51 protein-coding genes and 2 tRNA genes are annotated in these 53,100 nt (G+C 65.9%); 21 read left to right on the top strand and 32 right to left on the bottom strand.

The genetic code is table 11. The features are described from left to right. Together rpoC and ACJ8FR_RS02955 are read left to right on the top strand one after the other, a co-directional pair. On the top strand, positions 1-3,168 hold a 3,168-nt coding region (gene rpoC, locus ACJ8FR_RS02960), incomplete at its 5' end, for a DNA-directed RNA polymerase subunit beta' (protein WP_407827116.1). Between the two features lie 203 nt (positions 3,169-3,371). Next, positions 3,372-4,031: an HD domain-containing protein gene (locus tag ACJ8FR_RS02955; protein ID WP_407827115.1), complete on the top strand. Its 660-nt coding sequence runs from the start codon at positions 3,372-3,374 to the stop codon at positions 4,029-4,031. A 258-nt stretch (positions 4,032-4,289) separates the two neighbouring features. On the opposite strand, the gene ACJ8FR_RS02950 is transcribed toward ACJ8FR_RS02955, so the two are convergent. After that, on the bottom strand, positions 4,290-4,433 hold the full coding sequence (locus ACJ8FR_RS02950; protein ID WP_407827114.1) for an entericidin EcnA/B family protein: 144 nt from the start codon (positions 4,431-4,433) through the stop codon (positions 4,290-4,292). A 77-nt stretch (positions 4,434-4,510) separates the two neighbouring features. Beyond that, positions 4,511-5,305, bottom strand: a complete 795-nt coding sequence (locus tag ACJ8FR_RS02945) for a thymidylate synthase (RefSeq protein WP_407827113.1) — start codon at positions 5,303-5,305, stop codon at positions 4,511-4,513. Between the two features lie 120 nt (positions 5,306-5,425). Here ACJ8FR_RS02945 and ACJ8FR_RS02940 point away from each other — a divergent pair, with 120 nt between their 5' ends. After that, a complete protein-coding gene (locus ACJ8FR_RS02940) occupies positions 5,426-5,830 on the top strand; it encodes a JAB domain-containing protein (RefSeq protein ID WP_407827112.1) in 405 nt (134 codons plus the stop codon). A gap of 3 nt (positions 5,831-5,833) precedes the next feature. Here the strand turns inward: ACJ8FR_RS02940 and ACJ8FR_RS02935 are convergent, their stop codons facing one another. Genes ACJ8FR_RS02935 through ACJ8FR_RS02920 form a run of 4 tightly spaced genes read right to left on the bottom strand, consistent with a single transcriptional unit; the run spans position 5,834 to position 11,206 of the window. Then, positions 5,834-6,520 carry a class I SAM-dependent methyltransferase gene (locus tag ACJ8FR_RS02935; protein WP_407827111.1) on the bottom strand — a complete coding sequence of 229 codons (687 nt, stop codon included), beginning with the start codon at positions 6,518-6,520 and terminating at the stop codon, positions 5,834-5,836. Continuing rightward, complete coding sequence (prfB, locus tag ACJ8FR_RS02930; RefSeq protein WP_407827110.1) at positions 6,510-7,637, bottom strand: peptide chain release factor 2; 1,128 nt, start codon at positions 7,635-7,637, stop codon at positions 6,510-6,512. The genes ACJ8FR_RS02935 and prfB overlap by 11 nt, the downstream gene beginning before the upstream one ends. A gap of 39 nt (positions 7,638-7,676) precedes the next feature. Further along, positions 7,677-10,310 carry a penicillin-binding protein 1A gene (locus tag ACJ8FR_RS02925; protein ID WP_407827109.1) on the bottom strand — a complete coding sequence of 878 codons (2,634 nt, stop codon included), beginning with the start codon at positions 10,308-10,310 and terminating at the stop codon, positions 7,677-7,679. Between the two features lie 44 nt (positions 10,311-10,354). Next, positions 10,355-11,206, bottom strand: coding sequence for an N-acetylmuramoyl-L-alanine amidase (locus ACJ8FR_RS02920; RefSeq protein ID WP_407827108.1), 852 nt, complete (start codon positions 11,204-11,206; stop codon positions 10,355-10,357). 429 nt (positions 11,207-11,635) lie between these two features. On the opposite strand from ACJ8FR_RS02920, the gene ACJ8FR_RS02915 reads away from it, so the two are divergent. From ACJ8FR_RS02915 to ACJ8FR_RS02905, 3 genes are read left to right on the top strand one after another with little or no spacing between them, the layout of a single operon-like run. After that, a complete protein-coding gene (locus tag ACJ8FR_RS02915) occupies positions 11,636-14,104 on the top strand; it encodes a ribonuclease E/G (protein ID WP_407827107.1) in 2,469 nt (822 codons plus the stop codon). 59 nt (positions 14,105-14,163) lie between these two features. Next, entirely contained in the window at positions 14,164-15,564 is a 1,401-nt protein-coding gene (locus tag ACJ8FR_RS02910; RefSeq protein WP_407827106.1) for a M48 family metalloprotease, read from the top strand. Further along, positions 15,561-16,292 (top strand): DsbA family protein, encoded by a 732-nt coding sequence (locus ACJ8FR_RS02905; protein ID WP_407827105.1) that lies wholly within the window; start codon positions 15,561-15,563, stop codon positions 16,290-16,292. Before ACJ8FR_RS02910 ends, ACJ8FR_RS02905 begins: the two co-directional genes overlap by 4 nt. Positions 16,293-16,296: 4 nt before the next feature. Here the strand turns inward: ACJ8FR_RS02905 and ACJ8FR_RS02900 are convergent, their stop codons facing one another. Genes ACJ8FR_RS02900 through ACJ8FR_RS02890 form a run of 3 tightly spaced genes read right to left on the bottom strand, consistent with a single transcriptional unit; the run spans position 16,297 to position 19,294 of the window. Then, on the bottom strand, positions 16,297-17,556 hold the full coding sequence (locus tag ACJ8FR_RS02900) for an NRAMP family divalent metal transporter (protein WP_407827104.1): 1,260 nt from the start codon (positions 17,554-17,556) through the stop codon (positions 16,297-16,299). A 29-nt stretch (positions 17,557-17,585) separates the two neighbouring features. Continuing rightward, a complete protein-coding gene (locus ACJ8FR_RS02895) occupies positions 17,586-18,248 on the bottom strand; it encodes an RlmE family RNA methyltransferase (RefSeq protein WP_407827120.1) in 663 nt (220 codons plus the stop codon). Beyond that, positions 18,236-19,294: a Ppx/GppA phosphatase family protein gene (locus tag ACJ8FR_RS02890; protein WP_407827103.1), complete on the bottom strand. Its 1,059-nt coding sequence runs from the start codon at positions 19,292-19,294 to the stop codon at positions 18,236-18,238. Before ACJ8FR_RS02890 ends, ACJ8FR_RS02895 begins: the two co-directional genes overlap by 13 nt. Positions 19,295-19,447: 153 nt before the next feature. Here ACJ8FR_RS02890 and ACJ8FR_RS02885 point away from each other — a divergent pair. Then, a tRNA-Gln gene (locus ACJ8FR_RS02885) sits at positions 19,448-19,521 on the top strand. A 2-nt stretch (positions 19,522-19,523) separates the two neighbouring features. On the opposite strand, the gene glpK is transcribed toward ACJ8FR_RS02885, so the two are convergent. Next, positions 19,524-21,017: a glycerol kinase GlpK gene (gene glpK, locus ACJ8FR_RS02880; protein ID WP_407827102.1), complete on the bottom strand. Its 1,494-nt coding sequence runs from the start codon at positions 21,015-21,017 to the stop codon at positions 19,524-19,526. Between the two features lie 63 nt (positions 21,018-21,080). Further along, positions 21,081-21,644: a GIN domain-containing protein gene (locus ACJ8FR_RS02875; protein WP_407827101.1), complete on the bottom strand. Its 564-nt coding sequence runs from the start codon at positions 21,642-21,644 to the stop codon at positions 21,081-21,083. A 100-nt stretch (positions 21,645-21,744) separates the two neighbouring features. Between ACJ8FR_RS02875 and ACJ8FR_RS02870 the strand changes: the two genes are divergently transcribed. After that, positions 21,745-22,494 (top strand): glutathione S-transferase family protein, encoded by a 750-nt coding sequence (locus ACJ8FR_RS02870; RefSeq protein WP_407827100.1) that lies wholly within the window; start codon positions 21,745-21,747, stop codon positions 22,492-22,494. On the opposite strand, the gene ACJ8FR_RS02865 is transcribed toward ACJ8FR_RS02870, so the two are convergent. Next, complete coding sequence (locus tag ACJ8FR_RS02865; RefSeq protein ID WP_407827099.1) at positions 22,491-22,994, bottom strand: response regulator; 504 nt, start codon at positions 22,992-22,994, stop codon at positions 22,491-22,493. The genes ACJ8FR_RS02870 and ACJ8FR_RS02865 overlap by 4 nt on opposite strands. A 194-nt stretch (positions 22,995-23,188) precedes the next feature. Further along, positions 23,189-23,824 carry a cell wall hydrolase gene (locus tag ACJ8FR_RS02860; protein ID WP_407827098.1) on the bottom strand — a complete coding sequence of 212 codons (636 nt, stop codon included), beginning with the start codon at positions 23,822-23,824 and terminating at the stop codon, positions 23,189-23,191. Positions 23,825-24,159: 335 nt separating this feature from the next. Between ACJ8FR_RS02860 and ACJ8FR_RS02855 the strand changes: the two genes are divergently transcribed. Beyond that, a complete protein-coding gene (locus ACJ8FR_RS02855; protein WP_407827097.1) occupies positions 24,160-24,561 on the top strand; it encodes an EVE domain-containing protein in 402 nt (133 codons plus the stop codon). Here the strand turns inward: ACJ8FR_RS02855 and ACJ8FR_RS02850 are convergent. The 3 genes from ACJ8FR_RS02850 to typA all read right to left on the bottom strand — a co-directional run bounded on the left by ACJ8FR_RS02850 (position 24,536) and on the right by typA (position 31,679). Then, complete coding sequence (locus ACJ8FR_RS02850; protein WP_407827096.1) at positions 24,536-25,096, bottom strand: c-type cytochrome; 561 nt, start codon at positions 25,094-25,096, stop codon at positions 24,536-24,538. The genes ACJ8FR_RS02855 and ACJ8FR_RS02850 overlap by 26 nt on opposite strands. A 614-nt stretch (positions 25,097-25,710) precedes the next feature. Next, positions 25,711-29,694, bottom strand: coding sequence for an Eco57I restriction-modification methylase domain-containing protein (locus ACJ8FR_RS02845; protein ID WP_407827095.1), 3,984 nt, complete (start codon positions 29,692-29,694; stop codon positions 25,711-25,713). A 149-nt stretch (positions 29,695-29,843) separates the two neighbouring features. Beyond that, entirely contained in the window at positions 29,844-31,679 is a 1,836-nt protein-coding gene (typA, locus tag ACJ8FR_RS02840; protein ID WP_407827094.1) for a translational GTPase TypA, read from the bottom strand. A 127-nt stretch (positions 31,680-31,806) separates the two neighbouring features. On the opposite strand from typA, the gene ACJ8FR_RS02835 reads away from it, so the two are divergent. Beyond that, on the top strand, positions 31,807-32,028 hold the full coding sequence (locus ACJ8FR_RS02835) for a plasmid stabilization protein (RefSeq protein WP_407827093.1): 222 nt from the start codon (positions 31,807-31,809) through the stop codon (positions 32,026-32,028). A gap of 9 nt (positions 32,029-32,037) precedes the next feature. Here ACJ8FR_RS02835 and ACJ8FR_RS02830 read toward each other — a convergent pair whose 3' ends face one another. Then, entirely contained in the window at positions 32,038-32,442 is a 405-nt protein-coding gene (locus ACJ8FR_RS02830; protein ID WP_407827092.1) for a MarR family winged helix-turn-helix transcriptional regulator, read from the bottom strand. Between the two features lie 88 nt (positions 32,443-32,530). Between ACJ8FR_RS02830 and ACJ8FR_RS02825 the strand changes: the two genes are divergently transcribed. Then, positions 32,531-33,709, top strand: a complete 1,179-nt coding sequence (locus ACJ8FR_RS02825; protein WP_407827091.1) for an MFS transporter — start codon at positions 32,531-32,533, stop codon at positions 33,707-33,709. On the opposite strand, the gene ACJ8FR_RS02820 is transcribed toward ACJ8FR_RS02825, so the two are convergent. Both ACJ8FR_RS02820 and ACJ8FR_RS02815 read right to left on the bottom strand, forming a co-directional pair. After that, positions 33,675-34,301, bottom strand: coding sequence for a cytochrome b (locus ACJ8FR_RS02820; RefSeq protein ID WP_407827090.1), 627 nt, complete (start codon positions 34,299-34,301; stop codon positions 33,675-33,677). The two genes, ACJ8FR_RS02825 and ACJ8FR_RS02820, sit on opposite strands and share 35 nt — an antisense overlap. A gap of 59 nt (positions 34,302-34,360) precedes the next feature. Beyond that, positions 34,361-36,427, bottom strand: coding sequence for a 3-hydroxyacyl-CoA dehydrogenase NAD-binding domain-containing protein (locus ACJ8FR_RS02815; RefSeq protein ID WP_407827119.1), 2,067 nt, complete (start codon positions 36,425-36,427; stop codon positions 34,361-34,363). A gap of 83 nt (positions 36,428-36,510) precedes the next feature. On the opposite strand from ACJ8FR_RS02815, the gene ACJ8FR_RS02810 reads away from it, so the two are divergent. Continuing rightward, positions 36,511-37,929 carry a flavin-containing monooxygenase gene (locus tag ACJ8FR_RS02810; protein ID WP_407827089.1) on the top strand — a complete coding sequence of 473 codons (1,419 nt, stop codon included), beginning with the start codon at positions 36,511-36,513 and terminating at the stop codon, positions 37,927-37,929. A 2-nt stretch (positions 37,930-37,931) separates the two neighbouring features. Here the strand turns inward: ACJ8FR_RS02810 and ACJ8FR_RS02805 are convergent, their stop codons facing one another. Then, entirely contained in the window at positions 37,932-38,120 is a 189-nt protein-coding gene (locus ACJ8FR_RS02805; protein ID WP_407827088.1) for a hypothetical protein, read from the bottom strand. Between the two features lie 622 nt (positions 38,121-38,742). Here ACJ8FR_RS02805 and ACJ8FR_RS02800 point away from each other — a divergent pair. The 3 genes from ACJ8FR_RS02800 (at position 38,743) to ACJ8FR_RS02790 (ending at position 41,653) form a co-directional block, all read left to right on the top strand. After that, positions 38,743-39,114 carry a hypothetical protein gene (locus tag ACJ8FR_RS02800; protein WP_407827087.1) on the top strand — a complete coding sequence of 124 codons (372 nt, stop codon included), beginning with the start codon at positions 38,743-38,745 and terminating at the stop codon, positions 39,112-39,114. A gap of 249 nt (positions 39,115-39,363) precedes the next feature. After that, positions 39,364-40,521 carry an acyl-CoA dehydrogenase family protein gene (locus ACJ8FR_RS02795; RefSeq protein ID WP_407827086.1) on the top strand — a complete coding sequence of 386 codons (1,158 nt, stop codon included), beginning with the start codon at positions 39,364-39,366 and terminating at the stop codon, positions 40,519-40,521. Between the two features lies 1 nt (position 40,522). Next, positions 40,523-41,653 (top strand): acyl-CoA dehydrogenase family protein, encoded by a 1,131-nt coding sequence (locus ACJ8FR_RS02790; RefSeq protein WP_407827085.1) that lies wholly within the window; start codon positions 40,523-40,525, stop codon positions 41,651-41,653. A 7-nt stretch (positions 41,654-41,660) separates the two neighbouring features. Here ACJ8FR_RS02790 and ACJ8FR_RS02785 read toward each other — a convergent pair whose 3' ends face one another. Next, positions 41,661-41,921: a hypothetical protein gene (locus ACJ8FR_RS02785; protein WP_407827084.1), complete on the bottom strand. Its 261-nt coding sequence runs from the start codon at positions 41,919-41,921 to the stop codon at positions 41,661-41,663. A gap of 38 nt (positions 41,922-41,959) precedes the next feature. Between ACJ8FR_RS02785 and purS the strand changes: the two genes are divergently transcribed. Together purS and purQ are read left to right on the top strand one after the other, a co-directional pair. After that, entirely contained in the window at positions 41,960-42,199 is a 240-nt protein-coding gene (gene purS / locus ACJ8FR_RS02780; RefSeq protein ID WP_407827083.1) for a phosphoribosylformylglycinamidine synthase subunit PurS, read from the top strand. Continuing rightward, complete coding sequence (gene purQ, locus ACJ8FR_RS02775) at positions 42,196-42,864, top strand: phosphoribosylformylglycinamidine synthase subunit PurQ (RefSeq protein WP_407827082.1); 669 nt, start codon at positions 42,196-42,198, stop codon at positions 42,862-42,864. Before purS ends, purQ begins: the two co-directional genes overlap by 4 nt. Here purQ and ACJ8FR_RS02770 read toward each other — a convergent pair. Continuing rightward, a complete protein-coding gene (locus ACJ8FR_RS02770) occupies positions 42,861-43,598 on the bottom strand; it encodes a queuosine precursor transporter (protein WP_407827081.1) in 738 nt (245 codons plus the stop codon). The genes purQ and ACJ8FR_RS02770 overlap by 4 nt on opposite strands. 58 nt (positions 43,599-43,656) lie before the next feature. On the opposite strand from ACJ8FR_RS02770, the gene ACJ8FR_RS02765 reads away from it, so the two are divergent. The 3 genes from ACJ8FR_RS02765 to ACJ8FR_RS02755 all read left to right on the top strand — a co-directional run bounded on the left by ACJ8FR_RS02765 (position 43,657) and on the right by ACJ8FR_RS02755 (position 45,987). Then, positions 43,657-43,733 (top strand) — tRNA-Arg (locus ACJ8FR_RS02765). 171 nt (positions 43,734-43,904) lie between these two features. Continuing rightward, the gene (locus ACJ8FR_RS02760) at positions 43,905-44,405 is read left to right on the top strand and encodes a UrcA family protein (RefSeq protein ID WP_407827080.1); all 501 of its coding nucleotides are present in this window, start codon (positions 43,905-43,907) and stop codon (positions 44,403-44,405) included. Positions 44,406-44,676: 271 nt separating this feature from the next. Further along, positions 44,677-45,987: a dicarboxylate/amino acid:cation symporter gene (locus ACJ8FR_RS02755; RefSeq protein WP_407827079.1), complete on the top strand. Its 1,311-nt coding sequence runs from the start codon at positions 44,677-44,679 to the stop codon at positions 45,985-45,987. Here the strand turns inward: ACJ8FR_RS02755 and ACJ8FR_RS02750 are convergent. Continuing rightward, positions 45,984-47,402, bottom strand: a complete 1,419-nt coding sequence (locus ACJ8FR_RS02750; RefSeq protein ID WP_407827078.1) for an FAD-binding oxidoreductase — start codon at positions 47,400-47,402, stop codon at positions 45,984-45,986. The genes ACJ8FR_RS02755 and ACJ8FR_RS02750 overlap by 4 nt on opposite strands. Before the next feature lie 54 nt (positions 47,403-47,456). On the opposite strand from ACJ8FR_RS02750, the gene ACJ8FR_RS02745 reads away from it, so the two are divergent. Beyond that, positions 47,457-47,975, top strand: a complete 519-nt coding sequence (locus tag ACJ8FR_RS02745; protein WP_407827077.1) for a dihydrofolate reductase — start codon at positions 47,457-47,459, stop codon at positions 47,973-47,975. 27 nt (positions 47,976-48,002) lie between these two features. Here ACJ8FR_RS02745 and ACJ8FR_RS02740 read toward each other — a convergent pair whose 3' ends face one another. The 9 genes from ACJ8FR_RS02740 to rpsH form a co-directional block, all read right to left on the bottom strand. Beyond that, positions 48,003-48,317: a hypothetical protein gene (locus ACJ8FR_RS02740; protein WP_407827076.1), complete on the bottom strand. Its 315-nt coding sequence runs from the start codon at positions 48,315-48,317 to the stop codon at positions 48,003-48,005. Positions 48,318-48,342: 25 nt separating this feature from the next. Continuing rightward, positions 48,343-48,993, bottom strand: coding sequence for an adenylate kinase (locus tag ACJ8FR_RS02735; RefSeq protein WP_407827118.1), 651 nt, complete (start codon positions 48,991-48,993; stop codon positions 48,343-48,345). A gap of 34 nt (positions 48,994-49,027) precedes the next feature. Next, positions 49,028-50,398, bottom strand: a complete 1,371-nt coding sequence (gene secY / locus ACJ8FR_RS02730) for a preprotein translocase subunit SecY (RefSeq protein WP_407827075.1) — start codon at positions 50,396-50,398, stop codon at positions 49,028-49,030. A gap of 122 nt (positions 50,399-50,520) precedes the next feature. Beyond that, positions 50,521-51,066, bottom strand: coding sequence for a 50S ribosomal protein L15 (gene rplO, locus ACJ8FR_RS02725; protein WP_407827074.1), 546 nt, complete (start codon positions 51,064-51,066; stop codon positions 50,521-50,523). Between the two features lie 67 nt (positions 51,067-51,133). Next, positions 51,134-51,325 (bottom strand): 50S ribosomal protein L30, encoded by a 192-nt coding sequence (rpmD, locus tag ACJ8FR_RS02720; RefSeq protein ID WP_407827073.1) that lies wholly within the window; start codon positions 51,323-51,325, stop codon positions 51,134-51,136. 5 nt (positions 51,326-51,330) lie between these two features. Beyond that, complete coding sequence (rpsE, locus tag ACJ8FR_RS02715) at positions 51,331-52,107, bottom strand: 30S ribosomal protein S5 (RefSeq protein ID WP_407827072.1); 777 nt, start codon at positions 52,105-52,107, stop codon at positions 51,331-51,333. Position 52,108: 1 nt separating this feature from the next. Further along, complete coding sequence (rplR, locus tag ACJ8FR_RS02710) at positions 52,109-52,462, bottom strand: 50S ribosomal protein L18 (protein ID WP_407827071.1); 354 nt, start codon at positions 52,460-52,462, stop codon at positions 52,109-52,111. A 2-nt stretch (positions 52,463-52,464) separates the two neighbouring features. Then, positions 52,465-52,998, bottom strand: coding sequence for a 50S ribosomal protein L6 (gene rplF / locus ACJ8FR_RS02705; protein WP_407827070.1), 534 nt, complete (start codon positions 52,996-52,998; stop codon positions 52,465-52,467). Beyond that, positions 52,998-53,100 (bottom strand): 30S ribosomal protein S8 (rpsH, locus tag ACJ8FR_RS02700; protein WP_407827117.1); only part of this gene is annotated, 103 nt, incomplete at its 5' end. The genes rpsH and rplF, both read right to left, overlap by 1 nt.

The following is a 53,100-nucleotide window of genomic DNA, read 5'->3' as shown; positions in this document are numbered from 1 at the left end:
CTGCCCAAGAAGATGGCCTTGGAGCTGTTCAAGCCGTTCATCTACTCGCGGCTCGACGCCAAGGGCCTCAGCATGACGCTGAAGCAGGCGAAGAAGTGGGTCGAGAAGGAGCGCAAGGAAGTCTGGGACATCCTCGACGAGGTGATCCGCGAGCATCCGGTGCTGCTCAACCGCGCTCCGACGCTCCACCGCTTGGGCATCCAGGCGTTCGAGCCGGTGCTGATCGAGGGCAAGGCGATCCAACTTCACCCGCTGGTCTGCGCGGCGTTCAACGCCGACTTCGACGGCGACCAGATGGCCGTGCACGTCCCCCTGAGCCTCGAGGCTCAGCTCGAAGCGCGCGTCCTCATGATGAGCACCAATAACATCCTGTCGCCGGCCAATGGCAAGCCGATCATCGTGCCGTCGCAGGACATGGTGCTGGGGCTCTACTACCTCAGCCTCGAAAAGGATGATGAGCCCGGCCAGGGCATGATGCTGAGCGACATGCCGGAGGTCCACCAGGCGCTCGCGGCCGGCGCCGTGACGCTTCACTCGAGGATCATCAGCCGCGTGCCGCAGACCGACGAGGCGGGCAACACCTACATGAAGCGCTTCGAGACGACGCCAGGCCGCATGCTGCTCGGCGAGACTCTCCCGAAGAGCCACAAGGTGCCGTTCGAGACCGTCAACCGGGTGCTGACCAAGAAGGAGATCGGCGACGTCATCGACATCGTCTATCGCCACACCGGCCAGAAGGAGACCGTGCTGTTCGCCGACGCGATCATGACGCTTGGCTTCCGGCATGCGTTCGCGGCGGGCATCTCGTTCGGCAAGGACGACATGGTCATCCCGGCCGCCAAGGAAAAACTGGTCGACGACACTCGCACGCTCGTGAAGGATTACGAGCAGCAGTATCAGGACGGCCTCATCACCCAGCAGGAAAAGTATAACAAGGTGATCGATGCCTGGTCCCGCTGCGGCGACCAGGTCGCGAGCGCGATGATGAAGGAGATTTCGGCGACGCCGAAGCTTGCCAACGGGCGTCAGGCGGACCTCAACTCGATCTACATGATGGCGCATTCCGGGGCCCGCGGTTCGCAGGCCCAGATCAAGCAGCTCGCGGGCATGCGCGGCCTCATGGCCAAGCCGTCGGGCGAGATCATCGAGACTCCGATCATCTCCAACTTCAAGGAGGGTCTGACCGTCCTTGAGTATTTCAACTCGACCCACGGCGCCCGCAAGGGCCTAGCGGATACGGCGTTGAAGACGGCGAACTCGGGTTACCTGACCCGCCGCCTCGTCGACGTGTCGCAGGACGCGGTGATCATCGAGGAGGATTGCGGCACCGATCAGGCGCTCGAAATGCGCGCGATCGTCCAGGGCGGCGCGGTCATCGCTTCGCTCGCCGACCGGGTGCTCGGCCGCACCACGGCCGAGGACATCGTCGACGCCAAGACTGGCGAGACGATCATCGAGGAGGGCACGCTGCTCGACGAGGCGATGGTCGCCCGGATCGAGGAGATCGGCCTGCAGGGCGTGAAGATCCGCTCGCCTTTGGTGTGCGCGTCCAAGCAGGGCGTGTGCGGCAAGTGCTACGGACGCGACCTCGCGCGCGGAACCCCGGTCAATATCGGCGAAGCGGTCGGCGTGATCGCGGCCCAGTCGATCGGTGAGCCCGGGACCCAGCTGACGATGCGGACCTTCCACATCGGCGGCGCGGCGCAGCTCAACGAGCAGTCGAACCTCGAATCGCCGGTCGATGGCACGATCGAGTTCCGCGACATGCCGGCGATCGTCGACCCGCGGGGCCGGCATCTGTCGCTGTCGCGCTCGGGCGAGATCGCGATCCTCGACATGGACGGACGCGAGCTTTCAACGCACCGCGTGCCCTACGGCGCGCACCTGCTGTGCGAGAGCGGGCACATCGTTAGCCGCGGCGACCGTATCGCCGAATGGGACCCGTCGTTCAGCCCGGTCATCACCGAGAAGGGCGGTACTGTGAAGTACCAGGACCTGATCGAGAACCGGACGATGACCGAGATCGTCGACGAATCGACGGGAATCACGCAACGCGTGGTCACCGACGACAACGCCAAGTCGAAGAAGGAGTCACTGCATCCGCGGCTGACCCTGACCGGCAAGGGCGCCAAGGAAGCGGGCGTCTATCGACTGGCGGCAGGCGCGATCGTCGCGGTCGAGGATGGCCAGCAGGTCGAAGCCGGCGAGGTGCTGGCGCGCATGCCGCGGGAAGCCGCACGTACGCGTGACATCACCGGCGGTCTGCCGCGCGTCGCCGAGCTGTTCGAGGCGCGCAAGCCGAAGGAGAATGCGATCATCGCCAAGGTGTCGGGCAAGGTTACCTTCATGCGCGACTACAAGGCCAAGCGGAAGATCGCGATCGTGCCCGACGACGGGTCGGAACCGGTCGAGTATCTCGTGCCCAAGTCGAAGATGATCGAGGTCCAGGAAGGCGACTTCGTCAAGCGCGGCGACAACCTGGTCGGCGGTTCGCCCGATCCGCACGATATCCTCGAAGTGCTCGGCGTGGTTGCGCTCGCCGAATATCTCGTCAGCGAAATCCAGGAGGTCTACCGGCTCCAGGGCGTCAAGATCAACGACAAGCACATTGAGGTGATCGTTCGCCAGATGCTGCAGAAGGTCGAGATCACCGACGGCGGCGACACTACGTTGCTCGCAGGCGAGCAGGTCGACCGCGACGAGATGGACGAGACCAACGCCAGGCTCGAGAAGAAGCAGAAGCTTGCGGAAGGCAAGCCGGTGTTGCTCGGCATCACCAAGGCGTCGCTCCAGACCCGCAGCTTCATCTCGGCGGCGTCGTTCCAGGAGACGACCCGAGTGCTGACCGAAGCCGCGGTGCAGGGCAAGGTCGATACGCTCCAGGGCCTCAAGGAGAATGTCATCGTCGGCCGCTTGATCCCGGCGGGCACGGGCGCGGGCATGAACCGCCTGCGCGTCGCCGCCACGTCACGCGACACCGCGTTGCGCGCGGCCCAGCGGCGGATGGCGGAAGCGTTGATCGCGCCGGATTCGGCCGACGAGCTTCGAGCCGCGGAGCTTGCGCGTAGCGCGCGGGACGATGCCGGCACCGGCGACGATCCGCTCGGCGAGGTCGTTCCCAGCGGGCATGGCCTCGACGCGGACGCAGGCGATTACCTGCAAGGCTAGTCGCAAGCCGCATGATCCTACGAGGGGGATAGTCTGCAAGTCAGGCTATCCCCTTTGCCGTTGTTCCGGCGCCGTTCGCAGATCAGCGCTTCCGCGCGACCGCTCGGCCGGTATCCTCGCCTTCGAGCAAGGGTGGAGACGCGCAGATGCGCAGGCTGGCGTCACTGACGGCATCTGTTGCCGTGACGATAACGGCGGGGACTGTGGCCAGCGCAAGGGCCGACACGCCGGCGCAGGTCGCGGGGATAGTAATTCCGCGCACGGCGATGTCGGTTAGAGCCGAAGAGTTCGTCCGTGCGCACGAGCCGGATTTTCTGTTCAACCATTCCGTCCGAACTTATGTGTTCGGCGCGCTACGCCTGCAGCAGAAAGGCGTTAGCTTCGACCCTGAGACGGCCTATGTCGCCGCGCTGTTCCACGATGCCGGCCTGGTGCCAAGCATGGCTTCGCCCAGCGGTTCGTTCGAGATCGACGGCGCGGATCAGGCCGAGAAATTTGTCCTCGCCAACGGCGGAAGCCCGGAGCAGGCCCGAACCGTATGGAACGCCATCGTATTCCACGATATGCCGCCGCCCTATCAGCGGCATCAGTCGCCCGAAGCCCGGCTCCTCGGCAACGGCGCAGGAGCCGACGTCGATGGGGCGAACCCACAGGTCTATTCGGCGGGATCCGTCGCACAGCTTTTGACGGCATTCCCTCGGCTGCAATTCAAGAAGCGCTTCACCGCGCTCGCGATCGATCACTGCAAGCGCAAGCCGACGTCGCAGATCGGCTGGTTGGACCAGCTTTGCCGCACACAAGTGCCCAATATTGATCGCGGCTCGGTCGAGGAGGAAATCGCCTCGGCGCCCTTCGCCGAATGAAAACCCCGCCGGAGATTCCGGCGGGGTCTGATCTTCAACGCTCGCAAACGAGGGTCAGCATTTACCGCCATGCATGGCAGTTTCAGTACAGCTGGCCGCCGAATTCACATCTGCCGCGGCACCGCGCACCGTATTGCACGCTGCGACGGCAAGACATGCGCCCACCAACACCAATACCGCCACTTTCTGAACCATTGTCGCTCTCCATTTAGGGTCCGAACGACAATGAATCACTGAAGCAGCTGAATGTCCACTGACTTAGTGGCAGCCTTGGCCGTTCATCGTGTTCTCGGTGCAGTTCGCGACCGAGTTGACGTCCTTGGCGGCGCCGCGAACGGTGTTGCACGCGGCGAGCACCAGCGCGGTGCCGATCAGCACCACAGTCGTGACCTTCTGAAGCATCATTCTCTCCTCATCTGATGGCACAAGGTAACGCGGTGCCGGCGAAACGGCTCCATCGGGTCGGATTTAACGCAGGCTCAAACTGCGACCGGGGCGGCGATGTGCGGGTGCGGGTCGTAGTTTTCGAACACGAAATCCTCGGCTTCATAACCGAATAGGCCCTGCCCGCGGTCCTTGACCGCCAGTTGAGGCAGCGAACGCGGCTCTCGCGACAATTGCAGCCGAGCCTGATCGAGATGGTTAGAATAGAGGTGGCAGTCGCCGCCGGTCCACACGAATACGCCCGGCTCCAACCCGCATTCGCGCGCCAGCATGTGGGTGAGCAGCGCGTAGGAGGCGATGTTGAACGGGACGCCGAGGAAGATGTCCGCGCTGCGCTGGTAGAGTTGGAGGTTGAGCCGGCCGCCCGCGACCTGCGTCTGGAACAGGCAGTGGCACGGCGCCAGCGCCATGCTGGCGATCTCGCCCGGGTTCCAGGCCGTGACGATCTGGCGCCGCGAGAAGGGGTCCTTGCGGATGAGCTCGACGAGATTGGCGATCTGGTCGATGTGGCGGCCATCGGCCGTTTCCCAGTCGCGCCACTGCTTTCCGTAGACCGGGCCGAGGTCGCCATTCTCGTCGGCCCAGTCGTCCCAGATACCGACCTTTCGCTCCTTGAGCCAGCCAATGTTGGTGTCGCCGCGCAGGAACCACAGCAATTCGACGATGATCGATCGGAGGTGGAGCTTCTTGGTGGTGAGCAGCGGGAAACCGTCGGCGAGATCGAAGCGCATCTGCGCGCCGAACCACGACAAGGTGCCGGTGCCGGTCCGGTCCTGCTGCTCGACTCCGCGGTCGAGTATCAGTTGCATCAGCTCGAGATATTGGCGCATGGGCGGACCCTAGCCCGCGCGCGCGCGCCATCCAACACTCGCATGATTGATCCACAATGGATCACCGTTTTGGAGCCGGTTCCAGTGGGCCACGACGCTTGCGTCACATAGTTAGACGGCATGCGCCATCAGCGTGCCGAACATCCGCTGAAACTCGACGGTCTTGCCGCAGCGCGGGCCTTTTTTGCCGGCTGCATCGCGGACTCGGATCCTTCGCGTGAAAGCCTGTGGGTTGCCCATGTCGATGATGAGGCGCGCTGTCTGCACGTCTCCCGCCACGACGGCGATGAAACCGGCACCGATTTCCCGATCCGGCAGATCATCGCCGATGCCGCCGTCCATGGCAGCACCGGGATGGTGCTCGCTCACAATCATCCGAGCGGCGACCCGCGCCCAAGCGAGAGCGACTGCCGCGCGACGCGCCGCCTGGCAACTGCGGCGGAAGCCCTCGACTGCACCGTGCTCGACCACCTGGTCTTCGGCGGCGCGGAGTGCACAAGCCTCAGGCGGCTGGGGTACCTCTAGCACCTAGGCGCCACAGGCCATGATCTTATCCGGCGCAGGCCGCGGCCCGGCGACCCGGAACGCGATCAGATAATCCTCCCGGCTTGTCAGCATAGCCGCCTTGACCGGCAGCATGCCAAGCGCCGCGAATTCACATTTGAGTTCGCTCGGCGGCATGCCGTGCTGCCTCACCGGACGATTGGACTCGACGACGATCACCAGCCCATCCGGTTTCACGCCTTCGCGCGCATGCCACAGGAAGGCGTAGGGCGATTGCACCTCATGGTACATGTGCACCAGGAACACCCGGTCGAACGAGCCTGCCGGCAGCATCGGGTTTTCGGCCGTACCGAGCTTCACGGCGACATTGTCGAGCCGCTCGCGCTGGACGCGCTCGCTCAGCTGGTCACGAACTTCCGGAAAGATGTCTTCCGCGAGGACGCGTCCCTTGGGACCGACGACCGGGGCCAGGCGCACGGTGTAATAGCCCTCGCCGGCGCCGACGTCGGCGACCGACATGCCTGGACTCACCCGCGCGAGCTCCATCACTTGCTCGGCTTCACCGGCACGGTCGCGGGCATCTTCGGTCGAGAAGGTGTCCCCGACGATTGGTGCGACGTCGCGATGCGCGGCCGGAAAATGCGGTTCGCTCGGTTGCGCCCGACACCCGGCGAGGAAGACAAACGCGGCGGCCGCCGCTCTAGTCGACATCCTCGACCTCGACGGTTTCGCCAGTCACCCGCTGTGACAGCGCCGCGGCCATGAAGCGGTCGAGGTCGCCGTCGAGCACATCACTTGGAGAGGTCGACGTCACTCCTGTGCGCAGATCCTTCACCAGCTGGTACGGCTGGAGGACATAGGAGCGGATCTGGTGGCCCCAGCCGATGTCGGTCTTGGCGGCATTGGCGGCATCGGCTTCGGCTTCGCGCTTGTGCAACTCCGCTTCGTACAGCCGGGCCTTTAGCTGTTTCATCGCCGACGCGCGGTTCTTGTGCTGCGAGCGCTCGTTCTGGCAGGCGACCACGATGCCGGTCGGCACGTGGGTGATCCTGACCGCGCTGTCCGTCGTGTTGACGTGCTGCCCTCCGGCCCCGGACGAGCGATAGGTATCGATTCGGAGCTCCGCTTCGTTGATCTGGATGTCGATGTCATCGTCGACCTCGGGATAGACCCACACGCTCGAGAAGCTGGTGTGGCGGCGCGCGTTGGCATCATAAGGGCTGATCCGAACCAGCCGGTGGACGCCGCTCTCGGTCTTGAGATTGCCGTAAGCGTTCTCGCCTTTGACCAGGATCGTCGCCGATTTGATCCCCGCCTGCTCGCCGGCATGGTGATCGATCAGCTCGACCTTCATCCCCTTGCGTTCGCCCCAGCGGGTATACATGCGCATGAGCATTTCGGCCCAGTCCTGGCTCTCGGTGCCGCCCGCGCCGGCGTTGATCTCGACATAGGCATTGTTGGCGTCGGCTTCTCCGGCAAGCAGGGCTGCGACCTTGTCGCGGTCGGCGCGCTCGGCCAGCTCGGCAAGGCTGCGGACCGCATCGTCGACCAGCGCCGAATCGCCTTCGCTTTCTGCGAGCTCGATCAATTCCGACGTGTCGGAGAGCTCGCGTTCAAGCAATTGAGTCGCGCTGATCGCTTCCTCGAGCCGGCGACGTTCCCGCATGACGTTCTGCGCCGCCTTGGGATCGTCCCACAGAGCCGAGTCCTCGACCTTCGCGTTGAGCTCGTCGAGGCGCTTCAGCGCGCGGTCCCAGTCGAGGAAACGGCGCAGCAGCGCGGTCGCGGCGCTGATCTGGTCGATATGGGCCTGCGCTTCTGCGCGCATGGTCAGGCTTTCTTCAAACGGCGGTTCGTGCGCGGCCTATTAGAGCGCGTTTTGGGTTGGCAAGCCAGCGGCGGGCTGCGCGACCGGCGGCCCAGTGACGACCGGCGGTGGGCCGGCAGGCGTGTTCCCGCTCGGGCGCTGCTGCTGCTGCTGAAGCTGAAGCTGTTGCTGCAGCTGCTGTTGCTGCCACGCGGCAAGCGCCTGCTGCTGGGTGGCGGCGTTATAGGGATCGCCGATCGAGCTGCGAGCGGTCCGCTGCTCTTCGGTCTGGGGCTGGAACGCTTCCCAGATGACCGACGACTGCACTTCCTCGCTGGTCGGGAATGCGCCGAACACCGGCTTGCCGCTGGCGCGGTCGATCCGCACCCACCGGATTCCCGGCGGTGCGACAAATGGCACCTTGGGCTGGTTCTTGAGCGCGCTCAGTGCCCATTGCTTCCAGATCGGCGCGGAGATCCGCCCGCCTTGCGCGTAGCCCCCGAGCGATCGCGGCTGGTCGTAGCCGAGATAGATGCCCGCGACGATGTCCGGCGTGCCGCCGACAAACCAGACGTTGGTCGGACCGTTGGTGGTGCCGGTCTTGCCGAACAGCGGGCGGTTGAGGTCGCGCAGAACCGTCGCGGTGCCACGCTGGATGACGCCTTCCATGACATGGACCATCTGGAACGCGGCCATGGCATCGACCAGCTGCCGGGTACGGTTCGGCGGCCGCGGCATCGGCTTGCCGTCCCAGTCGGCCGCATCGCAATTGCCCATGACCGCGCAGCGGTTGTCGGTGCGAAAGAGGACCTTGCCGTTGCGATCCTGGACAAAATCGATCGTCGTCGGCTTTACCGAACGGCCCTGGTTGGCGAGGATCGCATAAGCGTTGGTCAGCCGCCACACGGTGGTGTCGCCGGCGCCCAGCGCGAACGACAGATAATTGCCGTAATCGCCGACGCCGAGGCGGCGTGCGGTATCGGTGATCTTGGGCATGCCGACGGTCGAGGCGGCACGGACCGTCATCAAATTACGCGATTGTTCGACGCCCCAGCGCAGTGTGTGCGGCCCGGCCGACCGGCGGTCGAAATTGACGAAGCACTTCTGGCCGAGCCCTGCGCCCTGCCAGACGCAAAACGGAGCATCGAGCTCGATCGTCGCGGGCGTGAAACCGTTCTGGAGGGCGGTCACATAGACGATCGGCTTGAATGCCGAGCCTGGTTGCCGCCACGCCTGGATCGCCCGGTTGTAGCTCGACCCGACGACGTCGAAGCCGCCCTGCATCGCCATTACCCGGCCGGTGTGCACTTCTTCGACCACCATGCCGCCCGAGACTTCGGGGATCGAGCGGAGCGCATAATTGCTGCCGCCGATCTGCTTGACGATGATCACCATGCCCGGCTGGAGGAAGTCGAATGCCCTTCCCCCGACGCCGCGCTTGGCCATCGCCGCATCGCCCGCGGCAAGCGAGCCGGTCGAGCCGTTGGAGAACCCGATGGTCGCCTGCGCGTCGCTTTTGTTCAAGACAACCGCCTTGCGCCAGTCCGGATAACCGGTGCCGACCGGCGCCGCATCGAGCCGCGCGGCCCAATCCTTCGCGAGGTCGATCTTCATGCCGAGGTCGGACCAGCCGCGGCCGCCGTCGAATCGGGTCAATCCATCACGCAGCGCCTGGGCGGCGGCGTCCTGCACCGCCGGATCCATCGAGCTCCGCACCCACAGGCCGCCGCCGTACAGGCTGCTGGGGCCATCCTTCACATCTTCGCCGAACTTCTTCATCAGCTCGCGGCGGACTTCCTCCATGAAGTAGCCGCCCTGCTGGCGAAACTTCTCGTTGCTGCCGTAGCGGATGGTACCGAGGGGCGTCGCTGCGGCGGCTCGATCCTGGTCCTCGGTGATGTAGCCGTTCTTGTACATTTCGCGCAGCACGTAGCTGCGGCGGTCGAGCGCCTTCTGGGTCGCGCGCTCGGGATCGTAATTGGCCGGCGCCCGGGGGAGCACCGCCAGATAAGCCGCCTCGGGCAATGTCAGCTCGTTGACGTCCTTGTCGAAATAGGCGCGCGACGCCGCCTGCACGCCATATGCGTTGCGGCCGAGGAAGATCGAGTTGAGGTAGATTTCGAGGATCTGCTGTTTCGACAGCGTCGATTCGAGCCGGAACGCGAGGATCGCCTCGCGGATCTTGCGCCCGACATTGTAGCTCGAATCCTTGAGCAGATATTTGGCGACCTGCTGGGTGATCGTCGAACCGCCCGGCACGCGGCCTGGCCTGCCGACGTGCGTGGTGTAATTGAAAACCGCCTTGATCGCGCCGGGGAAGTCGATGCCGCTATGGGTGAAGAAACTCTTGTCCTCGGCCGAGATGAAGGCGTGGATGACGAGCGGCGGATATTCGTCGAACGAGAGCTCGACGCGCCGCTCCCGGGCGAAGGTCTGGACCGGTGCGCCGTCGTAGCCGCGGACGTTCGTCGGCAGCGGCGGCTGATAGGCGAGCAGGGTCTGCGACGAAGGCAGCCCGCTCGCGAAATAGATCCACACGGCCGCGACCAGGGTGAACAGGCCAAGCGCCGCCCAGGTCACTCGGCGCACCCATACGCGCTCCCACCAGGGATCGACGACCCCGTGCACCTTCTCGTTGAAGGCGACCAGGTCCGGCAGCGGCCAGTCGGGGACGTTCAGGCGCTCGAACTTCATTCGATCGAGGCGTCTAGCGGGTTCAAACGCGAGCGGGAAGTTACTTAGCGGCGCGCGTGGGCCGCAACGTCGGCCTCGATCGCCTGCGCCAAGGTGAGAACCATCTTCGCACGTTCCTCCGGGTTGCGCAGGAGAACCTCGTCGTCGGCGTTGCTGAGATAGCCGGCCTCGAACAGCACGGCGGGCGTATCGGCGCGGCGAAGGACGTGGAAAGCGGCGAATCGGTGCGGGTTCGGCCTGAGCTCGACTCGGCCGGCAGCCTTGTTCACCAGCCGCGAGGCAAGGTCGGCCGACGCGCTCATCTGCGACTGCATGGCGAGGTCGGCGAGCATCATGTCGACCGCCCCGCCGCGTGCGCCCTGGTCCGCACCGGCATTCTCCCGCGCCGCGAGTCCTGCGGCCTCCGCGTCCGATGCGACGTCGGACAGCGAATAGACGCTCGCCCCGCGAGCGAGCGGATTGGCGGCACTGTCGATATGGATCGACACGAACATCGCGGCATTGAGGTGCCGGGCGACGGCTGCTCGCTCGTCGAGCGTCAAATAGCGGTCGTCGTCGCGGGTCATGGCGACGCGCACCCTTCCGCGTTTGACCAGCTCGTCGCGCAACGCCTGCGCCAGGACGAGGGTCAGCTGCTTCTCGCGCACCTCGCCCGAAACGCTGGTTGCGCCGGGGTCCCGGCCGCCGTGACCGGCGTCGATCACGACGATCGGCCGGCCGCGCGCGGCCAGTGAGGCATAGATGCGGTCGTTGGCGGCAGGCGGGAGGTTGACCGTCAGACTTGCCTTGGTCGCAGCATCGCCGCCGCGCCCGCCGGTCGCGAGCAGGTCCGTGGCTGCGGCGGCGACAGCCACCACAACACCGGCAATCGCGCCCCGCTTCGCCGTTTCGTTCATCCCGCCCGCCAAGTCATTGAACCGAAACGCTTGTATCAGGCAAAGCCGGGAATTGCGAAATTGCTATCGGGGGCGGCGGCACTACGGCCACCGCTTGGCCGGAGCCCCGAACATGATACGGCAGTTGCGCCGGTTGCGGCGCCCTTTCGAGGGTGCTAACCGAAAATTGATCTCCGGCAAGCCGCCGGAGAAAGCGCCGCGGCCAGTGCGATGGACCGCGGCTCCACGAGGTTGACGCTCGAATGACCCCACAGAACGCCCATCGTCCGCTCCGACAAGAAGCGGCGGGTGCGTTCTCCGCGAAGGTTCGCGGGATGGCCGATCGAGCAGAGGCGCTTTCCATTCATCCTGTTCTCGCCGGAAGCGAGACCATCATTATTGCGCGCCGCAGCGCCATTTCGCTGCCCACGCGCGCCCGGAGAATTTTCAATGTCCATGCGCATGCTGATCGATGCGCGCCACCCGGAAGAGACCCGGGTCGCGGTCGTCAAGGGAACCCGGATCGAGGAATTTGACTTCGAATCCGCTGAGCACAAGCAGCTCAAAGGCAATATCTATCTCGCCAAGGTCACCAGGGTAGAACCGTCGCTCCAGGCCGCGTTCATCGACTATGGCGGCAATCGCCACGGCTTCCTGGCCTTCAGCGAAATCCACCCCGATTACTACCAGATCCCCAAGGCCGACCGCGAGGCGTTGCTGCGCGAGGAAGCCGAGCACGCCGCCGAGGAAGAGCGGCTGCGCGCCGCCGAATATGGCAATGGCGACAATGGCGATCACGTTGAGGCTGCCGACGAGCGCGACGAGGAACCCTACGCTGAGCCGGAAGGCGACGAAGCCGACGCCCACATGGAGGAAACCGGCACCGGCTCCGACCGTTCACCGGTCGACGAATCGGCCGCCGACGAGCTGCGCAGGAAGCGCCAGAACCTGCGCCGCCGCTACAAGATCCAGGACGTGATCCAGCGCCGCCAGGTGTTGCTGGTCCAAGTCGTCAAGGAAGAGCGCGGCAACAAGGGTGCGGCGCTGACCACCTATTTGTCGCTCGCCGGCCGCTATTGCGTGCTGATGCCCAACACCAGCCACGGCGGCGGGATTTCGCGCAAGATCTCCAACGGCGCCGACCGCAAGCGGCTGAAGTCGATCATGTCGGACCTCAACCTGCCCACGACCATGGGGCTGATCGTCCGGACCGCCGGCCTGTCGCGCACAAAGGTCGAGATCAAACGCGACTTCGACTATCTCGCGCGGCTGTGGGACGAGATCCGCGAGCGGACTCTGTCGAGCAGCGCGCCGGCGCTGATCTATCGCGACAGCGACCTCATCAAGCGTGCCATCCGCGACCTCTATCATCGCGAGATCGAGGAAGTGATCGTCGAGGGCGAGGAAGGCTTTAAGGCGGCACGCGGCTTCATGAAGCTGCTGATGCCGAGCCACGTGCGCCGAGTGAAGCTGCACAGCGAGACCACGCCCTTGTTCCAGCGACAGGGCGTCGAGGACCAGTTGAGCGCCATGTATCAGCCGGTCGTCCAGCTGAAGTCGGGCGGCTATCTGGTGATCAATCCGACCGAGGCCTTGGTGTCGATCGACATCAACTCCGGCCGCTCGACCCGCGAGCACAATATTGAGCAGACCGCCACCAACACCAACCTCGAGGCGGCGCAGGAGATCGCCCGCCAGTTGAGGCTGCGCGACATGGCCGGCCTGATCGTCATCGATTTCATCGACATGGAGCAGTCGAGCCACGTCCGGAAAGTCGAGAAGTCGATGAAGGAGGCGCTGAAGAACGACCGCGCCCGCATCCAGGTCGGCCGCATCTCGAGCTTCGGCTTGATGGAGATGAGCCGCCAGCGGCTACGCACCGGCGTGCTCGAAGCCTCGACCAAGCCGTGCCCGCATTGCGAAGGCACCGGGCTGATGCGCACTGCCGCCTCGGCTGGCCTGTCGGCGCTTCGCATCCTCGAGGACGAGGCCGCGCGTGGACGAGGCGAACGCATTACGTTGCGCGCGGGCAAGGAAGCGGCGGTCTATGTTCTCAACAAGAAGCGCGCCGAGCTCGCCGACATCGAGCAACGCTACGGCGTCATGATCGAGATCCTCGTCGACGAAAGCCTGGAGGGGGCTCGCATGAGCGTCGAAAGCTCCGGGACGCGGCCCGTCGCCGCGCCTCGCGCCGAGACGCCGGTCATCGTCGAGGAAGAGGAGTTCGAGGAGGAAGCCCTCGACGCCGAGGACGAGGAAGACGAAGTCGAGACGCGCCAGCCACGCGAGGCACGTGAACCGCGCGATGCGGAGTCCGAAAGCGACCCGAGCCGTCGTCGTCGTCGTCGTCGTCGTGGCGGTCGCGGCCGCAATCGGCGCGAAGGCGGAGAGCCGCTGGAAGCCGGCGAAGCCGTGGCGCGAGAGGCTCCCGAGGAGTCTGTCGAGACCGACACGGCGCCGGTCGAGATGCGGGACGAAGAGCCGCGCGAAGGTGGCAAACGTCGCCGTCGGCGTCGCGGTCGCGGCGGTGCTCCCGCCGAAGTCGCCGAAGGCCAGATCGAGCCCGACAGCTCGCCGATGGTCGAGCGCCCGATCGACGAGGAGCCGCCGATCGCCGAAACCGCGCCAGCCGAGGAGCCAAAGCCTAAAGGCCGACGTTCGCGCAAGGCACCGGCCGAAGCGGCGATCGCGGTGCCCGAGCCCGCGCCAGCTGAGGCGCCACCCGCGGAAACGGTTGACGAGGCGCCGCCCGCGGCCAAGCCGGCGCGTGCGCGGCGCTCGAAAAAGGCCGACGCAGCTCTGACGGAAGCCGCGCCCGCGCCCGAGCCGACGCAATTGCCGGCGGCCAACAACGATACGGCCGAGGACGGCGCCAACGAGCCGCGCCGGTCCGGCTGGTGGCAGCGGACCTTCGGCTAAGCCGCTCGAGGCCAGCTTTTCATCGCCCGTTCAGCGCGAGAAATGCTAAGCGGGCGGCGATGAACTCCCCGCTCGCCCGCCTCGCGCGCATGGTGATGATCGCCATGATGCTGAGCATGGCCGCGGTTCGTCCTGCGTTCGCGCAGGACGATTCCGGCCCGTCGGTGCTCCGCGACACGGAGACCGAGCGGCTGTTCAAGGACATGTCACGGCCGCTGATCGTCGCCGCCGGGCTCGACCCCAACAGCGTCAACGTGGTCCTGCTCAACGATCCCGAGATCAATGCCTTCGTCGCGACCGGCCAGACGGTTTACGTCCAGTCGGGCCTGCTCCAGGCGACCGACAATTTGAACCAGCTCCAAGGCGTCGTCGCCCACGAGCTCGGCCACGTCGTCGCCGGCGATTCGATCCGCGCCGGGCAAGGCGTGAAGCAGGCGACCGGCATCAGCATCCTCTCGCTCGTGCTCGGGGCCGCGGCCATTGCCGCCGGCGCGGGCGATGCGGGCATGGGCATCATGATGGCTGGCCAACGTGCGGCGGAAGGCGAATTCATGGCCTTCACCCGGGCCCAGGAGGCGACCGCGGACGCCTCGGCGGTGCGGTTCCTGTCGAAGTCCGGGATCAGCGGCAAGGGCATCCTCGACTTCTTCGGCAAGCTGCAGAACCAGGAATATCGGCTGGCCATCTATTCGAAGGACAGCTTCGACCGCGACCACCCGTTGTCGTCGGAACGCATCCAGGCGCTCGGCCAGACGCTGAGGACCGACCCCGCGTACGGCAAGCCGACCGATCCCGCTCTCGAGGCGCGCTTCCAGCGGGTCAAGGCCAAGCTGATGGGCTATGTCGATCCCAAGCTCGCGGTCATCAAATATCCCGAGAGCAACCAAAGCATCCCGGCGCATTATGCGCGCGCTTATGCCTACCATCTCGGCGGCTATCCCGACAAAGCCGAAGCCGAGGCGAACGCGCTGCTCGCGACCGACCCGGACGACCCCTTTTTCCTCGAGCTCAAGGGTCAGATCCTGCTCGAGGACGGCAAGCCGGCGGACGCGATCGCCCCGCTGCGCGAAGCAGTCCGGCGGTCGGGCGAGGCGCCGATGATCGCCGCCATGCTCGGCCACGCGCTGGTCGCGACCGAGGACCCGAAGAATTTCACCGAGGCCAAGCAGATCCTCAAGGTCGCCGTAAACAAGGACAATCAGGACCCGTTCGCCTGGTATCAGCTCGGCATCATCTACGACCGTGAAGGCGATCCGTCGCGCGCCGCGCTGGCGACCGCCGAGCGCAGCAACCTCGAGAACCAGCCGAAGATGGCACTGGCGAGCGCGCAGATGGCGATGAAGGGCATTCCTCCGGGCAGTCCCGACTATCTTCGCGCCCAGGATATCGCCATGGTCTCGCGCGCCGAGCTCGCGAAGAAAGACAAGAAATACCGGGACCCGAAAGAGCTGACCAGGTGAACGGGACCGAAGCGGCGCCAGCCGCGGCCAGGCACGGGCTGTTCGGCACTGCCGTGGCCGGCGGGATCATCGGATCGGTGCTGACCGCGGCCCTGCTGTTCGTTGCGGCGCCGAGCCTGCTCGGAAGCAAGATCGTGCGCGCAGGCCTGCTCGCCGATCCGCGCATTCTCTCCGATACGGTCGATGCGCTCCGCGACGCGCAATATGCGCCCGTGCTCGCCGCCAACCGCGCGGCAATCGAGACTCCGTTCGGAAGCTCGTGGAAGGGCGCGGCCAAGCCGGAGGTCACGCTGGTCGAATTCTTCGACTACGCCTGTCCTTATTGCAAGGCGAGCAACCCCGCGGTCGATCGGCTGCTGCAGGAGGACAAGGGCCTGCGCGTGGTTTACCGCGAGCTGCCGATCCTTGGCCCCGACAGCCTGACTGCGGCGCGGCTGTCGCTCGAGGCCTCGAAGGCCGGCCGGTTCGCGCGGTTCCACGATACGCTGTGGGCCGCCGGACGGCCGTCGACCGAAACCAACGCGCAGGCGGCTACGGCCGCGGGCATTGCGCCGCAGCCCGCTCCCGACCCCGCGATCGAGGCCGAGCTCAACGGCAACATGAAGCTCGCGGGTCAGCTCGGCGCAACCGGCACGCCCGTGTTCGTGATCGGCGACCGGGTGATGAACGGCGCTGTCGGCTACGACATGCTCAAGGCCGCGATCGCCAAGGCGCGCGACAGGAGCTGACCGCTCAGAAGAGCGATACGAAGAACAGGATCGTGGCGACGACCATCACCGCCGTCGCCGCCCAGCCCAGCACGATCCCTCGACGGCCCAGCGTCAAATGACCCATCGCCCGAGGATTGGTCACGATCAGCATCATCAGCGCCATCAGCGGCGCCGCGAGAATGCCGTTGATGACCGCGCTCCAATAAAGCGCGCGGACGGGATTGATGCCGGCATATTGCATCAACGCGCCGGCAAGCGTCGTCATTGCGATGGTGCCGTAGAACAGCCTCGCCCGGTTCGGCGTTGAATCGAGGCTCGCTGGCCTACCGAGCATCTCGGAGACCGCGTAAGCGGCCGAACCGGCGAGAACGGGAACGGCGAGAAGGCCGGTGCCAATGATCCCGAACGCAAACAGCAGGGATGCGAAACGGCCGGCAATCGGACGCAGCGCCTCGGCCGCCTGAGACGCAGTTTCGATCGTCGTGATCCCGTTCACATGGAGCGTCGCGGCGGCCGCGAACACGATGAAGATCGCGACGATGTTGCTGAACGTCATCCCGACCAAGGTGTCGCGGCGGATTCGCGCCATTTCCGGCCCCGCCTTTGCCGGCGCCGCATAGAGCGGCTTGGTATGGCTCCGCCTTCCTTCCTCGATCTCCTGCGCGGCCTGCCAGAAGAACAAATATGGGCTGATGGTCGTGCCGAGGATGGCGACGAAGCCGGTTGCAAAGGCCGTGCTGTATTCGATGTGCGGGATGAGCACCGCCTTGATCGCTTGCCCCCACGGAACATGCACCGCGAACACCACCGCCACATAGGCAAACAGGCTGAGCGTCGTGAACTTGAGCACGGCCGCATAGCGGTGATAGCTGAGGAAGGTCTCGAGCAGGAGGCAAACGAGGCCGAAGCCGAGCGTGTAAGCAACGATCTTACCGCCGAGCAGCATCTGCATCGCGGCGCCCATCGCGCTGAGGTCGGCGCCGAGGTTGATGACGTTGGCCGCGAGAAGCAGCAGGACTGCCGCCCACAGGATCGGCTTCGGATAATGCCGCCGGAGGTTGGCGGCGATCCCGCGCCCGGTCACGGAGCCGATCTGCGCCGACACGTCCTGGATGACGGTCATGAACGGGAGGCTGTAGAGCAGGCTCCACGACAGGCCGTAACCGAACTGCGCGCCGACCTGGCTGTAGGTGCCGATGCCGCTCGGGTCGTCGTCGGCGGCGCCCGTGATGAGGCCGGGGCCGAGCTTAGCGAGAAACGACTTGGGACGCGGTTCAGTCACTCAAGCTTCCTGCAGCTGGTTACGGCCGTTTAGCTAGACGGTTCCTGCTGTCCCTTGAAGCCCTGCGCGACGACATACCATTCGCTCGAATCCTTGCGGCTGGCGGGAGGCTTGGCGTGCTTGACGGTCGTGAAGGCGCGCTTGAGTTCGGCCACCAGCGCGTTGTCGGCGCCGCCGGCGAGTACCTTGGCGACGAACGCGCCGCCCGGCCGCAGCACCTCGCGCGCGAACTCGAGCCCGGCTTCGACCAGGCCCATGGTGCGCAAATGGTCGGTCTGCGGGTGACCGACGGTGTTCGCGGCCATGTCCGAAAGGACGAGGTCGGCGGGGCCGCCGAGCGCTTCCTGGAGCCGCTGGGGAGCGGTTTCGTCCATGAAGTCCATGTGGAGGATGGCGACCCCGTCGATGGGGTCGGTTGGCAGGAAGTCGATGCCCACGATTCTCGCCTGCGGGACCTTCCGCCGCACGACCTGGCTCCAGCCGCCCGGCGCGATGCCGAGATCGACCACCGCCGTGGCGCCCTTCAGCAGGCCGAACCGTTCGTCGAGCTCGAGCAATTTGTACGCGGCGCGGCTGCGGTAATTCTCAGCCCTGGCGCGCTTGACGTAGGGATCGTTGAGCTGCCGTTCGAGCCACCGGGTGGAGGAAACTTTGCGGCCCTTTGCAGTCTTCAGCCGCTTCACAACTGCCAGCCGTCGCGCGCCATCAGCGAACGCAATATGCCTTCGCGGATGCCGCGGTCGGCGACGCCGAGGTTCTTTGCCGGCCAGATCTCCATGATCGCTTCGAGGATCGCGCAGCCGGCGACCACGAGGTCGGCGCGCTCATTGCCGATGCAGGGAAGCGCAGAGCGTTCGTCATAGTCCATGCCGGCGATCATCGCGCTGATGTGCTGCATCGCGCCAATCGGCACGTGCAGCCCGTCGACCGCGCGGCGGTCGTAGGATGGTAGCGCGAGGTGGACGCTGGCGAGGGTCGTCACGGTGCCGCTGGTGCCGAGCAGCCGGATGCCCTCCCGCTTCTCGGGCAGCATGGTCGTGAAATTGGCGAAGGCGCGCCGGGCCCGCTCGCGCATGCGCTCATAGGCTTTCACCCGGTCGGGCCCTTCAAGCGCCTCCTTGCCCTCGCTTTCGGTGAGCGAGACGACGCCCCACGGCGCGCTCCACCACGCGCGGATCCGCGGCGTGCCCTCTTCCTGGTCGACGAGCACGAGCTCGGTCGAGCCTCCGCCAATGTCGAAGATCAGCGCCGGCCCGTCGCCGGGTTCGAGCAGCTTGTGGCAGCCGAGGACGGCAAGGCGTGCCTCCTCGTGCGGCTCGATGATGTCGAGCGCGATGCCCGTCTCGCCGCGGACCCGGTCGGCGAACTCGACCCCGTTCTTGGCCCGGCGGCAGGCCTCGGTCGCGACCGAGCGCGATAGGGAGACGTTCCGCCGGCGCAATTTGTCCGCACAAATGCCCAAAGCGGCGACGGCGCGGTCCATCGCATCCTGCGAGAGCTCACCGGTCCGCGAGAGGCCCTCGCCGAGGCGGACGATGCGCGAGAAAGCGTCGATCACGGTGAAGCCGCCCTCGTTCGGGCGAGCGATCAGCAGGCGGCAATTGTTGGTGCCGAGATCGATCGCGCCATAGGTGTGGCGGTGGTGTTCCCGCCGCGGCGAAGACCCCTGATCCGACGGCCCGCTCTGCTCGCGATACCCGTGCTGCAGAGCGGGCGCACTGGCGGCTCCCTGAGCCATGCAAACGCCCGTTCCTGTCCTGCACCGCCCATGATGAGCGGCTGACTTGGCTGGCGTTTAATCACAAATTGATGCGGTTGGGCAAGGGACCGGGTCTCAAGGCGAGGCAGCGTTGACACGCCACAGGCCGCTTTCTATCCCGCCGCATCCAGCTGCCCCGTCGTCTAATGGTAAGACTACGGACTCTGACTCCGTCAATCGAGGTTCGAATCCTCGCGGGGCATCCAGTTCAATCTGAGGGTGCGGAAAGGGTCCGCTCGACCGCATTGCACCAGCCGCCGATGAGGCGCGCGCGGCGCTCCGCCGGCATCGTCGGTTCGAAACGGTCGCCCCGCTTCCACGTCCGCTCCAGCGCGGGAAGATCGCCCCACACACCCGTTGCCAATCCGGCGAGAAAGGCGGCGCCAAGCGCGGTCGTCTCCAGGTTCTGCGGGCGTTCCACGGGCACTTCGAGAATGTCGGCGAGGAACTGGCCGAGCCAGGCGTTGGCAGCCATTCCGCCGTCGATCCGCAGCGCACCCGTGGGCAGTTCGCAGTCCCTTGCCACGGCTTCGACAAGGTCGAGCGTCTGGTAGGCGACGGCCTCCAGCGCCGCGCGGGCGAGGTGAGCGCCGGTGGCGTCGAGCGTGAGGCCGAAGATGGTGGCGCGCGCGTCCGGGTCCCAGTGCGGCGCGCCTAGGCCGACGAACGCCGGGACCATATAGACGCCGTGGCTGTCGGGAACGCGCGTCGCCATGCTGTCGGTCTCCGCGGCGTCGGCGATCACGCCGAGCCCGTCGCGCAGCCATTGGATCGCAGCGCCGGCAACGAAGATCGACCCTTCGAGCGCGTAGGTCGTATTGCCGTCCAGGCGATAGGCGGGCGTGGTCAGGAGCCGATGTTGCGACATGACCGGCTCGGTGCCGGTATTGACCAGCATGAAGCAGCCGGTGCCGTAGGTCGACTTGATCATGCCCGGCTCGAAGCAGGCCTGGCCGAACAAAGCGGCCTGCTGGTCGCCGGCCATGCCCGCGATCGGCAGCTCGGCGTCCAGCAACCCCGAAGCTGTGGTGCCGAACAATCGGCTGTTGTCATGGACGTCGGGAAGCAGCAGCTCCGGCACGCGGAACAGCCGGCACAGCTCGCCGTCCCAGCACTGGCGGCGGACGTCGAACAGCGAAGTGCGGCTGGCGTTGGTCGCATCGGTCGCGTGGATTGCGCCGCCGGTCAGCCGCCACAGCAGGAAACAGTCGATCGTCCCGCAGGCGAGCTCGCCGCGCTCGGCGCGATCGCGCGCGCCAGACACATGGTCGAGGATCCAGGCGATCTTGGTCGCCGAGAAATAGGGGTCGAGCAGCAGTCCGGTGCTCGCGCGAACCTGGCCTTCCGCCCCCTCGCCCTTCAGCCGCGCGCAGTCATCGGCGGTGCGGCGGTCTTGCCAGACGATCGCCCGGTGGATCGGCTCGCCAGTTGCGCGGTCCCAGACAATGATTGTTTCGCGCTGGTTGGTGATGCCGATCGCCGCCACCCGGCGCGCATCGGTCGAACCAAGCACCTCGCGGGTGACGGCAAGCACCGCCTGCCAGATTTCCTCAGGATCGTGCTCGACCCACCCGCGCGCGGGATAATGCTGCCTGAGCGGCCGCTGCGCGACCGCGACAGCACGCGCATCGACATCGAACAGGATGGCGCGCGTCGAGGTCGTCCCCTGATCGATCGCCAGGACATGATCGGCGCGCCCCACGGCCGGACCATAGGGTCAGGCACTTGCCCACGGAAGAGCGGCCGCGGTCAGGAACTCGGCGGCTTAGGAGCCCCGGCTCACCGCGCCGCCGCCGTGGATGGCCATACTGACCTGGGGATTGCCCCAGTAGCGGATGTGCCCGCCGCCGTTCACCGCCGCAGCCAGGGTTGCACGCGGCCGGACGAGCACCTCGCCGCCGCCATTCACCGCCGCCGACACGCTGGCGGCTTCGACCGAGCGGGCGTCGACGCGACCGCCGCCGTTTACCGCGGCCGCAAGATGTGCTTGCGGCGCAAAGCCCGCCGCGGTGGTGATGAGCCCACCCCCGCTGATGGCGAGATCAGGGACTCGCGGCGATTGGATGACTAGGCGCAGCCGGTACATCGGCGGGCAGCGTTCATCGCAGGTGTCGATGCGAAGCTTGCCGTTGCCGTCCACGCGCATATGCGTAAATCGGCTGCTGCCCTCGGCGATCGTGACCCTCTCGGCCGGGCCGGGCACTACCGTGACGACGCCGCCGCCGCGCAACTCGATCGAGCGGAATTGCGGCACGGGCACCACTTCCGCGGCCAGCGCCGGGGCGGTAACGGCGAAAGCGGCAGCGAATAGGGACAAGATGGCGCGCATGACAAACATCCTTTGTTGAGTCCGCTACATATGTAGCGCTACAATTCCGGCGCGTCCAGCCCGCTTGTCGCGGCCTCGCGCAAGCTGCATCCTGCAACGCATGACCCGGCCGCTTACGATCATCGGGAGCTTCGTCAGCCCCTATGTCCGCAAGGTGCTCGCGTGCATCAACCTCAAGGGCCTGGCCTACGAGGTCGATCCGATCACGCCCTTCTTCGGCAACGGCGAGTTCGAACGCCTGAGCCCGCTGCGGCGCATCCCGGTGCTGATCGACGGCGATGTCTCAGTCAGCGATTCCACTGTGATCTGCGAATATCTCGACGAGGCCTATCCCGGGCACCCATTGCTGCCGGCAGATCCGAAGGACCGCGCTCGTGCGCGCTGGCTCGAGGAATATGCCGACACGCGGCTCGGCGACCTGTTCATCTGGGGACTGTTTTACCAAAAGATCGTCCATCCTCTGGTGTGGGGCGAGCCGGGCGACCAGGCGCGGATCGACAAGACGCTGCACGAGGACGCGCCTGCCGCACTCGACTATCTGGAGGGCGAGCTGCCGCCCGACGGCTTCCTGTTCGGCGACATCGGCCTTGCCGACATCGCCATCGCCAGCTTCTTCCGCAATGCGGCTTATGCGGGCTTCGAGCCGGACGCCGCGCGCTGGCCGCGGACCGCGGGTTTCGTCGAGCGGACCCTCGACCACCCGTGCATCGACGATCTGCTGCGGTTCGAGGACGTCCAGCGCAATGCGGCGATCAAGGGCCGGCGCCAGGCGCTGCTCGACGCCGGCGCGCCGCTTTCGGCCGAGAGCTGGGGCGAGCGCGAGCCCCGCAAGGGCTACATGCGGCTTTAATGGTGGTGGCTGGAGATCCAATGCTCGAGCCGCGTCCTCAGCGACGGCTTTGACGGAATGAAGCCGGGCTCGGGCGCGGCCGGCGGCTCGGCCGGCTCGTAGAGCGTCAAATTGTCGGGCATCTTGGGCCGCAACGCCTCGCGGCCGCGCAGCAGGTCCTCGGCGGCGGCCAGCGAGCGGTGGACGTCCTCGGCGGTGAACGGCTTCATCAGGCAGCCGATGGCGAGGTCGGGCATTGGAAAGCGCGGCGCCTTGCCGCTGACGAGCAGGCACGGAATGCCGAGATCGTTGAGCCGCACCGCGACCGGGAAGCCGGTCGAGCCGCGCGCGAGATGCAGGTCGAGCAGGACGAGGTCGGGCTCATGCGCTTCGGCGGCGGCGATCGCGCTGTCCGAATCCTCGGCAATGGCGATCACCCGGTAGCGCGGATTGTCCTCGACGAGATATTTGAGCGTGACCGCCAGCTGGCTGTCATCTTCGACGACGAGGATCTTGAGCACCGGCGCGGTCTCCCCACAACTAAACGGAAATTCCCCCCGGAAAATCCGTGACTTGATCGTCGCACGGGAGCGATTCACCTGCGTATCCCTCGTGAACGAGGTTATCGCCGAGGCGGGGTGCGGTTGCGGCGGGATGAAAAAGGCGCCCCGGACGCTGCCGCCCGGGACGCCTTTACCCCTCCAGATTAATCAAACTAGGCGCGGTAGAAGATGTGCGCGCCGATCTTCTCGACCATGCTCAGCCGGTGGCCCCACGACGGAGCGACATAGGTCGCGTGATACCACAGGACGTCGGGATCGATGCTCGGCACGATGTTCGCGGCGGCGAGCTCGGCGATGGCTTCCGCCTTGCGCCACGCATCGGAATCGGTTTGCGCCTGCGGAAACTCGCCGTGACGGACGAACGAGAATTGCGCCGGCTGCTTGACCACGCTGCACCAGTCCGGCGGATAGCGGCCCGAGGCGGCGCGGTTCATCACCACGCGAGCGACGGCCATCTGGCCCTCGACGCTCTCGCCGCGGGCTTCGAAATAGACCGCGGTCGCAAGGCAGGCGGTCTGCCCGTCGAGCGCCGCGTTGGTCGCATATTTGTCGACCAGGGCGTAGAGCGGCCAGCCGCTCTTGTAGAGCCACGCCGCCTCGGTCGCCATCGACGTCGGAAGCCTGGCCGTGACCGACTGCGCCGGCTGAACCTGGAAGGTCGCGACCGCCGGCGTCGCCAGCGACGCCGCCGTGCTGACCGCAGCCTGCGCGTTCGCGCTGGAACTGATCGCCAGCATCAACAGGCCGACGATCGCGGACGCAGCGCGCCCGCCAATAAGCTTTACCACTATGTTTTTGCCCTTACCCTAGGCGGAGGAACGGCCGCTGGAGGCGCGTAAAGCGCACTTGAAACCCAGCGGGGAAGTTCGTCCGTCTTGCCCTGGAACCCGGCGTCTAACGCGCCCTGGGCTCCGTGCTCTCAATCGCTACAGACCAGATAAGGGACCGCGGCGGCGACTCCAAGCGAGAGTCGGTGAACCGCCCGCGACTCGGGATGGAATTCGGAACCCTTTCAAATCGTTCAGTTTTCTCGAGTTTTCCACAGCCTTACCGAACCGCTCATCGCCGCTTTCACTCGGCTCACCGGCGCGCTAACGAGCGGGTCCCGAAAGGAGACATTTGCGTGGCCCACTGGCTGATGAAATCGGAGCCGGAAAGCTACGGTTGGGCCGACCTGGTGCGCGACGGCGGCACCGAATGGGACGGCGTGCGCAACAATGCCGCGCGGCTGCACTTGAAGGCGATGAAGCCGGGCGACGAGGCGTTCCTCTACCACAGCATGTCCGACAAGGCGGTGGTCGGGATCATGCGCGTCACCCGCGGCGCCGAGCCCGATCCCAAGGCGCCGGACTGGGTCAGGGTGCGGGTTGAGCCGGTCGAGCCCCTGCCCCGCCCAGTGACCCTGGCCGAGATCAAGGCCGAGCCGAAGCTCGGACAAATGGAGCTCATCCGCCAGTCGCGGCTGTCGGTCGCGCCGGTGCGGGACGAAGAGTGGGCGCTCATCGTGGAAATGGCCGGCCGATAGCGCCGCCGCACAAGCGCGCGGCCCGCCACTGCACATAGGTTTGCGAATTCATCTTCGGCACGGCTTCGAGGAACGCGACGACATCCCACAGCTGGCTGTCGGTCAACGCGTTCCGCCACGCCGGCATGCCGGTCATCTTGATGCCGTTCCTGGCGATCCAGAACAGCTCGCGCGGCCGCCACCTGCGCGCCGCATCGACCAGATAGGGCGGCGCCGGCTCGACCCCGCTCACCCATTGCTGCCGCGCGACGGCGGCCGCGCCGTGGCAGGCGACGCAATGCGTTTCGTAAAGGCAGAAGCCCGCGGCGACCTGCGCGGCGCTGGCGTGTCCCGGCGCTTCGATGCCTTTGGCGTGGCTGCGGACCGAGTGGATCATCGTTTCGTGGGTGAGCCACTCGGTGAACTTGGTGTGGGGCCGCGACGCCGCGACATCGTAGATCCCCGACTTGACGAAGGCGAAAGTGCCCAGCGGCACGACGACCGCGAGCGCGACGACCGCTCCGATCAGCAGATGATGCAGCTTCGAGAGGCGCACGGCGCCCTAACGCCGCGAGCGGCGAATGTTCCCAATGTTCACGGTCGTGGAGACGGTTGGGCCTGCGCGCCCATGCTGGAAGTTGGCAAAGTTGACACCTCAACGCGGGCGTAGGCGCGCGCGTACGCGAGGGGAAAGTCACAAACGCAGCGTCCGATGACCTGCGCGCGAGGGTGGCTGCGCGGTGGGTGTAGGATTTGTGCCGAGGGGAAGGCGGCGCTTTTGACGATGCGGCGCGGCGGGCGGGTGTGACCTTCCTCTACGGGACCGGGGTTGCGGGTGGCGGAAGGGCGGACTCGGCTGCGGCGGCATGCAGAGCTCTGAAGGCGGAGGATGTGTGGGGCACATCCGAGCACTGGAAGCATGAATGGGGTGCTGTAGGAAAATGGTTTCTTAATGCTCGCAACGAAGTCTCAGGTGGCCGCGATCAGGGCGTCAGTGTCACCGGCTGACAGGGCATCCATTTGATGCAGGATGAGGTCGCGAGTGAGATAACGGTCAAACTGGGCCTCGTCGTGGCGGCGGACGATCGGGAAGGTCGAGAGGATGTAGTCCGCATTCTCCTTTCCGATGCCATAGAGGTGAAAGTAGAGCGCATCGAGGCGGGCCCGGCGCTAGCGCCGGTCGACCTCGTCCCAGGCGAAAGGCGGCAGGACCTCGCCCTTGGCATCGACATGGCCCATGTCGCGCGCGAACGGCGCGATGTCATGCGCGGTGTAGGTCAGGCGCAACACCTCGCGTGCGACGATCTCACGGGCGGTGAGCTTGCCAAAGCGGCGCTCGTAAGAAGCAGGCGAAAGGACAGGGAGCTGCTCGACGATGAACAAGTTCAGCGTCTGGCCCTGCACCTTCTGACGAGTGGCGTAGTCGAATACGATCGAATTGAAATTTGCGACGAGGGCGCAGGCGGCCTCCGCGTATTTAGGCATGCCGCAGAAGATCGGTACCTTGTTTCCAAAGGCCACAGCAGGGAGGAGCGCCGAGATAAATGTGCGAACGTTTGTGGGTGCGGTGATTTCCTTGAACCCGAGTGCGTATCCGGGGAGATTCAAGGCTGGCAGGTTCTCCGCTTTGACAAAGAACTGCGGTGTCGGCACCCACGTCGGATCGCCGTGTTCCTGATCTGAAGCAGGCTGCGGCTGAGCGGGTCGGTGCAAGTTATCAGGGTTTATGACGATGTTCGCCGCGCGATGATCGAACGCCTGGATCATCTTGCCTTCGTACAAAGGCACGGCTTCTGCCTTGCCTTTGCGCCACCGCCCGATTTCGACTGGATACCAGCCATCCGCTTCCAGCTCGTCCGCCGTGTGGAACAGGCCGCTGTCGTTAGTCATGTCGAACATGCGCAAGTAGCGGACGCGCCAGGGGCGCGTGGCCTCGGGCAGACGGTGATCGACAAGCACCGGCACCCGTTCGTAGATTGCGGTGACAAGATCGGCGTCGCGCGGGCTGCGGAATATGGGCGCCGTGCCGCTGTTAGGATTAACGGACGCGAAGTCGTCCGGACTTAGAGGGAAGGTCTGTGCGGCCAGTTTCTCGTCATCCGTGGACGTAAGGAAGAAGCCGCATTCGGCCGCATTGAACGACCGAGTCTCGCCGCCGAAGCACAGGACGCTAAATTTAAATGAGCGGTGCACGTCAGGAAAATAGATGCCTCGATTTTCGTAATCGAGGAGAGAGCCGAGCCTTCCGGTGGTGCTGATGGAGCGGAAAAAGGCGCTGGCATTGAGATCGCCAGAGATGCCGCTCGGCACCAGCAAGCCGACCAGCCCATTCGGTTTCACTAGGCGCGCCGCCCGCTCGACGAATAGCGAATAGAGATTAACGTCGCCGCCGCCGAGCAACGGATACTGCCCGCCCCGCGCCGGTGGCAGTCCGGCCATACGCGCCGCCATTCCCGCGAACCGGCTGGCGCGATCGTAGTCGTCGGCAAGCGGATCGTTCGCGTCCTTTAACTCCTCGACCATCCGCTTGCGGTCGGCGGCGCGGGTGGCGTAGGCGATTTCCGGCTTGCGTGCCGCAAACCATTCGACCTCTTGCATCTTGAGCCGGTCCCACGGCGGATTGCCAATCACGGCGTCGAACCCCCCAGGCGAGGTTCGGCTCGCCCAGTCGCGCCACACACCGGGGAAGGCGACCTGCCAGTGTAGGAAATTGCTGTCCTGCGCGACTGCAATAGCTTCGGCGATCTGCGCCCTCGCTGGATCGGGATCGCCAATCCGCCCGTAGCACTGGTCGATTGCCGCGCCGGGTTCGCCGAACTCACCTTCCAGCAGCGCCTCGAGCGCCATACTGCGCCGGCGCAGCTTGGCCGCTTGCGCGTCCTTGGCAGCCGAAGCCTTCGGATCGGAAAGCGCCAGCCGGTCTGCTTCCTTGCGCAGCTGCTTTGCGTCCTTTCGTGCCTTTTCGGTTGATTGGCCGATCCAGCGGAATCCCTGCAAGACGTTCAAAAGTTGGCGAAGCTCGGCGGTATCGGACTTCATCGAATCATAGGTTTCCGCCGACCGGTTGACCTCGGCGATGTCTGCATCAGTTAACTCTTCGATCTGCTGCATCTCGCCGATCGCAAGCTCGGCAGTCTGGACGGCCTGACTTTTGAATAGGCCGACCTCGGCGAAGCGATCGAGCGCGGGACGCACCCATTCACCGAACAGACTGTCGCCGATCCGCAGATGGTGGTCCAGGAAAGAGAGAGGTGCGCCGACGGTGAAGGTGTGCAGCCATAGGCTGAGCTTCGCCAACTCGACCGCCATCGGATTCTTATCGACGCCGTGGACGACCCGCTTGAGGATGATCCGCCGGACCAGCTGGCGGTCGACCAGCTGCTCGGAGTGTACAGCCCAACCGTGCTCCTTCGCCTCAGCTTCGATGCGGTCGCGGATCGAAGATAGTCGCTCAAGCAGCGGTGATTCGTAATCGCACCATTCAGCCATGAAGGCCGCTTCTTCGGTGGCCTTCATCACCTCGTCTGCGAGGTAATCAACCAAGCTGACGAGGAAGTGGCCGGAACCCATGGCGGGATCGCAAATCTTGAGGTCGAGGAACGCGTTTGCCGGATCGACCACGCGCAGCTCGCGCCGGCGTTCATCAATTGGCCGGCGGTCGGCTCGAAGGCGTTCCGATGTCTGTTCGAAGGCCGCGCGCCGTTCCTGCAAGAGTGGTCCGACAGCTCGCCGAAGAACAAGACCAACCAGCTCTTCGGGCGTGTAGTAGCTGCCGCTGGTCTTTCGGGCGAATGCCTGCGGTCGCGCGACGATGCGTCCATCTTCTTCGACGAGGTCAAATTCGAGCAACCGCTCGTAAACGGAACCGAGATGCTGGACGTTGAGATCGCGGTAGTTGATCAGGCGGGGTGAGGCGCCGGTACGCTCACGCGATAGCGGGTCCAGAAGCAGAGCGAAATCGCGGTCGGGGATCAGCGCGCGTTCAAGCAGCGGCGAGCGCACTCGCTTGAACAGCCCTCCGTTGTATGGCGGCAGCCGAAGCCCCTCGTCGCCGTTGTCGATCCGCTGCCACATCCGGCGCAGATCTCCGTCATGCTCGGGGAAGCTACTAAGTCCGCTGCCGCTGTCGAGCGCTTGGGCGATCTGCTCGCGCATTGCTCTCAAGCCGCCGTGCCAGCGGCGCGTAGGAATCAGGTCGCGGTCCTCGGCGTAGAGGACGAACAGCAAACGATAGAGCCAGGTTAGCGCCGCTTCGCGAACCTCAGCGAGATAGCCCGTGCCGATCTCTTCCGGCCGCTCCGGATCGGCGGCTGCAAGCGCGTTAGCGAGACCAGGGAAGACGGGATCGAACACCGTGTCGGCGAGCTGGTCGGTAACGCGGGCTTCGAAACTGCGGCTGTCGGCGATCGCCTGTTCAAGCCGGGTTCGGCCAGACGGTGCGGCCTGAAACGCATCGCGGCCGAGCAGCCACAGAAAAAGGCGCAGCAGGTGATCGGCGCGCGCTGGGTCCGAACCGGTGCGCTCTTCGGCAGGAACGAGCAATCCGAGCGCCTCGAATAGGTCGATCTCGACGAACGCTTCTAGCCGAGAAGTACGACCCTTCTGATCGTAGAGACGCCAGAGCCGGCCGTTGGTCAGTATTCCGAAGCGGATTGCCCCGTTTGACTCGACTTCGACTCGCCCAAGATAACGCAGCAACTGGGTGGACGGCGTGCCTTCGCGCCCATTTGGCTTGTCGAGCGCAAGCTCCCACGCCTTGGCTTCGAGAATGGAGGCGCCGAACTTATATTTTTCGTTCGATGGCAGAGGCGCGACGCTGGCTTTCGCTGTCGCACTCGCAAAAAGCAGGTAATCCGGGACGTCGCTGCGGCCCTTCTTCGCTGCGGTCTGCTGGGGCAAAAAATCGGTCCAGCCGAGCAGGCGCAGGACCGGCTCAATTAAATCGCGCTCGGTTTCCGCCTCGTTAGGCGAGCGGCGGCCCTGGAAATCGCCGACCAGGCTCGCGAGTTCGGCTCGCAAAGCCGCAACGGTGGCATCGTCGATTGCAAGCCAGCTAGCACTCTGCTGGACACCTTCGCTCAAAAAATATTCGGTAAATAAACCGCCCGAAGGCACAACACTCTCCCGCCCGAGCATCAGCACCTTGGCGAGCAATCTCCGTATTGGGAAGCCATCACGGGAGTAAATCCCGTGACGTCGATCCACTCAGCCCAGCGGCTGGTGGTCGGCCGACATTCGCGCGCTCTTCGACATAAGCTCACGTTTGCTATGCAAACGCTCCCTTATGCTCGGGCGCTCCTGAGCTAAGCCGCCTCGCTCTGCCGCGAAGCCCGCTTCCTTTCATGAGGATCCAAAAACCGCTTCCTGATCCGCACCGCCTTGGGCGTGACCTCGACCAGCTCGTCGTCCTGGATGTAGGCGATCGCCTGCTCGAGGCTCATGCGTCTCGGCGGGGTCAGGCGGATGCCTTCGTCCTTGGGGCCGGACGCGCGGAAGTTGGTCAGCTGCTTGGACTTCAGGGGGTTGACCTCGAGGTCCTGGGTCTTGGCGTTCTCGCCAACGACCATGCCTTCGTAGAGCATCTCGCCGGGCGAGACGAACAGCACGCCACGGTCTTCGAGCATGTTCAGGGCGTAGGCGACCGCGGGGCCCTGCTCCATCGAGATGAGGACGCCGTTCTGGCGGCCCTGGATCGCGCCCTTGTACGGGCCGTAGCGCTCGAACAGGCGGTTCATGATGCCGGTGCCGCGCGTGTCGGACAGGAACTCGCCGTGGTAGCCGATGAGGCCGCGGCTCGGCGCGCTGAAGGTCAGCCGGGTCTTGCCGCCGCCCGACGGGCGCATGTCGGTCATCTCCGCCTTGCGCAGCGCCATCTTGTCGATGACCGTGCCGGAGAATTCGTCGTCGACGTCGACGACCACGGTTTCGTAGGGCTCCTCGCGGCCGCTCGGGCCGTCGCGGAAGAGCACGCGGGGGCGGCTGATGCCGAGCTCGAAGCCTTCGCGGCGCAGGGTCTCGATGAGCACGCCGAGCTGGAGCTCGCCGCGGCCGGCGACCTCGAAGCTGTCGTTGTCGGCGGCAGTGGTGACGCGGATCGCGACATTGCCCTCGGCCTCGCGCTCGAGCCGCTCGCGGATGACCCGGCTCTGGACCTTGTCGCCGTCGCGGCCGGCGAAGGGGCTGTCGTTGACCGAGAAGCTCATCGCCAGGGTCGGCGGGTCGATCGGCCGCGCATGCAGCGGCGCCTGCACCGACGGGTCGGCGAAGGTGTTGGAGACGGTCGCCTTGATCAGGCCGGCGATGGCGACGATCTCGCCCGCCTCGGCGCTGTCGACGGGCACGCGCTCGAGGCCGCGGAAGGCGAAGACCTTGGTCGCGCGGCCTTCCTCGACGACATTGCCGTTCACGTCCAAGGCCTTGATCGGCATGTTGGTGGTGAGCCTGCCGCTCTCGATGCGGCCGGTGAGGATACGGCCGAGGAACGGGTCGCGGTCGAGCAAAGTGGCGAGCATGCGGAACGGGCCGGCGTCGACCCGCGGCGGCGGCACATGGCTGACGATGGTTTCGAACAAGGGCGTCAGGTCGCCCGAACGCACGTCGTCGGTGGTCCCGGCATAACCCGCGCGGCCGGACGCGTAGAGCGTCGGGAAGTCGAGCTGCTCGTCGCTGGCGTCGAGGTTGAGGAATAATTCGAAGATCTCGTCGAGGACTTCGGCCGGGCGGGCGTCAGGGCGGTCGATCTTGTTGACGACGACGATCGGCCTAAGGCCGAGCGCCAGCGCCTTGCCGGTGACGAACTTGGTCTGCGGCATCGGCCCTTCGGCGGCATCGACCAGCAGGATCACCCCGTCGACCATCGACAGGATGCGCTCGACCTCGGCGCCGAAGTCGGCGTGGCCGGGCGTGTCGACGATGTTGATGTGGGTCGCGGATTTCGCGCCCGCCGGGGCCCATTCGACGCTCGTGCACTTGGCGAGGATGGTGATCCCGCGCTCCTTCTCGAGGTCGTTCGAATCCATCGCCCGCTCCTCGACCCGCTGGTTGTCGCGGAACGTGCCCGACTGGCGGAAGAGCTGGTCGACAAGGGTCGTCTTGCCGTGATCGACGTGGGCGATGATCGCCACGTTGCGGAGGTTCATGATTCAGTTTTTCCGGAAAGATTGTGGCGCTCACATAGTGAAAAGCGGTCAATGTTGCAATGCAGCATGGCAACGCCTTCCATCCTTCACGCGTTTAACACCCAGTCGCAAATCGAGGAGATGGACCATGCCCCGCGGTGCGTACACCGGCAAACAGGATCGCAAGGCCGAGCATATCGAGAAAAGCTACGAGAAGCGCGGAGTTTCCAAGAAGGAAGCGGAAAGCCGCGCCTGGGCCACGGTCAACAAGCAGGACAAGGGCGGCAAAAACGACGGGTCGGGCCGCTCGCGCAGCCGCAGCGCGGCCGCCAAGAAGGGCTGGGAAACCCGCCGCCGCCGCAAAGGCTAGCCTTAGAAATCAGCGTTCGAGGATTTCGATCGCGCGTTCGAGCGCGCGCAGCTCGCTGTGCGCGAGGCGCTCGAGCTTTTTCCTGAGCTGCAGCCCGCCGGCGATGCGCGCCGACATCTGTTCGCGGCCGGCCTCGGTCAGGCGCAGCGCCAAGCGCCGGCGATTGTTCGCGTCCTGCGTGCGCTCGACCCAGCCGGCGCGGACCAGCGCATCGACCGAGCGGCTGACCGCGGGCGCACCGCGCCCGATCGTCTTCGCAACGTCGTTGAGAGTCGCCGGCTCCTGACCGGCGATCGCCGCCAACAGCTTGCGCCGGGCGCGGTCGGTGCGCTCGCCAGGCCCTTCGGTGACCCATGCGTGGACCACCGCGGTGAACCGCGCGGCAATGGCTTCGGGTGACGATCCCCCAATCATGCTTGTAGCCTAACAAATGTTTGAAAAAGTGCAATATTGTTGTTTGTAGTGGATTGCGCCGGTCGGCGGTTGCTTGCAATGGCGCTGGATGGCCACGCGCCCTCCCCTGCCGCGCAACGTCTGGGTGCTCGGCTTCGTCAGCCTGTTCATGGACCTGTCGAGCGAGATCTATCACGCGCTGCTCCCGGCGTTCATCACCATGGTCCTCGGCCTGCCCGCCACCGCGCTGGGCGCGATCGACGGGGTCGCCGAAGCCACGGCCAACCTCGCCAAGCTTTTCTCGGGCCGGCTTTCCGACCGCAGCCTCAAGCGCAAGCCGTGGGTCCTGACCGGCTACGGGCTTGCGGCACTGTCCAAGCCGTTGTTCCCGCTGGCGGCGAGCGCGCCGGCGGTGATGGCGGCGCGCCTGGCCGACCGGATCGGCAAGGGCATTCGCGGCAGCCCACGCGACGCGATGATCGCCGACGAGACGCCGCCCGAGATCCGCGGCCGCGCATTCGGCCTCAGGCAGGCACTGGATACTGCGGGAGCGCTGCTTGCGCCGCTGGCGGCCATCGCGCTCATGTGGTGGCTGGCGAGCGACATCCGCGCGGTGTTCTGGATCGCGGTGATCCCGGCCGGCATCTCGTTCCTGCTCGCCTGGCTGGCGCTCCGCGAGCCCGAGCAGCACCTCGCGCCGCTCAAGAAATCGCCGTTCTTCGCCGGTTTTCGAAACCTCGATAAAAACACCAAGCGGCTGCTCCAGGTCGGTTTCCTGTTCACGCTCGCGCGCTTCTCTGAAGGGTTCCTGATCCTCAAGGGGATCGACATCGGGCTCAGCGAAGCCATGTCGCCATTGACGCTGGCAATCTTCAACCTCGCTTATGTCGCGCTCGCCTACCCGGCCGGCGCGCTCAGCGACCGGATGAGCCCGCGCAATATCCTGATGGTCGGCATGGTCGTGCTGATCGCCGGCAACCTCGTGCTGGCCGAAACCGCCGGTTTTGCCGGGCTGGTTATCGGCACGGCCCTTTGGGGCGCGCACATGGCGCTGACGCAGGGCATCTTCGCGCGGATGATCGCCGACAGCGCGCCCGAGCCGCTGCGCGCGACGAGCTTCGGCGCTTTCTGGTTCGTGACCGGCATCGCAGGGCTTCTCGCGAGCGTCGGCGCCGGATGGCTGTGGGACCGGGAGGGCAGCAGCGCGACGTTCATCACCAGCGCCGCCGTCGCCGCGGCCGCGCTCGCGATGCTCAGCCTGCTTGGCGACGAGCGCCCTGCCCGATGACCACCGGCTCGTCGGCGGGGCTCTTGAACGGCGGCATCCGCCCAGACGCGCGATTCCTGTCGAAGAACTGGTGCTTCAGCGCCGCCGCGGCATGAAGCGCGATCAGGGCGATGAGCAGCCAGGCCGCCGCCGAATGGACGGCCGCGGCAAGCTCGCCCAGTTCCTTCGAAATGCCCGGTAGCTTGGGAATGGCAATTCCGCCGAGCAAAGTGATCGTCGGTCGCGGCGTTAGACCGGATACGGCGACGAACCCGCCGATCGGCATCGCGATCAGCAGCAGATAGAACAAGCGATGATTCCAGGTGCCCGCGACCCGCTCCCAGCGGGGAAGCTCGGGCGGATAGGGTGGCGGCGGGTTCAGCAGGCGATAGGTCAGCCGAGCGAGGACCAGCAAAAGGATGACCGCGCCGACTGTCCGGTGCCAGATAAACAGGTTTGCGCGCTGCGGTCCCTCGGCCAGGTCGGCGAAGCTGAGGCCGAGCCAGATCTGGAACAAGACCAGCGCCACGGCCAGCCAGTGAAAGGTGACGGCGACGTTCGAATAGCGAAGCAGCGGTTTTTGCTCGCGGGCCTCGATCGCGCGGTCTGCCATGACTTCGTCTCCGGTTGAGTCCGGAAAACGATAGAGCGGCTCAAAGGTTCGAACGCTGCCTAGCGGGTGAAGCGCTCGCCCTTCCCGGCCTTGTCGAGCAGCAGCTGTGAGAAGCTGAAGTCGGGCTTCATCCGCTGTTCCTGGCGCTTCAGGCCGTCGACGATCTTGTCGAGGCCTTCGGTATCGCCCCAGAACATCGGGCCGCCGCGATAGACCGGCCAGCCGTAGCCGTAGACCCAGACGACATCGATATCGGACGCGCGCTGGGCGATTCCTTCCTCGAGGATCTTCGCGCCCTCGTTGACCATAGAGTAGAGCGTGCGCTCGACGATCTCCTGGTCGCTGATCTCGCGCCGCTCGACGCCCTGTTTCGCGGCGAAATCCTCGATGATCTTCTGGACCACCGGCGACGGGCTGGGGCGGCGCTTGTCGTCATAATCGTAGAAGCCGGCGCCCTTCTTCTGCCCCCAGCGGTCAATCGCGCACAATGCGTCGCGGATGTTTTCGATGCGGTTGGGGTCGCGGTGCCAGCCGATGTCGACGCCGGCGAGGTCGGCCATCTGGAACGGCCCCATCGGCATCCCGAACTCGACATGGACGCGGTCGACCTGTTCGGGCGACGCGCCTTCGAGCAGCAGCTTGGTCGCCTCGATTTGGCGCGGCATCAGCATGCGGTTGCCGATGAAACCGTGACAGACGCCCGCGACCACCGGCACCTTGCGGATCTTCTTGCCGAGCTGCATCGCGGTCAGAAGCACGTCGGGCGCGGTCTTGTCGCCGCGCACAACCTCGAGCAGCTTCATGACGTTGGCGGGTGAGAAGAAGTGCATGCCCACGGCGTCGCCGGGCCGCGAGATGCTGGCCGCGATCTCATTGATGTCGAGGTAGGACGTATTGGAGGCGAGGATCGCGCCCGGTTTGGCAATCTTGTCGAGCCGCCCGAACACCTCCTTCTTGACGTCCATGTCCTCGTAGACCGCCTCGATGATGAGGTCGCAGTCGGCGAGCGCGTTGAAGTCCAGCGTCGGAGAAAGCAGCCCGATCGCCTTGTCCACCTGCTCGGTGGTCAGCCGCCCCTTGGCCGCGCTCGCCTCGTAGTTCTTGCGCATCAGCCCCGTGCCCCGGTCGAGCGCCTCCTGCCCCATCTCGACGATGGTCACCGGAATGCCGGCCGACAGGAAGTTCATCGAGATGCCGCCGCCCATGGTCCCGGCGCCGATCACGCCGACCCTGTTGATCGGCCGCGGCTCGGTGTTCTCGGGCAGCCCCTCGATCTTGTTGGCCTTGCGCTCGGCGAAGAAGAAATATTGCTGCGCCTTGGCCTGCGTGCCGCTCATCAGCTCCATGAACAGCTTGCGCTCTTCGATCGCGCCCTCGCTGTAGGGTTTCTCGCAGGCGACCTTGACCGCCTTGATGTTCGCTTCTGGCGCTTCGAAGCCGCGGAACTTTCGCCCGTTCTCCTTGCGGAATTCGTCGAACACCGCGGGATCGCACTCGGTGAGCTTGTCCTGGCGCTCGCTGCTCCGGGGCAGCGGCCGGATATCGCGCACCTCCTCGGCATAGCCGACCGCGTGCGGGATCAATTCACCCTCGACCAGCCGGTCGACCAGCCCGCAGGCAAAACCTTCCTTCGCGCCGATCGGATTGCCGGTCGCGCACATCTCGAGCGCCTTCTTGACGCCGGCAACGCGTGGCAGCCGCTGAGTCCCGCCCGCGCCGGGCAGCAGGCCAAGCTTGACCTCGGGCGTGCCGAGCTTCGCCGACGGCACCGCGACGCGGTAGTGGCAGGCCAGCGCGACCTCGAGCCCGCCGCCGAGCGCGGTGCCGTGAATCGCGGCGACGACCGGCTTGGCGCACGCCTCGATGCGGTCCACGACCTGCGGCAGCCACGGCATGACCGGCGGCTTGCCGAATTCGGTGATGTCGGCGCCGGCAAAGAAGGTCTGGCCCTCGCATGCGATGACCACCGCCTTCACGCTGTCGTCGGCTTCGGCCTGCTCGATCGCGTCGACCAGGCCCTGCCGCACCGCCGCGCCTAGCGCATTCACCGGGGGGTTGTTCGACAGGACGATCAGCACGTCGCCATGTTTGCGGGTCGAAATCGGACTGGTCGTCGGCTTGTCCATCAGGTCTTCCATGGCGGGTCTCCGGCTGTGGCCGCTAAGCCGCGGCATTGCGCGAAACAAGCCTGCTGTGCCACTTTCCTGACATGAAGGTAAATAAGGAGGTCGACGTGCTGATCGTCGGCGCCGGAATCTCCGGCATCGACGCCGCTTTCCGGCTCCAGCAGCGCTGCCCCGGCAAGAGCTTCGCGATCCTCGAATCGCGGGCGCGGATCGGCGGGACGTGGGACCTGTTCCGCTTTCCGGGCGTGCGCTCCGATTCCGACATGTACACGCTGGGCTTCCCGTTCCGGCCGTGGCGCGGGCCCCAAGCGATCGTCGGCGGCGAAGCGATCCGCCAATATGTCGAGGACACCGCGCGCGAATTCGGCATCTTCGACAAGATCCGCTTCAATACGCATGTCGCCACGGCCCGCTGGTCGTCGGCGGACGCGCGCTGGACGGTCGAGACCGACCACGGCGCCTTCAGCTGCCGCTTCCTCTACCTCGCCAGCGGCTATTACGACTACGCGGCAGGGCACCAGCCCGAGTGGCCAGGCGAGGCGGATTTCAAAGGCCACATCGTCCATCCCCAATTCTGGCCCGAGGACCTCGACTATTCCGGAAAGCGCGTCGCGGTGATCGGCAGCGGCGCGACCGCGGTCACGCTCGTTCCCGCGATGGCGGATCAGGCCGCGAGCGTGACGATGGTCCAGCGCTCGCCGAGCTACATCGTCGCCGCCCCCGCCCGCGATTCCATGGCGAAATGGCTCCCGGCGGCGCTGATCCGCTGGAAGCACATCCTGATGACGATCTCGATGTTCGGCCGGGCCCGGCGCGCGCCGCAGCGCGTGGCGGAGTGGATCCGCGACAAGGCGCGCGAGGCGCTCCCCGCCGGCTATCCGGTCGAGCGCGATTTCAGCCCGCGCTACGATCCGTGGGATCAAAGGCTGTGCCTGATCCCCGACGGGGACCTGTTCGCGTCCATCTCCGGTGGCAAGGCCGCCATCGCGACCGGCGAGATCGAGCGTTTCGTTCCCCAGGGCCTGCGGCTCAAGAGCGGCGAGACGATCCGCGCCGACGTCGTCGTCACCGCGACCGGCCTCAATATGCGTCTACTCGGCGGCATCGAGCTCGAGGTCGACGGCGAAGCGGTCAGGCCCGCTGAGCATTTCATCTACAAGGGCATGATGCTGAGCGGGGTTCCCAATTTGTTCGTCGCATTCGGCTACACCAACGCGTCGTGGACTCTCCGGGCGGACCTCACTGCGCGCTCGGTTTGCCGCCTGCTGAACCTCATGGATCGCAAGGGCTTTACGACCAGCATTGCCCATCAGCCCGCAAACCTGGAGCGCCGCTCGATCATGGAGCTGAGCTCGGGCTATGTTGAGCGCGCCGCCGAAACCCTCCCTGGGCAGGGCGACCGCCAGCCGTGGCGCGTGCCGCAGCATTACGTGAAGGATCTCGCCGCCATGACCTTCGGCCGCATTGACGAGGGACTCGAATTCGGGCCGACCGCGAGCTGAAGCTATCGCCTGCGCGACCAAACGATGAGGATGAGGCCGACGGCGGCGAGGATCGTGCCGCGAACTGCCCACGGCCGCTGGTCGATCATGAAGCCCGATGCGGGCCAATGGACGACACCAATGCCTTGGCCGACCCATAGCAGGCCCATGAGGAGGGCGAGAATGCCGATGATCAGCAGAGCGGTCTTCATCTGCGTCCCACGTTGGACCAACCGCCGAATGTCCGCAATGGGTGGAAAGCTGACGTTCGGGCTAATGTCTCCGCGGTACGTCGCAGTCAGAAAAGTCAGTGCAGACGGCTCGGGAGCAAGCGAACCCAGCAAAGCTCCCAAGCAGTCCTATCTCACGCAACGCGTGCCTCTTTACATTGACGTCACACGACTGACCCCAGCGATCAGCGACGCCGCACACTTTGGCGACGTTTGCGAGGCGAACGTAGGTAAGGCTTTGTCGGCGCGGCAGCTTGGCTGCGAAATCGTCAAGCAAATCGGACTCTACGCCCGGCGAAATCCATTCGTATATTTTGTGGCTTGGACATCGGGCACTCAACAACCGCGACCACGCCTCCGCGTCAGCAGACCCGTAGGGAGTCGATGGAAGGGCACCACCGGCCAAAAACGCGGCAATCAACAGGACCATAAATCGCCTTACTGCGCAAAGAGCTAACGTCCGTCTAATATCTGCTTTGGCTGGAAAGCAGACCTTAGGCACTACGTCATTTTGGTTTTCAGGTCGCGGGAATGAGGAGGAAAGGCAACGATAATTTAAGGGCTGCGGAGGCAGTTGGGACCTGCTCGGATTGGAGGGTCAGTTATGCGTCCGCTTTCCGTAACGATTGTTGGCTGGTGGCTAGTGGTGACTTCACTGCTTGGCGTTTACTCCTCGGCCACGATGCACACGAATCCACAGGCCGTGCAGTTGCTGTCGAGCAGTCCCTTTCCGCTGCAAGCCCGAGAGATATTCGGCGTGATCAATGGCTTCGTCCTGGCCTTCTGCGGCGTGGCAGTGCTCAAGGGCATGAGCTGGGCTCGATTGGCTTTTTTGGGCTGGAGCTTTGTCGGATTTGTCTTCGGCATTCTGGCGATAGGATTTCTCCTGTCAGCGCTCCTTTCCGGCTTGGCCGTTGTTGTGATCATGTTTTTCCTGTCGCGGCCCAAGGCGAACGACTGGTTCCGCTGGCAGTAGCACGCAGCGGGCCAATCACTCCCGACGAAGCCTGCACGCGCTGGTGTCCGCAATGGGTCTAGAGCGGACATTGGCGCAGCCGCCTTTTCGCTTTCCTATTCGGACCGGCCGTGCTTGGCAGCGCGCCATGGCCGTATCCTCAAATCGCTCGTCGAGTGTCAGCGGTCAGGGCCTCGCGCAGGTACGCGTGAGCGCGCGCACGTGTAGCTTCGCTGCGTTCGCTGCGTTTCGCCCGAATTGGGAAAGACGATGACCGACCTCGACAGCTTCCGGACGGAAACCCGCGCCTGGCTCGAGGTGCATTGTCCGGCGGAGATGCGGACGCCGATGCGCTCCGAGGCCGACGCCTGCTGGGGCGGGCGCAACTGGAGCTTCCAATCCGATGCCCAGCGGCGCTGGCTGGAGGCAATGGCAGAGCGCGGCTGGACCGTGCCCGACTGGCCGAAGGAGTATGGCGGCGGTGGGCTGTCGGCGGCTGAGGCGAGAGTCCTCAAGGAAGAGATGCAGCGGATCGGCGCCAGACCGCCGCTGACCAGCTTCGGCATCTCGATGCTCGGGCCGGCTTTGCTCGCGTTCGGCACTGAGGAGCAGAAGAAGCATTATCTGACGCAGATCGCGCGCGGCGAAATCCGCTGGTGCCAGGGCTATTCGGAGCCCGGCGCCGGTTCGGACCTCGCGGGCTTGCAAACGAAGGCCGAGGACAAGGGCGACCATTGGCTGGTCAACGGCCAGAAGGTGTGGACCAGCTACGCCGACAAGGCCGACTGGATCTTCTGCCTCGTGCGCACCTCGACCGAGTCCAAGCAAGGCGGGATCAGCTTCCTGCTGTTCGACATGGCGACGCCCGGCGTGTCGACCCGGCCGATCCTGCTGATCAGCGGCAATTCGCCCTTCTGCGAGACCTTTTTCGATGACGTGAAGGTGCCCAAGGACCAGATCGTCGGCGAGGTGAACAAGGGCTGGGACGTCGCCAAATATCTCCTCGGCCACGAGCGCGAGATGATCGCCGGGATGGGGTTGGGCGTTGGCGGGGCGAGCGTGACGCTCGGCGCCACAGTCAAGCCGGCCGACCCCTTGCTGCGCGCCGAGATCGCCGCGTTCGACGTCGACGCGCTCGCTTTCGCGGCGATGAGCGAGCGCTTCGCGGCGATGTGGAAGGCGGGCGAAGCGCATCCCGCGTCGCCGTCGATGATGAAATATGCCGGGACCGAGCTCAACAAGCGCCGCAACGAGCTGGTCATGGCGGCCGGCGGATCGGACGCGCTCGAATGGGACAGCGAGCGCAGCAAAGGCGGCAAGCCGGCGCGCGACTGGCTGCGGTCGAAGGGCAACTCGATCGAGGGCGGGACCAGCGAAATCCAGCTCAACATCGTCGCCAAGCACATCCTCCGGCTCCCCGGCGCCTGACGTGACGCTGCTGAGCGACGACCAGAAGATGCTGCAGGAGACGGCGGCGAGCTTCCTCCGTGAGCAGGGAGGTCCCGACAAGCAGCTGCGGCACTGGCGCGAGATCGGCTGCGATGACGGTTTCGGGCATGCGCTGTGGAAGCAGTTCGCCGAGCTTGGGCTTACTGGAATCTGCATCCCGGAAAGCCACGGCGGGCTCGGCCTCGGGGCGACCGAGGCGGCGCTGGTGCTGGAAGAGATCGGCCGCAATTTGACGCCGTCACCCTTCCTCGGCACCGCCGTGGCCGGCGCGCGGGCGATCGCAGAGACCGCCCACGCCGACCGCTGGTTCCCCGCCGTCCTGTCGGGCGAAGCGGTGCTTGCGCTCGCGGTCGACGAAGGCCCGCGGCACGCCCCGGAGCGGATCGCGCTCGAGGCCAAGCGGCAGGGCAATGGCTTCGTGCTCAACGGCGCCAAGCAGTTCGTCGTCCAGGGCGCATCGGCGGACATGATCATTACCGCCGCGCGGACCGGCGGCAGCCCCGGCGAGCGCGATGGGATTACGCTCTTTGCGGTACCCAAGGACGCGGCTGGCGTGGAGGTCGAGAATGTCGCGCTGGTCGACAGCTCGAAGGCGGCGCGGCTGACGTTCGCCAATGTCGCGCTCGACGCCGATGCCGTGATCGGCGAGGTCGACGGCGGCTGGCGGCCGCTGTCAGACGCGCTTGCCGCAGGGAGTGCCGGGGCCGCCGCCGAGCTGGTCGGGGTCGCAAGCGGCGCGTCGGCGATGACGCTCGATTATCTCAAGCAGCGCAAGCAGTTCGGGAAGGCGATCGGCGAGTTCCAGGCGCTCCAGCACCGCGCCGCGCACCTCTATGCCGAGATCGAGATCGCCCGCGCGGCCGCGTTCAAGGCGGCGCAGCTGCTCGACAGCAATGACGACGGCGCCGAGCTCTACGTGTCGGTCGCCAAGGCCAAGGCCGCGGACGTCGCCAACCTAGCGGTGCGCGAGGGCGTGCAGATGCACGGCGGGATCGGCATGACCGACGAGCATGACATCGGCCTCTATATGAAGCGCGAGGCGGTGCTCGGCGAGCTGTTCGGGGATGTTTATTACCACCGCGAGCGGGTGGCGCAGCTGAGCGGCTATTAGCCCAAGGTCAGCCTCTCGATTTGAAACCGCCGATGATGCCGAGGATGAACGCGGTGACCAGCGCGAGCTGGACCTTGCCGTCCGGATCGGTCCAGCCGAAATACCTCCCGCCCCAGCCGACCAGCGCGATGAACATCGCGATTGAAATACCGCCGACCATCCCGAACTCCTCCCACAGGCCGGTGAAGTTCTGACCGGCGCGTGGCTGATTGTCGCCGAACAAGGTAAACAGACCGTAAAACTTGCCGCTGAACGGCGCGCTAGCCATAGCGCCGGCAGCAGCGGTCAACCGACGGGACGAACCTCATGAAGGCGCGCGTGTTCATCACCCTCAAGACCGGGGTCCTCGACCCCCAGGGCAAGGCAATCCACCACGCGCTCGAGGGGCTGGGCTTCTCCGGCGTCAACGACGTCCGCGCCGGGAAATTGATCGAGCTCGACCTTGCCGACGGCACCGATGATGCGGCGATCGAGGACATGTGCCGCAAATTGCTCGCCAACACGGTGATTGAGAATTTCCGCATCGAGCGGCTCGAGGACGCATGAAGACCGCCGTCATCGTCTTCCCCGGCTCCAACTGCGACCGCGACCTCGCCGTTGCGCTGGAGCAGGTGACCGGGCGCAAGCCGGCGATGGTGTGGCACAAGGAGAGCGCGCTGCCCGAGGGCGTTGACTTCGTCGGCGTCCCCGGCGGCTTCTCCTACGGCGACTATCTGCGCTCCGGCGCGATGGCGGCGCGTTCGCCGATCATGCGCGCGGTCACGGATGCAGCCGCCCGCGGGGTGCCGGTGATCGGCATCTGCAACGGCTTCCAGGTGCTGACCGAGGCCGGGCTTCTGCCGGGCGCGCTGATGCGCAACGCCGCGCTTCGCTTCGTCTGCCGCGAGGTGCCGCTGCGGGTCGAGAACAGCCAGAGCCTGTTCACCGCCAATTACGATGCCGGGGAGGAGATCGTCTTCCCGGTTGCGCACCACGACGGCAATTACCAGGCGGACGAAGCGACGCTCGATCGGCTCGAGGGCGAAGGCCGCATCGCCTTCCGCTATCTCGACGAGGTCAACGGCTCCGCGCGGCGGATCGCCGGCATCCTCAACGACAGCGGAAACGTGCTCGGCCTGATGCCCCATCCCGAGCGCGTGGTGGAGCCGGCGCACGGCCGCACCGATGGCCGACGCCTGTTCGAGGGGCTGCTGGAGACGGTGAACGCCTAGACGTCCGCGCTGAACGGCGTGAAGTTGGTGCCGACGTCGTACACGTCGACGCCTTCCCTGCGCTTGAGCCAGCCGACCACCGCATAGGTCACCGGCGTCAGAAGCACTTCCCAGCCGACCTTCAGGACGAACTGGCTGAGCATCACTTCCAGCATCGTGTTCGCCGGCCAATCGGCCATGCCGAGGAACGCAATTGGGTAGAAGATCAGGCTGTCGATCCCCTCGCCGACGATCGTGCTGCCCCAGAAGCGCAGCCACAGGCGCCGGCCGCGGCTCCAGATCTTGAGCTTGGCCATGGTGACGGATTCGACGAAGTCGCCGACGAAGAAGGCAGCCATCGAGGCCAGGATGATCCGCCATCCGGAGCCGAACACGCGTTCATACGCCGCCTGGCCCGTCCATCCCGGAGCGACCGGCAGATGGACGACGGTCCATTCCATCAGAGCCATGAAGGCGAGCGCGGCGAACCCGGTCCAGATGGCGCGCCGCGCGCGGGCGTAGCCGTAGACCTCGGTCATCACGTCATCGATCAGGTAGGAGATCGGGAAGAACAGGATGCCGGCGCCGAACGGCCAGGCGCCGATGCCGGGGACAGCCACGAACGAGCGCTTTTCGGCACCGATCACGTTCGACAGCAGGAGGACGACGACGAACGCAACCAGCAGGAAATCGAAGTAGCGGAAGTGCGCGCCGTGGAGCGCGTGCGCCTCGACCTTCCTCACACCCTCCCTCATGCAAGAGCGCCTAGCGCGGTTCCGCTCCGCGTCAATTCCGGTTAGTTCAGGCGTACGCGCGCCCGTAGCTCAGTTGGATAGAGCACGAGCCTTCTAAGCTTGAGGTCGCAGGTTCGAATCCTGCCGGGCGCGCCATAAGCAAGACCCCAAGCAATAGCGAAGGGTCTGACGGCCCCGCCCTCTGCTTTGAATGGAAAGCGGACATTAGCGCATCGCGGATTGCGGAACGCGACAATGCCGTTTGTCGTTTGGTTGCTGGTTGCCCTCAATCGGCAGCGAGCTGGGGCGAACTCAAGGAGGACGGCAATGTCGGTCCTGATCTTTTCGCCGGCCATTCGCAGGCTCACGCTGGGCGCGGCAGCATTGACCTCTGTGTCGCCAGCGTTGGCCCAGACTGTGGTGACCCAGCCCGTGGTGGCCCAGCCGGTCGTGGTCCAGCCGGTCGTGGTCCAGCCGGTCGTGGTCGCGCCTGCCCCCGACGAAATCGTCATCGTCGGGCATTATGGCGCGCTGCCGGATAACGTCGAAAGCGCATCATTGGTTGTGGGCTACGGCGATCTCGACCTCAGCATCCCGGCCCATCGCGATATCCTGAGACACCGGATATCGCTCACCGCTCGTTACCTGTGCGACAAGCTCGGCGAAAGCGACGTCGGACCCGGCTCGTGCCGCGATGCCGCGACCCGTGACGCGATGCAACGGGTCGGAACAGTGTGGGCACATTTTGCGCCCCGAGGCACCGCTTGGGTGCGCCCCCCGGCCTGGGTCGCGCCCTATCCTCAAACCTGGGTGACTCAATATCCCTAGAGCGCTGGTCTGATTGGCCGACTGCGCTCAACCGACTGCGTAAAAGCCTGTAACCCGCCGCGCCGCCCTTGCGTCTGTCATGGGCCGAGGCGGTCACATCGCACACCTCACAAACCCCTGTCCTACAGGCCGCCCGGTGTGACACATAAAGGCGGATGACACCTGCCCGCTCAGCTCTGAGCATAGCATCGGCCCAACCTGCTCTCGCGCGCGTACGTGCGCGCGCGTGTAAGCTCGCTGCGTTTGCTGCGTTTCGCGGGGGCACCGCCTCATGACCGAAGCCCGCCGCCCGCTGTGGAAGAGCCTTTACGTCCAGGTGCTGGTCGCGGTCGCGCTGGGGGTTCTGGTCGGGTGGCTGTGGCCGGCCGCCGGGGCATCGCTCAAGCCGCTCGGCGACGGGTTCATCAAGCTCGTCAAGATGATCATTACGCCGGTGATCTTCCTGACCGTCGTCACCGGCATCGCGGGGATGCGCGACCTCGGCGCGTTCGGGCGGATCGCGGCCAAGGCGCTGGGCTATTTCATCGTCGTGTCGACGCTGGCGCTCGCGGTCGGGCTGGTCGTCGCCAATGTCGTCCAGCCGGGCGCCGGGCTCAACGTCGACCCGGCAAGGCTCGATACGAGCAAGGTCGCGACCTACGTCAGCAAGGCGCACGAAACGACGCTCACGGGGTTCCTGCTCAACATGATCCCGGACACGATGTTCAGCGCCTTCACCTCGGGCGAGATCCTGCAGGTGCTGCTGGTGTCGATCCTGTTTGGGATCGCGCTGGCGATGCTGGGCGATCGCGGCGACCGACTGCTGGAGGCGCTGAGGACGATCACCGCGGTCGTGTTCCGCGTCGTTCGCATCCTGATGTACGCGGCGCCGATCGGCGCGTTCGGCGCGATGGCCTTCACCATCGGCCAGTACGGCATCGGCACGCTTGCCAACCTCGCCGAGCTGATCGTTACGTTCTACGCGACCGCCTTGCTGTTCGTGCTGATCGTGCTCGGGCTGATCGCCCGCGCGGTCGGTTTCTCGATCTTCGCGCTGATCCGCTACATCAAGGACGAGCTGCTGCTGGTGCTCGGCACGTCGAGCTCGGAAAGCGCGATGCCGCTGCTGATCGAGAAGCTGGAAGCGGCCGGCGTGCCCAAGCCGATCGTCGGCCTGGTCGTCCCCGCCGGCTATTCGTTCAACCTCGACGGCACCAACATCTACATGTCGCTCGCCGCTTTGTTCATCGCCCAGGCGACCAACACGCACCTGACGTGGGGCCAGGAGCTGCTGCTGATGGCGGTCGCGATCCTCAGCTCCAAGGGCGCGGCAGGAGTCACCGGATCGGGCTTCATCGTGCTCGCGGCGACGCTGTCGGTGGTGCCGGCAATCCCGGTCGCCGGGATGGCGCTGATCCTCGGCGTCGACCGCTTCATGAGCGAATGCCGGTCGCTGACAAACTTCATCGGCAACGCCGTCGCGACGATCGTCGTCGGGCGCTGGGAAGGCGCGGTCGACATGGATCGGCTGCGGCGCACCCTTGCGACCGGCGGCGAACCGAGCGACGCCGAAAGCGACCGGCTCCAGGTTGGGCGCGGCTAGGGAACCAGCTTGCCGGGATTCATAATGCCGAGCGGGTCGAGCGCCTGCTTGATCGCGCGCAGCGCGTGGATGCGGCCGGGCGGCGCGAGCCGTGCGAACTCGGCGCGCTTCAATTGGCCGATGCCATGCTCGGCCGAGATCGAGCCGCCGGCGGCGGTGACGAGGTCGTCGACCATGCGCGTGATCCTGTCGCCCTCGCTGTCGTACCAGTCGGGCGCGGCGTGGGTGCCGGCGCGGACGTGGAAGTGGATGTTGCCGTCGCCCAAATGGCCGAAGCCGGTGGCGATGACGCCGGGGAATGTGGCTTCGACCTTGGCCGCGGCGTCGGCGATGAACGCGGGCATGTCGGCGACCGGCACCGAAATGTCGTGGGCGAGCGTCTGGCCCTCGGCGCGCTCGGCTTCGGAGATGGTGTCGCGCAGCTTCCAGAAGGCTTCGGCCTGCGCTTCGCTGGCGGCAAGCACCGCGTCGGCGGTGACGCCTTGCTGGAGCGCAGCGCCAAGCAGCCGCTCGAGCTCCGCGGCGACGTCGGTATTGGCGTCGGCGGTCGTGGCCTCGATCAATGCGTGCCAGCGGTGCGATCCGGCCAACGGCGCTCGGGTTCCGGGCATGTGCTTGAGCACCAGGCCGAGCGAATCCTGCGGCACCAGCTCGAACCCTTCGATGCTGCCGGTTCGCACCTCGAGGAAGCGGAGCAGCTCGAGTGCTTTTGCAGGACTGTCCACTCCTGCCCAGGCAACGGCGCGAGCCGCGATCGCCGGTACCAGACGAAGCGCGACCGCGGTGATCACGCCGAGCGTTCCCTCGGCGCCGATCAGCAGCTGGTCGAGGCTGTAGCCGCGGTTGTCCTTCTTGAGTCCCGAAAGGCCGCTGTGCACCGAGCCGTCGGGAAGCACGGCTTCGACGCCCGCGACCAGCGAGCGCATGGTCCCGAACTTCAGCACCTGCGTGCCGCCGGCGTTGGTCGAGGCGAGGCCGCCGATGGTGCAGCTGCCGCGCGCGCCGAGCGTCAGAGGGAAGCGCATGCCAATGTCGTGTGCCGCATCATGAAGGGTCGCGAGGATCACTCCGGCTTCGGCGATCGCGAGATGGTTGTCAGCGCTGATCGACCGGATCCGGTTCAGGCGCCGCATCGACAGAAGGATTGCCGAGCCGTCAGCCGGCGGCGTCGCGCCCGCGGCCATTCCCGTATTGCCGCCCTGGGGCACGAGGGGGACACGAAACTCGGCGGCGAGGCGGACGATCTCGACGACCTCGTCGGTCGACGCCGGAGCGAGCATCGCCGGCGTCGCGCCGTGAACCCGGCCGCGCCAGTCGCTGACCCACGGATCGATTTCCTTCAGGTCGGTGATCACCGCCTTGGCGCCGAGCCTGCGTCCCGCTTCCTCGATCAGCCGTGCCTCAGCCTCGCTCATACGACGCCAATAGCGCGCTTGGCATGAGCGCGCGACACCGGCACAGGTGCGGGCATGGAGAGGCCGCCGCCCATCACGCTGATCGTCGCCCGCGCGCGGAACGGCGTCATCGGACGCGACGGCAAGCTGCCGTGGCACCTGCCCGCCGACCTCAAGCGGTTCAAGGCGCTGACCATGGGCACCGCCATGGTCATGGGCCGCAGGACATTCGAGAGCTTGCCCGGCCTGCTTCCGGGCCGACGGCACATCGTATTGACGCGCGACCGCGAGTGGCAGGCCGACGGCGCCGAGGTCGCGCACGATGTCGAGGAGGCGATCGCGCTGGCGCGCGTGGAGCCGGTGTCGGTGATCGGCGGCGCGGGGATTTTCGGCCTGTTCCTGCCGCTCGCCGACAGGATCGAGCTCACCGAAGTGCTCGCCGATGTTCCGGGCGACACCTTCATCGACGACCCGCGCGCCACTGGATCATGGACCGAGGTATCGAGCGAGGCTTATCCGAGCGATGGAGATCGCCCGGGATTACGGTTCATTCGGCTTGAGCGAAGCGGCGAGTCCCGCGGCTCCGCGGACTAGAGCGCAACATCTCTTAAGCTCTTGGGCTCAGCCGCCGCTGTTCTTGAGCTTCGGTGCGCGCAATTCGCCATTGCGCCGATCGAGCGTGTGCTTGTCGTTGAACCGGGCCGCGTCCCAATCGCTTTTGGTCCGGCACACCCGGTCGCTCAGATGCGATCCGATGATTCGTTCGGACTTGCAGATGACCTTGTCGCCGTCGTCGTTCTGCGTGACTTTTGGGCTTTGAGCCTGGGCCAGCGCCGGTCCCGACACGAAGAGGGCGGCACCCGTGACAGCAAGAAATACGCGCATAGCGGCGTCCCTCATCCAACGAGCGGCGAAAGTGTGCGCGGGCGAGATCACTGTCAACCCAGCGGGAGGTCAACTCTTACGGTGAAGCGTCCAGAATCGCGTCGATCTGCGCCGCGACCTCGTCGACAGAAGCCATGCCGTCGACGCGGCGGACCAATCCTCTCGCTTGGTAGAACGGGAGGATCGGGGCGGTCTTGGCGCGATATTCCTCCATGCGCGTGCGCACGGTCTGCTCATTGTCGTCCGGCCGCCGTTTGAACTCGGTCGAGCCGCAGACGTCGCACACGCCGGCGACCTTCGTCGGACGGAAACTGTCGTGATAGCCCGCGCCGCACTTGGCGCAGGTGAAGCGGCCGGTGATGCGCGTGACCAGCGCTTCCTCGTCCACAACGAGCTCGATCACATGGTCGAGGTGGCGGCCGCGTTCCGCGAGAAGCAGATCGAGCGCCTCGGCCTGCGCTATGGTGCGCGGGAAACCATCGAATATGGCTCCGCAGCCGGCGCAACTATCCAGCCGTTCGCCGATCAGCGCGGTGACAATCGCGTCGCTGACGAGCTCGCCCGCATCCATGATGGCCTTGACCTTCTCGCCGATCGGCGAGCCGCTGGCGCGGGCTTCGCGGAGCATGTCGCCGGTCGACAGCTGGATCATGCCGCGCGTGGCCTGAAGCCGCGCCGCCTGGGTCCCCTTGCCCGCTCCGGGCGGGCCCAGCAGAATGATGTTCAGCATCGCGGCGCTCTCCCCTGTGTCGCCGTTTGGGTTAGCGCCGCCGCGGCGTGGTCTTGAGCTTCGCCTTCTTGATGAGGTCGCCATATTGGTGGGCGATCAAGTGGCTCTGGATCTGGCTCACCGTGTCCATCGTCACGTTGACGACGATCAGCAGGCTGGTCCCGCCGAGCCGCAGGTTGGTGAGGCCGGCCTGGGTCGAGAGCAGATCCGGGATCAGGCAGATCAGCACCAGATAGGCGGCGCCGACCACCGTGATGCGGTTGAGCAGATAGTCGAAATAGGTCTCGGTCGCCTTGCCGGGACGGACGCCGGGGATGAAGCCGCCGTGGCGCTTCAGATTGTCCGCCGTCTCCTCGCTGTTGAACTGCACCGCGGTGTAGAAGAAGCAGAAGAAGGCGATGCCGACGCCGTAGAGCGCCTCATAGGCAGGCGACCCGTGCTGGAGGAAGGTGCTGACGGTGATCAGCCAGTCGCTGGCGCCGCCTTCGGGCGTGGCCCGGCTGCCGGCCCAGTTGAGCACGGTCAGCGGCATCAGCAGCAGCGACGATGCAAAGATCGGCGGGATGACGCCGGCGGTGTTGAGCTTGATCGGAAGGTGCGAGCGCTCCTGCTGCATGCCGCGCGCGGTCTGACGCTTGGGATATTGGATCAGCACGCGGCGCTGGGCCCGCTCCATGAAGCAGATGAACAGGACGAGCGCGATGGTCAGGACGACGATGCCGACGACCAGCAGACCGTTGACCGAGCCGGTGCGGCTGCCCTCGAGCAGCTGGCCGACGCCCTGAGGCAGGCGCGCGACGATGCCCGCCATGATGATCAGCGAGACGCCGTTGCCGATGCCGCGGCTGGTGATCTGCTCGCCGATCCACATTAGGAACAGTGTCCCGCCGACGAGGCTGACGGTGCCGGCGATTTCGAACAGGACGCCGGGCGCAACCACCGCGCCGATGCCCTGGCGGACCGATTGCGATTCGAGGCCGCGGATCGCGAGATAACCCTGCACCAGCGTGATCATCACGGTCAGGTAGCGGGTATATTGGTTGAGCTTCTTGCGCCCGGTCTCGCCTTCCTTGCGCAGCGTCTGCCACGGGCCGTAGAGCGTCGCGCCGAGCTGAACGACGATCGATGCGGTGATGTACGGCATGACGCCAAGCGCGACGATCGAGAAGCGCGCCAGCGCGCCGCCCGAGAAGGTGTTGAAGACGTCGAGGATGCCGCCGCTCTGGGTTTGATAGAGCTGGGCCATGGCCGCAGGATCGATGCCGGGGACGGGCACGAACGACAGCAGCCGGAACAGGATCAGCGCGCCGATCGTGAACCACAGCCTTTTCTTGAGCTCGGTCGCCTTCTGGAAATTGGCGAACGAGATGCTGGACGCGAGATGTTCGGCTGCGGATGCCATATTCTGAGAAGTCCCCTAGTCGCTGCGGACTATATAAGCGGCGGTATCGTCATTGCGAGCGCGGCGAAGCAATCCGCCGCGTTGTGGATTGCCGCGTCGCCGTCGCTCCGCGCAATGACGAGCTACGCCTTCGACTTGGCCGCCTTGTCGGCGAGCCTCGCCGCGCGGATCTTGCCCTTCTTGGCGGCGGCGAGCTCGGCGGGGTTCTTGCGCTCGATCAGCTCGACCGAGCCGCCGGCCTTCTCGACCGCCTCGCGCGCACCCTTGGATACGCCGGCGACCTTGAACGCGAGCTTGGCCTTGAGCTCGCCCTTGCCGAGCAGCCGGACGCCGTCCTTGCCGCCGCGGGCCAGGCCCGCGCCTTTCAGCGTGCCGTGGTCGAGCGTGGCCTTGATATCGAGCTTGCCCGCGTCGATCGCCTTCTGGACCGCGCCGATGTTCACCTCGGCATAGTCGCGCGCGAAGATGTTGTTGAAGCCGCGCTTGGGCAGCCGCATGTGGAGCGGCATCTGGCCGCCTTCGAAACCGGCGATGCTGACGCCCGAGCGCGCCTTGGCGCCCTTCTGGCCGCGGCCGGCGGTCTTGCCGAGCCCCGAGCCGATGCCGCGGCCGACGCGGACCCGCGACTGGCGCGCGCCCTTGTTGTCACGAAGTTCGTTGAGTTTCATGTTCCTGCACTCGCTTTCGCTTTTGTCGCGCTTTAGCCCCTCTCCGCTTGAGGGAGAGGGAGATGGTTCAGGCCGCCTCTTCGACCTTCAACAGGTGGTGCACCTTCTTGACCTGGCCGAGCACTTCGGGCGTGCCTTCCACTTCAATGCTGCGGTGCAGCTTGTTGAGGCCGAGGCCGACGAGCGTCGCCCGCTGCGTCTTATCGCGGCGGATCGGCGATCCGGTCTGGGTGATCTTGAGTTTCTTCCCTTTGGCCATCACGCTTACTCCGCCACCGCTTCGGCCTGAGCCTCGGCTTCGGCGGCGTTCGCGCCGCCGCGGCCGAGCAAGTCGGAGACCTTCTTGCCGCGCCGTTGGGCAACCGAGCGCGGGCTCGTCTGTTCCTTGAGCGCCTCGAAGGTCGCGCGGATCATGTTGTAGGGGTTCGACGTGCCGACCGACTTGGTGACCACGTCGGCAACGCCGAGGCTCTCGAAGATCGCGCGCATCGGGCCGCCGGCGATGATGCCGGTGCCGGCTGGCGCGGTGCGGATGGTCACCCGGCCCGCGCCGAAATGGCCGAGGCCGTCATGATGCAGCGTGCGACCGTCGCGCAGCGGAACGCGGATCATCGCCTTCTTCGCCGCCGCGGTCGCCTTGCTGATCGCTTCGGGCACTTCGCGCGCCTTGCCGTGGCCGAAACCGGCGCGGCCTTTGCCGTCGCCCACTACGACGAGCGCGGCAAAGCCAAAGCGCTTGCCGCCCTTCACGGTCTTGGAGACGCGGTTGATGTGGACGAGCTTCTCGATCAGCTCCTCGCCGCCGTCGTCGCCGCCGCCGCGACCGCCACGGCGATCGTCGCGCCGGCCACGGCCGCCGCCGCGATCGCCACCACCACGCCCACGCCCGCCGCCGCCACCGCGACCGCCACGCGGCCCACGGCCGGGCGGCGCCTGCTGCGGCGGCTGCTCCTCGGCCTGCGCCGGAGTAGCTTCCGCAACCTGAGCGGCCTCGACCGGATCGGTATTGGCTTCGTTGGTCTGCTGATTCTCGTCTTGCATTCTAGAACTCCAGTCCGCCTTCGCGCGCAGCGTCGGCGAGGGCCTTCACGCGGCCATGGAAAAGGAAGCCGCCGCGATCGAACACGACCTGGCTCACGCCTGCTTTCTTGGCGCGCTCGGCGAGCGTCTTGCCCACTTGCGCGGCACCGTCCTTGGTCGCGCCGGTCTTGCCCTTGAGCTCCTTGTCGAGGGTCGAAGCGGCGGCGAGCGTCGTGCCCGCTGCATCATCGACCACCTGCGCATAGATGTGCTTGCCGGAACGATGGACCGAAAGCCGCGGCTTGCCCGACGCACGTGCGCGAAGCGCGGTGCGGACGCGGCGGCGGCGGCGGTCGAAAAGGGAGAGTTTCGCCATGGCTACTTCTTCTTGCCTTCTTTGCGGAAGATATACTCGCCGCGGTACTTGATGCCCTTGCCCTTGTACGGCTCGGGCTTGCGCCAGCGGCGGATCTCGGCCGCGACCTGCCCGACCTTCTGCTTGTCGATGCCGCTGATCTCGACCGTGTTCTGGTCGGGGGTTTTCACGTCGACGCCCTCGGGCAGCTTGTAGTTGACGTCGTGGCTGTAGCCGAGCTGCAGGCGCAGGTTGCGGCCCTGCGCCTGGGCGCGATAGCCGACGCCGGTGATCTCGAGCACCTTGGTGAAGCCTTCCGTCACTCCCGTGACGAGGTTCTGCACCATCGTGCGCTGCATGCCCCAGGCGGCGCGCGCCTGCTGCGTTGGTCCGACCGGCGTGACGAGGATCTCGTCCTGCTTGATCGAATAGATCACGTCGTCGAGCATCGGCATGGTCAAGGTGCCCTTCGGACCCTTGACCACGAGCATACCGTTTTCGTCGGTAGCCGTGACGCCGCTTGGAACGGCGACGGGCTTCTTGCCAATGCGGGACATCAGAACACCTCCGCCAGGACTTCGCCGCCGACGTTCTGCTCGCGCGCCTCGGCGTCCGACAGCACGCCGCGCGGGGTCGACACGATGATCGTGCCGAGGCCG

This window comes from Sphingomonas sp., assembly GCF_045810705.1.
In the GTDB taxonomy this organism is placed as follows: Bacteria; Pseudomonadota; Alphaproteobacteria; order Sphingomonadales; family Sphingomonadaceae; genus Sphingomicrobium.
This window is presented reverse-complemented; position numbering and strand designations above follow the sequence as displayed.

Coding starts and splice junctions, on each gene's coding strand:
- ACJ8FR_RS02950 (WP_407827114.1), bottom strand. CDS start 4,433: ATGCTTCAGAAGGTCACGACTGTGGTGCTGATCGGCACCGCGCTGGTG.
- ACJ8FR_RS02945 (WP_407827113.1), bottom strand. CDS start 5,305: ATGCGCCAATATCTCGAGCTGATGCAACTGATACTCGACCGCGGAGTC.
- ACJ8FR_RS02940 (WP_407827112.1), top strand. CDS start 5,426: ATGCGCCATCAGCGTGCCGAACATCCGCTGAAACTCGACGGTCTTGCC.
- ACJ8FR_RS02935 (WP_407827111.1), bottom strand. CDS start 6,520: ATGTCGACTAGAGCGGCGGCCGCCGCGTTTGTCTTCCTCGCCGGGTGT.
- prfB (WP_407827110.1), bottom strand. CDS start 7,637: ATGCGCGCAGAAGCGCAGGCCCATATCGACCAGATCAGCGCCGCGACC.
- ACJ8FR_RS02925 (WP_407827109.1), bottom strand. CDS start 10,310: ATGAAGTTCGAGCGCCTGAACGTCCCCGACTGGCCGCTGCCGGACCTG.
- ACJ8FR_RS02920 (WP_407827108.1), bottom strand. CDS start 11,206: ATGAACGAAACGGCGAAGCGGGGCGCGATTGCCGGTGTTGTGGTGGCT.
- ACJ8FR_RS02915 (WP_407827107.1), top strand. CDS start 11,636: ATGTCCATGCGCATGCTGATCGATGCGCGCCACCCGGAAGAGACCCGG.
- ACJ8FR_RS02910 (WP_407827106.1), top strand. CDS start 14,164: ATGAACTCCCCGCTCGCCCGCCTCGCGCGCATGGTGATGATCGCCATG.
- ACJ8FR_RS02890 (WP_407827103.1), bottom strand. CDS start 19,294: ATGGCTCAGGGAGCCGCCAGTGCGCCCGCTCTGCAGCACGGGTATCGC.
- ACJ8FR_RS02875 (WP_407827101.1), bottom strand. CDS start 21,644: ATGCGCGCCATCTTGTCCCTATTCGCTGCCGCTTTCGCCGTTACCGCC.
- ACJ8FR_RS02870 (WP_407827100.1), top strand. CDS start 21,745: ATGACCCGGCCGCTTACGATCATCGGGAGCTTCGTCAGCCCCTATGTC.
- typA (WP_407827094.1), bottom strand. CDS start 31,679: ATGAACCTCCGCAACGTGGCGATCATCGCCCACGTCGATCACGGCAAG.
- ACJ8FR_RS02835 (WP_407827093.1), top strand. CDS start 31,807: ATGCCCCGCGGTGCGTACACCGGCAAACAGGATCGCAAGGCCGAGCAT.
- ACJ8FR_RS02830 (WP_407827092.1), bottom strand. CDS start 32,442: ATGATTGGGGGATCGTCACCCGAAGCCATTGCCGCGCGGTTCACCGCG.
- ACJ8FR_RS02825 (WP_407827091.1), top strand. CDS start 32,531: ATGGCCACGCGCCCTCCCCTGCCGCGCAACGTCTGGGTGCTCGGCTTC.
- ACJ8FR_RS02820 (WP_407827090.1), bottom strand. CDS start 34,301: ATGGCAGACCGCGCGATCGAGGCCCGCGAGCAAAAACCGCTGCTTCGC.
- ACJ8FR_RS02815 (WP_407827119.1), bottom strand. CDS start 36,427: ATGGACAAGCCGACGACCAGTCCGATTTCGACCCGCAAACATGGCGAC.
- ACJ8FR_RS02810 (WP_407827089.1), top strand. CDS start 36,511: ATGAAGGTAAATAAGGAGGTCGACGTGCTGATCGTCGGCGCCGGAATC.
- ACJ8FR_RS02805 (WP_407827088.1), bottom strand. CDS start 38,120: ATGAAGACCGCTCTGCTGATCATCGGCATTCTCGCCCTCCTCATGGGC.
- ACJ8FR_RS02800 (WP_407827087.1), top strand. CDS start 38,743: ATGCGTCCGCTTTCCGTAACGATTGTTGGCTGGTGGCTAGTGGTGACT.
- ACJ8FR_RS02795 (WP_407827086.1), top strand. CDS start 39,364: ATGACCGACCTCGACAGCTTCCGGACGGAAACCCGCGCCTGGCTCGAG.
- ACJ8FR_RS02785 (WP_407827084.1), bottom strand. CDS start 41,921: ATGGCTAGCGCGCCGTTCAGCGGCAAGTTTTACGGTCTGTTTACCTTG.
- purS (WP_407827083.1), top strand. CDS start 41,960: ATGAAGGCGCGCGTGTTCATCACCCTCAAGACCGGGGTCCTCGACCCC.
- purQ (WP_407827082.1), top strand. CDS start 42,196: ATGAAGACCGCCGTCATCGTCTTCCCCGGCTCCAACTGCGACCGCGAC.
- ACJ8FR_RS02770 (WP_407827081.1), bottom strand. CDS start 43,598: ATGAGGGAGGGTGTGAGGAAGGTCGAGGCGCACGCGCTCCACGGCGCG.
- ACJ8FR_RS02760 (WP_407827080.1), top strand. CDS start 43,905: ATGTCGGTCCTGATCTTTTCGCCGGCCATTCGCAGGCTCACGCTGGGC.
- ACJ8FR_RS02755 (WP_407827079.1), top strand. CDS start 44,677: ATGACCGAAGCCCGCCGCCCGCTGTGGAAGAGCCTTTACGTCCAGGTG.
- ACJ8FR_RS02750 (WP_407827078.1), bottom strand. CDS start 47,402: ATGAGCGAGGCTGAGGCACGGCTGATCGAGGAAGCGGGACGCAGGCTC.
- ACJ8FR_RS02745 (WP_407827077.1), top strand. CDS start 47,457: ATGGAGAGGCCGCCGCCCATCACGCTGATCGTCGCCCGCGCGCGGAAC.
- secY (WP_407827075.1), bottom strand. CDS start 50,398: ATGGCATCCGCAGCCGAACATCTCGCGTCCAGCATCTCGTTCGCCAAT.
- rplO (WP_407827074.1), bottom strand. CDS start 51,066: ATGAAACTCAACGAACTTCGTGACAACAAGGGCGCGCGCCAGTCGCGG.
- rpmD (WP_407827073.1), bottom strand. CDS start 51,325: ATGGCCAAAGGGAAGAAACTCAAGATCACCCAGACCGGATCGCCGATC.
- rpsE (WP_407827072.1), bottom strand. CDS start 52,107: ATGCAAGACGAGAATCAGCAGACCAACGAAGCCAATACCGATCCGGTC.
- rplR (WP_407827071.1), bottom strand. CDS start 52,462: ATGGCGAAACTCTCCCTTTTCGACCGCCGCCGCCGCCGCGTCCGCACC.
- rplF (WP_407827070.1), bottom strand. CDS start 52,998: ATGTCCCGCATTGGCAAGAAGCCCGTCGCCGTTCCAAGCGGCGTCACG.